At 43.3% G+C, this 57,671-nt stretch carries 48 protein-coding genes and 1 pseudogene (1 of these 49 running past the window's edge); 18 read left to right on the top strand and 31 right to left on the bottom strand.

The features are described 5' to 3' along the window. From BCT34_RS20105 to BCT34_RS20090, 4 genes are all read right to left on the bottom strand, one after another. Positions 1-633 carry the 5' portion of an ABC-ATPase domain-containing protein gene (locus BCT34_RS20105; RefSeq protein ID WP_076657245.1) on the bottom strand. The gene continues 1,023 nt to the left of window position 1, outside the view, so only the first 633 of its 1,656 coding nucleotides appear in the window; its start codon is at positions 631-633; its stop codon lies beyond the left edge, outside the window. A gap of 120 nt (positions 634-753) precedes the next feature. Next, entirely contained in the window at positions 754-2,661 is a 1,908-nt protein-coding gene (locus tag BCT34_RS20100) for an EAL domain-containing protein (RefSeq protein ID WP_076657244.1), read from the bottom strand. Positions 2,662-2,839: 178 nt separating this feature from the next. Next, a complete protein-coding gene (fabV, locus tag BCT34_RS20095) occupies positions 2,840-4,039 on the bottom strand; it encodes an enoyl-ACP reductase FabV (RefSeq protein ID WP_076657242.1) in 1,200 nt (399 codons plus the stop codon). An 81-nt stretch (positions 4,040-4,120) separates the two neighbouring features. Continuing rightward, entirely contained in the window at positions 4,121-4,738 is a 618-nt protein-coding gene (locus BCT34_RS20090; protein WP_076657240.1) for an arylesterase, read from the bottom strand. Here BCT34_RS20090 and BCT34_RS20085 point away from each other — a divergent pair. The 3 genes from BCT34_RS20085 (at position 4,737) to BCT34_RS20075 (ending at position 9,857) form a co-directional block, all read left to right on the top strand. Beyond that, complete coding sequence (locus BCT34_RS20085) at positions 4,737-5,411, top strand: ABC transporter ATP-binding protein (RefSeq protein WP_076657238.1); 675 nt, start codon at positions 4,737-4,739, stop codon at positions 5,409-5,411. The genes BCT34_RS20090 and BCT34_RS20085 overlap by 2 nt on opposite strands. Position 5,412: 1 nt before the next feature. Then, positions 5,413-7,851, top strand: a complete 2,439-nt coding sequence (locus tag BCT34_RS20080) for an ABC transporter permease (protein ID WP_076657236.1) — start codon at positions 5,413-5,415, stop codon at positions 7,849-7,851. A gap of 548 nt (positions 7,852-8,399) precedes the next feature. Continuing rightward, positions 8,400-9,857 (top strand): FAD-dependent oxidoreductase, encoded by a 1,458-nt coding sequence (locus tag BCT34_RS20075; protein ID WP_076657235.1) that lies wholly within the window; start codon positions 8,400-8,402, stop codon positions 9,855-9,857. Positions 9,858-9,991: 134 nt separating this feature from the next. Here the strand turns inward: BCT34_RS20075 and BCT34_RS20070 are convergent, their stop codons facing one another. The 3 genes from BCT34_RS20070 to BCT34_RS20060 form a co-directional block, all read right to left on the bottom strand. After that, positions 9,992-10,942, bottom strand: a complete 951-nt coding sequence (locus BCT34_RS20070; protein WP_076657233.1) for a biotin-dependent carboxyltransferase family protein — start codon at positions 10,940-10,942, stop codon at positions 9,992-9,994. Further along, the gene (locus tag BCT34_RS20065) at positions 10,935-11,702 is read right to left on the bottom strand and encodes an allophanate hydrolase subunit 1 (protein ID WP_076657231.1); all 768 of its coding nucleotides are present in this window, start codon (positions 11,700-11,702) and stop codon (positions 10,935-10,937) included. The genes BCT34_RS20070 and BCT34_RS20065 overlap by 8 nt, the downstream gene beginning before the upstream one ends. 157 nt (positions 11,703-11,859) lie before the next feature. Next, entirely contained in the window at positions 11,860-12,603 is a 744-nt protein-coding gene (locus BCT34_RS20060) for a 5-oxoprolinase subunit PxpA (RefSeq protein ID WP_076657230.1), read from the bottom strand. Positions 12,604-12,773: 170 nt separating this feature from the next. On the opposite strand from BCT34_RS20060, the gene BCT34_RS20055 reads away from it, so the two are divergent. The 4 genes from BCT34_RS20055 (at position 12,774) to galE (ending at position 18,436) form a co-directional block, all read left to right on the top strand. Then, positions 12,774-14,837 (top strand): TonB-dependent receptor, encoded by a 2,064-nt coding sequence (locus tag BCT34_RS20055; protein WP_076657228.1) that lies wholly within the window; start codon positions 12,774-12,776, stop codon positions 14,835-14,837. Beyond that, on the top strand, positions 14,827-15,363 hold the full coding sequence (locus BCT34_RS20050; RefSeq protein ID WP_076657226.1) for a YfiR family protein: 537 nt from the start codon (positions 14,827-14,829) through the stop codon (positions 15,361-15,363). Before BCT34_RS20055 ends, BCT34_RS20050 begins: the two co-directional genes overlap by 11 nt. Then, positions 15,363-17,339, top strand: a complete 1,977-nt coding sequence (locus tag BCT34_RS20045) for a diguanylate cyclase (protein ID WP_076657224.1) — start codon at positions 15,363-15,365, stop codon at positions 17,337-17,339. The genes BCT34_RS20050 and BCT34_RS20045 overlap by 1 nt, the downstream gene beginning before the upstream one ends. An 83-nt stretch (positions 17,340-17,422) precedes the next feature. Next, a complete protein-coding gene (gene galE / locus BCT34_RS20040) occupies positions 17,423-18,436 on the top strand; it encodes a UDP-glucose 4-epimerase GalE (protein WP_076657222.1) in 1,014 nt (337 codons plus the stop codon). 339 nt (positions 18,437-18,775) lie between these two features. Here the strand turns inward: galE and BCT34_RS20035 are convergent, their stop codons facing one another. After that, positions 18,776-20,923, bottom strand: coding sequence for a TonB-dependent hemoglobin/transferrin/lactoferrin family receptor (locus BCT34_RS20035; protein ID WP_076657214.1), 2,148 nt, complete (start codon positions 20,921-20,923; stop codon positions 18,776-18,778). A 221-nt stretch (positions 20,924-21,144) separates the two neighbouring features. Here BCT34_RS20035 and BCT34_RS20030 point away from each other — a divergent pair, with 221 nt between their 5' ends. Continuing rightward, entirely contained in the window at positions 21,145-22,032 is an 888-nt protein-coding gene (locus BCT34_RS20030) for a LysR family transcriptional regulator (RefSeq protein WP_076657212.1), read from the top strand. On the opposite strand, the gene BCT34_RS20025 is transcribed toward BCT34_RS20030, so the two are convergent. After that, on the bottom strand, positions 22,024-24,705 hold the full coding sequence (locus tag BCT34_RS20025; protein ID WP_076657211.1) for a bifunctional acetate--CoA ligase family protein/GNAT family N-acetyltransferase: 2,682 nt from the start codon (positions 24,703-24,705) through the stop codon (positions 22,024-22,026). The genes BCT34_RS20030 and BCT34_RS20025 overlap by 9 nt on opposite strands. Positions 24,706-24,921: 216 nt before the next feature. On the opposite strand from BCT34_RS20025, the gene BCT34_RS20020 reads away from it, so the two are divergent. Then, positions 24,922-25,485: an SPOR domain-containing protein gene (locus BCT34_RS20020; RefSeq protein ID WP_076657209.1), complete on the top strand. Its 564-nt coding sequence runs from the start codon at positions 24,922-24,924 to the stop codon at positions 25,483-25,485. Between the two features lie 180 nt (positions 25,486-25,665). After that, positions 25,666-26,661, top strand: a complete 996-nt coding sequence (locus BCT34_RS20015) for a D-alanine--D-alanine ligase (RefSeq protein ID WP_076657207.1) — start codon at positions 25,666-25,668, stop codon at positions 26,659-26,661. Between the two features lie 145 nt (positions 26,662-26,806). Here BCT34_RS20015 and BCT34_RS20010 read toward each other — a convergent pair whose 3' ends face one another. Further along, positions 26,807-27,775 carry a tyrosine-type recombinase/integrase gene (locus BCT34_RS20010; protein ID WP_076657206.1) on the bottom strand — a complete coding sequence of 323 codons (969 nt, stop codon included), beginning with the start codon at positions 27,773-27,775 and terminating at the stop codon, positions 26,807-26,809. Positions 27,776-27,875: 100 nt separating this feature from the next. On the opposite strand from BCT34_RS20010, the gene BCT34_RS20005 reads away from it, so the two are divergent. Next, on the top strand, positions 27,876-28,244 hold the full coding sequence (locus BCT34_RS20005) for a DUF3319 domain-containing protein (RefSeq protein WP_076657204.1): 369 nt from the start codon (positions 27,876-27,878) through the stop codon (positions 28,242-28,244). A 3-nt stretch (positions 28,245-28,247) separates the two neighbouring features. Continuing rightward, positions 28,248-28,559 (top strand): stress response translation initiation inhibitor YciH, encoded by a 312-nt coding sequence (yciH, locus tag BCT34_RS20000; protein ID WP_008221404.1) that lies wholly within the window; start codon positions 28,248-28,250, stop codon positions 28,557-28,559. 283 nt (positions 28,560-28,842) lie between these two features. Here yciH and BCT34_RS19995 read toward each other — a convergent pair. The 7 genes and pseudogenes from BCT34_RS19995 to BCT34_RS19965 form a co-directional block, all read right to left on the bottom strand. Then, positions 28,843-29,556, bottom strand: a pseudogene (locus BCT34_RS19995) (DUF2861 family protein); the annotation flags it as partial. Then, a complete protein-coding gene (vxrB, locus tag BCT34_RS19990; RefSeq protein ID WP_017632827.1) occupies positions 29,556-30,215 on the bottom strand; it encodes a response regulator transcription factor VxrB in 660 nt (219 codons plus the stop codon). The gene vxrB and the pseudogene BCT34_RS19995, both read right to left, overlap by 1 nt. Continuing rightward, positions 30,190-31,662 carry a sensor histidine kinase VxrA gene (gene vxrA, locus BCT34_RS19985; RefSeq protein ID WP_076653128.1) on the bottom strand — a complete coding sequence of 491 codons (1,473 nt, stop codon included), beginning with the start codon at positions 31,660-31,662 and terminating at the stop codon, positions 30,190-30,192. Before vxrA ends, vxrB begins: the two co-directional genes overlap by 26 nt. Positions 31,663-31,948: 286 nt before the next feature. Next, a complete protein-coding gene (gene pntB / locus BCT34_RS19980; protein WP_076653115.1) occupies positions 31,949-33,346 on the bottom strand; it encodes a Re/Si-specific NAD(P)(+) transhydrogenase subunit beta in 1,398 nt (465 codons plus the stop codon). Positions 33,347-33,356: 10 nt separating this feature from the next. Beyond that, on the bottom strand, positions 33,357-34,904 hold the full coding sequence (gene pntA, locus BCT34_RS19975; RefSeq protein ID WP_076653117.1) for a Re/Si-specific NAD(P)(+) transhydrogenase subunit alpha: 1,548 nt from the start codon (positions 34,902-34,904) through the stop codon (positions 33,357-33,359). 300 nt (positions 34,905-35,204) lie between these two features. Continuing rightward, positions 35,205-35,486: an HlyU family transcriptional regulator gene (locus tag BCT34_RS19970; protein WP_004731023.1), complete on the bottom strand. Its 282-nt coding sequence runs from the start codon at positions 35,484-35,486 to the stop codon at positions 35,205-35,207. Positions 35,487-35,525: 39 nt separating this feature from the next. Beyond that, positions 35,526-35,894 (bottom strand): late competence development ComFB family protein, encoded by a 369-nt coding sequence (locus BCT34_RS19965; RefSeq protein ID WP_017060104.1) that lies wholly within the window; start codon positions 35,892-35,894, stop codon positions 35,526-35,528. Between the two features lie 460 nt (positions 35,895-36,354). Between BCT34_RS19965 and BCT34_RS19960 the strand changes: the two genes are divergently transcribed. After that, positions 36,355-37,596 carry a GGDEF domain-containing protein gene (locus tag BCT34_RS19960; RefSeq protein WP_076653120.1) on the top strand — a complete coding sequence of 414 codons (1,242 nt, stop codon included), beginning with the start codon at positions 36,355-36,357 and terminating at the stop codon, positions 37,594-37,596. 77 nt (positions 37,597-37,673) lie between these two features. Here BCT34_RS19960 and BCT34_RS19955 read toward each other — a convergent pair whose 3' ends face one another. Together BCT34_RS19955 and BCT34_RS19950 are read right to left on the bottom strand one after the other, a co-directional pair. After that, a complete protein-coding gene (locus BCT34_RS19955; protein ID WP_076653123.1) occupies positions 37,674-38,684 on the bottom strand; it encodes a Solitary outer membrane autotransporter beta-barrel domain in 1,011 nt (336 codons plus the stop codon). Between the two features lie 78 nt (positions 38,685-38,762). Then, positions 38,763-39,713, bottom strand: coding sequence for a diguanylate cyclase (locus BCT34_RS19950; protein WP_076653125.1), 951 nt, complete (start codon positions 39,711-39,713; stop codon positions 38,763-38,765). Between the two features lie 152 nt (positions 39,714-39,865). Between BCT34_RS19950 and BCT34_RS19945 the strand changes: the two genes are divergently transcribed. Continuing rightward, on the top strand, positions 39,866-40,303 hold the full coding sequence (locus tag BCT34_RS19945) for a DUF3069 domain-containing protein (RefSeq protein ID WP_017069091.1): 438 nt from the start codon (positions 39,866-39,868) through the stop codon (positions 40,301-40,303). Positions 40,304-40,662: 359 nt separating this feature from the next. Here BCT34_RS19945 and modC read toward each other — a convergent pair whose 3' ends face one another. Genes modC through BCT34_RS19925 form a run of 4 tightly spaced genes read right to left on the bottom strand, consistent with a single transcriptional unit; the run spans position 40,663 to position 44,746 of the window. Then, entirely contained in the window at positions 40,663-41,769 is a 1,107-nt protein-coding gene (gene modC / locus BCT34_RS19940) for a molybdenum ABC transporter ATP-binding protein ModC (protein WP_102300663.1), read from the bottom strand. Further along, a complete protein-coding gene (gene modB, locus BCT34_RS19935; RefSeq protein ID WP_076651371.1) occupies positions 41,766-42,464 on the bottom strand; it encodes a molybdate ABC transporter permease subunit in 699 nt (232 codons plus the stop codon). Before modB ends, modC begins: the two co-directional genes overlap by 4 nt. Next, positions 42,465-43,223 carry a molybdate ABC transporter substrate-binding protein gene (gene modA / locus BCT34_RS19930; RefSeq protein WP_076651372.1) on the bottom strand — a complete coding sequence of 253 codons (759 nt, stop codon included), beginning with the start codon at positions 43,221-43,223 and terminating at the stop codon, positions 42,465-42,467. Positions 43,224-43,279: 56 nt separating this feature from the next. After that, the gene (locus BCT34_RS19925) at positions 43,280-44,746 is read right to left on the bottom strand and encodes a cobyric acid synthase (RefSeq protein ID WP_076651373.1); all 1,467 of its coding nucleotides are present in this window, start codon (positions 44,744-44,746) and stop codon (positions 43,280-43,282) included. A 242-nt stretch (positions 44,747-44,988) separates the two neighbouring features. On the opposite strand from BCT34_RS19925, the gene BCT34_RS19920 reads away from it, so the two are divergent. Both BCT34_RS19920 and BCT34_RS19915 read left to right on the top strand, forming a co-directional pair. Next, on the top strand, positions 44,989-45,366 hold the full coding sequence (locus tag BCT34_RS19920) for a NirD/YgiW/YdeI family stress tolerance protein (RefSeq protein ID WP_076651374.1): 378 nt from the start codon (positions 44,989-44,991) through the stop codon (positions 45,364-45,366). Between the two features lie 99 nt (positions 45,367-45,465). Then, positions 45,466-45,990 carry a hypothetical protein gene (locus tag BCT34_RS19915; protein ID WP_076651375.1) on the top strand — a complete coding sequence of 175 codons (525 nt, stop codon included), beginning with the start codon at positions 45,466-45,468 and terminating at the stop codon, positions 45,988-45,990. A gap of 165 nt (positions 45,991-46,155) precedes the next feature. Here BCT34_RS19915 and BCT34_RS19910 read toward each other — a convergent pair whose 3' ends face one another. The 4 genes from BCT34_RS19910 to BCT34_RS19895 all read right to left on the bottom strand — a co-directional run bounded on the left by BCT34_RS19910 (position 46,156) and on the right by BCT34_RS19895 (position 50,993). Then, positions 46,156-47,763: an ABC-F family ATPase gene (locus BCT34_RS19910; RefSeq protein ID WP_076651376.1), complete on the bottom strand. Its 1,608-nt coding sequence runs from the start codon at positions 47,761-47,763 to the stop codon at positions 46,156-46,158. Between the two features lie 281 nt (positions 47,764-48,044). After that, positions 48,045-48,731 (bottom strand): ATP-dependent zinc protease, encoded by a 687-nt coding sequence (locus tag BCT34_RS19905; protein WP_076651377.1) that lies wholly within the window; start codon positions 48,729-48,731, stop codon positions 48,045-48,047. Positions 48,732-48,742: 11 nt separating this feature from the next. Further along, complete coding sequence (locus BCT34_RS19900) at positions 48,743-49,927, bottom strand: amino acid aminotransferase (RefSeq protein ID WP_076651378.1); 1,185 nt, start codon at positions 49,925-49,927, stop codon at positions 48,743-48,745. A gap of 226 nt (positions 49,928-50,153) precedes the next feature. Next, complete coding sequence (locus tag BCT34_RS19895; RefSeq protein WP_076651379.1) at positions 50,154-50,993, bottom strand: AraC family transcriptional regulator; 840 nt, start codon at positions 50,991-50,993, stop codon at positions 50,154-50,156. Between the two features lie 132 nt (positions 50,994-51,125). Between BCT34_RS19895 and BCT34_RS19890 the strand changes: the two genes are divergently transcribed. Beyond that, positions 51,126-52,511 carry an MATE family efflux transporter gene (locus BCT34_RS19890; RefSeq protein ID WP_076651380.1) on the top strand — a complete coding sequence of 462 codons (1,386 nt, stop codon included), beginning with the start codon at positions 51,126-51,128 and terminating at the stop codon, positions 52,509-52,511. Positions 52,512-52,625: 114 nt separating this feature from the next. Here the strand turns inward: BCT34_RS19890 and nrdG are convergent, their stop codons facing one another. Both nrdG and nrdD read right to left on the bottom strand, forming a co-directional pair. Beyond that, positions 52,626-53,096 (bottom strand): anaerobic ribonucleoside-triphosphate reductase-activating protein, encoded by a 471-nt coding sequence (gene nrdG / locus BCT34_RS19885; protein ID WP_076651381.1) that lies wholly within the window; start codon positions 53,094-53,096, stop codon positions 52,626-52,628. Positions 53,097-53,224: 128 nt separating this feature from the next. Then, positions 53,225-55,345, bottom strand: coding sequence for an anaerobic ribonucleoside-triphosphate reductase (gene nrdD, locus BCT34_RS19880; RefSeq protein ID WP_017109601.1), 2,121 nt, complete (start codon positions 55,343-55,345; stop codon positions 53,225-53,227). A 303-nt stretch (positions 55,346-55,648) separates the two neighbouring features. Here nrdD and BCT34_RS19875 point away from each other — a divergent pair, with 303 nt between their 5' ends. Further along, positions 55,649-56,524, top strand: coding sequence for an endonuclease/exonuclease/phosphatase family protein (locus BCT34_RS19875; protein ID WP_076657162.1), 876 nt, complete (start codon positions 55,649-55,651; stop codon positions 56,522-56,524). A gap of 97 nt (positions 56,525-56,621) precedes the next feature. Here the strand turns inward: BCT34_RS19875 and BCT34_RS19870 are convergent, their stop codons facing one another. Then, positions 56,622-57,053 carry a YeeE/YedE family protein gene (locus BCT34_RS19870; protein WP_076657160.1) on the bottom strand — a complete coding sequence of 144 codons (432 nt, stop codon included), beginning with the start codon at positions 57,051-57,053 and terminating at the stop codon, positions 56,622-56,624. Then, a complete protein-coding gene (locus BCT34_RS19865) occupies positions 57,053-57,511 on the bottom strand; it encodes a YeeE/YedE family protein (RefSeq protein WP_076657159.1) in 459 nt (152 codons plus the stop codon). The genes BCT34_RS19870 and BCT34_RS19865 overlap by 1 nt, the downstream gene beginning before the upstream one ends. Between the last annotated feature and the right edge of the window lie 160 nt (positions 57,512-57,671).

Genomic DNA, 57,671 nt, shown 5'->3' with positions numbered 1-57,671 from the left:
AGCAGCGAAAGGTACAGCGTCTTTCATTGGAAGGTCGCAGTTACCAGCGATACGCGGTAGTACACTACCGTTAGCAACAAACGCCGCTAGATTATTTTCATCCAATTGAGCACGAAGGGCTTCTTGGTCTTCAATCGTTTCACAATGCTTAATCATTGCATCGATGTTCAGTTCACGCTCTAACGTCGCGCGACGAATAAATTTCGGTAAGTAGAAAGTGATGATGTTATTCGCTTTCTTAGCAAGAATGCTTCGGCCATCAGCTGGCAAATTGATACGGAAGCGAATCTCGATGCCATGTTCTGTGAAAACAACGGCGGTGCTGTCTAATACTGTTTGACCAGTCAGAGCAATCGACACGCTCGACTCTTGTTTCGCGAACTCAGAGAAGCTACGTGCGATAAAATCACGAGCCGCTACTTGGTATTCATAAGATTTTTCTTTCAGCCAATCTAACCCAGTTAACGACCACGCGCGCGTTGCACGAAAACGAGAAGCTGACGCGTATGGGTCACCTTGGATGTGGTCGATGTGTAATTCAAAATCAGCAAAGTCGTATTGACCTTTAATTTGTTGATATGCACGGTAGTTTTGTTTTTCGAGCTTTTTAAGCTTTGCAGTCAACTGATCCATAACGAGGAATGCCTATATAAGGGGAAAGATAAAAACAGAAAGGCGGCGATTATAAAAATCACCACCTTTAGAGTAAAGAGAAACTAGGCCTAAATCCAAAACTAACTGCTCTTTTTCGCTTTAAGCGTAACGAGTTGTCCCCAAATAGTTTTGATTGATTAAGCTGTGTTCGAATTCTTGGCTCGGCATGGGTCTTCCATACAGGTAACCTTGGCCGACATCGCAGCCTTCATTAATAATAAACTGCTCCTGAACTTCTGATTCAATGCCTTCAATCGTCACTTTTAGGTCGAGTTTTTTCGCAATTTGGACAATAGAACGGACAATTTCTGAATCTTCTTGAGAGTTGAGCATTTGGTCAATGAAACTCTTATCAATCTTAATTGCGTCGAATGGGAATTTTTTCAGGTAACTGAAAGAGGCGTAGCCCGTACCAAAGTCATCCAGTGACAATGTAACGCCAATATCATGCAAAGATTCTAGAGTATTTTTGGCAACCACTTCATCTGCAATCAGGCCACTCTCCGTAACTTCAAGTTCTAAAAAACGAGGTTCTAGATGATAAGTTTCGAGTAGATGAACTAACTGTTCTGCGAAGTGTACATTCTTAAGTTGAATCGCAGAGACATTTACCGCCATCTTGAAGTCTTCAACGTATTCAGACCACTCCTTGGCTTGTTCAATCGCATTACGCAGAACAAAGCTACCCACTTCGAAAATCAAACCATTTTGCTCAGCCATGTGGATTAAGGTTTCGTTTGAAATATCACCCAAAACCGGATGTCGCCAACGAAGTAAAGCTTCTGCACCAACCCATCGGTGCGTCAACGGACATACTTTAGGTTGAAAGTAGAGCATAAGGTCATCATTACGAACGGCTTGCAGTAGATAGCCTTCAATTTTATTGATGTGGGTTTGCTCTTCGGTATGAGATTGAGAGTAGTAAGCGAATTTTTGTCCTGAATCTTTACAGGCCAACATCGCTTCAGAAGATTTTTGTAGAATACTTTCCGCATCATCTTCGTCGTTCGTAATTGCAATTCCTATAAAGGCGTGCAAATGCACTTTGTCACTTTCGATTTCAAATTCTGAATGGCCGACTTTAACTAGCGTCTGGCAAAGTTCCTCTAGGCGTTGGTGTACATCTTTAACACTGAATGCCAGTACAAGATCAACTGAAGTAGGGCGTGCCGTTAATACATCGATATCAGAAATACTGTCGATGCGTTTTCTGTACTCAACAAGCACTTTGTCTAACGCATTGTAGCCGTATCGAGCTTGTATGCGTCTACCATTAGTAAAACCAATATGAACGACGGCGAATGAACTTCCTGTTAGCCTGCGCTGTGATAGTAACTTGTGGTTTAAGCGAGATTCAAATGCGTTTCGATTTAAGAAACCTGTACTGAGGTCGTGATTCTTTTGAAAGTTGATCTTTTGCTCTGCGGCTTTTCGCTTATCAATCTCTTGGTTTAATGAATAATTAAGGCTCGCAAGATCTTTGGTCCGATTATAAACACGGTTTTTTAAATCTTGATTCATTTGAGTGAGCTTAGCGTGCTGAAATAGGGTTTTAAGCTGAGACTCGATCGAGGTTCGAAAGCTCTGTAAAAGCTTGATGTAGGTAGGTGTGTAGTGATTCTCTTTTGAATCTAAAATACATATGGTGCCAAACACTTCGCCATTCGGCCAAAGCAGGGGAATGCCGCAATAGGAAACCAAACCGAGTTTGATGTCTGGGTTGTTTTTCCAAGCTGGATCCGCGAGAGCATTGGGTACAACAAGTTGTTGCTTAGATTCCATCACCGTTTCGCAGTAAAGCCCATTGCCTAAGGTTTCGGAATCGCCTTTGGTATAGGGATTATTGTTACTCCGACTGGTCGAGAATACTTCAATATAGTTGGCGTGGACACGCATAATGAGTGCGGCAGGCACTTGAGTAATTTGAGCTAACAGGTCGACAATATTTTGCCAACCGGACGCCATATCGTCTGGGATATCTAAGTCTATCGTTTTTATTTTCTTCATATGACTCCGAGTCAATTATGCTAAATGCATCAACACATCCTGTGTTAATTATGATGAACCAAATAAAATATTAGCCTTACGTTGTCTAAGTATAAGAAATGTTGCACGAAAAAACCTCCGCAATTTTGCGGAGGTTTTCAAATGTGAATCCGGGTCTCAGTAATGAGATATATTTCGACTAGGGCTTTAATTTTATAAAATCTTCGCTATTCAGCTTCTTACTGTAGTCTACCGAAGGTTGGGCAAAGCCGTTTAGCTGTAGGAACTCATCTTTGAACCCTTGGTAATCGCCTAAGGTTTGGAAGTTGGTTTCATCCATATTGTTAAGCAATTCTGTCACATGGGCTTGTGTTTCTGGATCTAACTCCCAATCGTCCATACGAATCAGGCGCTCACCATCAAGCGGTACTTTTGGTTGTCCATACAGCTTGCTGCTAAACAGGCGTTGCATTTGCTCAATACATCCTTCATGCGTCTGTTTCTCTTTCATCACTTTATACAAGGCAAGAAGATATGGGCTCAACCCTGGGATGAATACACTAGCTTTCGTTACCAATGCCTTACACACAGTCGCGTAAGCATTGCCATCAAAGTTTGCTAATTCAAGATTCAATGCGTGGCTGGTTTGATGAAGGTCGATCTTGGCACGACCTAAAGTACCGTCCAAATAAATAGGATGGGTCACTTCAGGACCAACGTAAGAAAACGCAATGGTCTTACAACCCGGAGCAATAGATTCTGCGTTGATCAGTTCGTCTATCCAGTTTTCCCAATCTTCTCCCCCCATCACTTTGAGTGTGCTTTCAGCTTCTTCTTCTGTTGCAGCGTCGAGCGTGTTGGTCACCCAGTTGTCGTGCTCAAGAGAAATCGTCGCACCAGTCACGCTTTCGCCAATAGGCTTGATGGCAGAACGCCAGAATTCATCAAAGTCAGGTTTAGGGCGAACACCCGCTGCCAAGCTGTAGATAACCAGATCCACTTCACCTTCGAAATAGGTTTCAATGGCTTCGACAACTTGTGAGCGTGTTTCTTGTGAAAAAGCGTCGCCAACGATGTTGATAGCAGTGCGTTGCTCTCGTTCGGCTTCTTTTTTGAAGTAGATGTTGTTGTACCAACCAGCACTACCGAGGGATTTGTCGTTTGGACCGCGTTCGAATGAGACACCGATAGTGTCAGCTTTTGCGCCGCCAAAGGTAAGGGCAATACGAGCGGCAAGGCCGAAGCCTGATGAAGCGCCGATAATCAGTACTCGTTTAGGGCCATCTTTGATTTGCGGCGCACTCTTAACAAACTTGATTTGTTGCTTTACGGCTTCTTGACAGCCAAGAGGGTGAGCGCTTTTTGCTACCACACCCTTGATAACAGGTTCGATCAGCATAAATAACCTTACAGTTAACGGTGATATGCACTCAGGCTAACGTAAAGCTGTGTAAAATTTATTGAGCTAGACCATTAAAACCTAAAGATACTGATATAATTCTTCGGCGACAAATTCAGCAATCCAAGGTTGAGCTTCTGGTTTTGGATGCAGTCCATCGTTCATCATCCACTCAGGTTTAAGGATGATGTGCTCTAGGAAAAACGGCAAAAGTGGCACGTTTTGTTGATCAGCTAGCGCTGCAAAAACGTATTCAAACTGCTGGTTGTAACGCTTGCCGTAGTTTGGTGGGATTTTAATCTGCATCATTATAGGTTTGGCGCCCGCAGCTTTTATCTGCTCAATGATTTGATCAAGGTTCGCAGACATCAGCTTAGGTGGGAATCCGCGAAGTCCATCATTTGCACCAAGTTCAATAAGAACGGTATCTGGAGCGTGTTCTTCAAGCAATTGTGGTAAGCGGGCTAAACCATTGCCTGTTGTGTCACCAGAAATACTGCCGTTAACCACAGTTACCGTTTTGTCATGCTTTGCTAACGCGTCTGGTAACAAGCTTGGCCAACTTTGTTTGATGTCCATGTTATAACCAGCACTCAAGCTATCACCAAGGACCAGTAGCTTAGAATCTAGCTCGGTATCTTGAGCCAAAGAAGCGGTTGAAAATAAAATAAAGAATAAAAAGGAAATTAGTCGAGTCATGCATACATCCATCATTAAGGCAGAAGCTGTTTCGAAGACAGTGTCTACTAATCAAGAACATTTAACAATCCTAGAGCACGTCGATATCGATATTCGTGAAGGCGAAACTGTCTCGATTGTTGGTACGTCTGGGGCGGGTAAGTCGACCCTAATGACTCTGCTTGCTGGTCTTGATGTACCAACGAAAGGCGAAATCAGTTTACTAGGTCAGCCACTGTCACAGCTTGATGATGAGGCGAGGGCTAAGATCCGCAGTGAATCGGTAGGGTTTGTATTCCAAAGCTTCTTATTAATCCCAAGCCTCTCTGCTCTGCAAAATGTAACGCTGCCTTGTTTGTTGAAGGGAGAAGACGAAGACATTGAACGCGCGACTGCTCTACTTGAATCAGTAGGCTTGAAAGATAGGCTTGATCACTTGCCGTCTCAGCTATCTGGTGGTGAGCAACAACGAGTTGCTTTGGCACGTGCATTTATGATCAAGCCCAAAATCCTTTTTGCAGATGAACCAACAGGCAACCTAGACCAACAAACAGCAGCCAAGATTGTGGAGTTGCTGTTTGAATTGAACTCATCCCACGGCACAACGTTAGTTTTGGTGACACACGATCCTAAGCTTGCACAACGTTGTCAAAGAACGCTTAAGATGCATGTTGGTCAGATAGAGGAAGTCTAAATTGAATTCATCAAACGGACTGAATAAACGCCTGTTTTCATGGAGTATCGAAGAGATTCGACATGGTCAGTTGTGGCCAGTATCCATCGCTTTAACGCTAATTATTGCTTGTGTGTTTGCACTGTCGGCGCTGGCCGAGCGTATGGAGCAGGTAATTGTTAAGCAAGGTAAAGACGCACTGACTGCGGATAGTGTATTTATTTCAGCAAATCCAATTCCACAACCCTTGCTCGACCTTACTCAAGTTGAGCAGCTAGAAAGTTCCGAGTTAACGCGTTTCTCCACCATGGCCTTCAGCGACAACTCAATGCAGTTGGTGACGGTTAAAGCGGTGGAAAGCAACTACCCATTGCGTGGTGAAATGATATTAGAGGGTGCTAACAACGCGTCAAGTCATCATGTTGAACCGGGCGAACTTTGGCTCGATGAGCGTATATTTGCGCAGCTCGAAGTTAAAGTAGGTGACAATGTCACAATAGGCGATGCCGATTTAACAATAACAGGGCGAATCACTCAAGAGCCAGGGTTGAGCTTTAATCCATTCCAACAAATGCCAGTAGTGTTAATACACAAAAGTGATATTGATGCGACCGGTGCCATTCAGCCCGGAAGTCGCGTGAGTTTCCGACTGTTCTTGAACGGGGATGAAGCAAAACTCAAAGCCGCGCAAGACAGTGTTGAGTTAACACCGAGTGATCGCTGGCGCAATCAAGATTCAGCCAGTCGAACCAACGACATGTTCGAAAGTACGACTCAATACCTTTCACTGACTGTTGCTATCGTTGTCATAATGGCGGCAACCACTTTGGTACTTACTTGCCAACATTATGTGGCAAGCCGTCGTAAAACCATCGCTATGCTGAAAAGTTTGGGGGCTAGTAAGCAGTGGATAATTAAGTGGTTGTCGGTTCAGGTATCTTTGTTAGTCGTTATTGGCGCTGTACTAGGAATTACCATCGGTATCGGCTTAGAGTTTTTGCTTCGAATTCCACTGGGTGACTTGTTGCCATCGCCACTTCCAAGCTACGGTATCGAACCCGCTATCTTAGCTATTTCATCAAGCATTCTAATTGGTGTGCCTGCCTTAGGGATCCCATTGATTGGTTTAGTTAATACATCAGCCATCAGCGTGATTCAATCAAGCCATCAATCACAAGACAGCTACAAAAAGTTCGGGCTGCTGTTAGTACCTATCATCCCGATGATGTTGATGTATGGCGATAACCTGTTGGTATGGATTGTTTTAGCCGGAATTGCGTGTCTGTTCTTGGTGTTAGCTGTTGTGAGCACGGTTGTTCTTCGCCTTGTCGGTAAGTTACCAACGTCAACATCTATGCGCTTGGCATTAAGCCGTATAAACCGCACGCCACTGGCGACTGGAATTCAGTTTGGCTCTTTAGCGCTATCACTAATGCTGCTGTCGATTATCTGGTTAGTACGAAGTGATTTGCTGTCAGATTGGCAACAAACCTTACCTGAGAACGCACCCAATGCGTTTGCACTTAATATTGCAAGCTATGAAAAAGACAGCTATCTCGACACAATTGATGCAAACGAAGTAGAGCGTACTCAAGCGTTTCCAATTATCCGCGGAAGACTAACGACCATCAACGGCGTCGAAGCATCGGAATACAGCGATACTTCAGGAGAAACCGACGCACTAAGCCGCGAGATAAATTTCACTTGGGGAGATAGTCTGCCTGAGTACAATGAAGTGTTGAAAGGTGGCTGGACACAAGAGCAGGGTGTATCGGTAGAATCGAATGTCGCTGACCAGCTTAGTTTGAAGATCGGCGATGAGCTTTCATTCACGATCAACAGCCAAAATGTCTCAGCCAAAGTGAATAGCATCCGCAAAGTAGAGTGGCGAGAAATGAAGCCAAACTTCTATTTCATCTTTACACCAGATGTATTGAGCTCAATTCCTTCTACTTGGCTAGTGAGCTTCAGACTAGAAGAACAACATAACCAAATGCTCAACGAACTTTCTCGCAATCACCCAACCGTAAGTTTGATGGACATTCGTAAGATGGGTAGCAAGATCCAAGAATTGCTCAAACAGATTGTTTGGTCGATAACCGTACTTGCAGCGTTAGGTGTGGTCGCGGGGCTGTTGCTTATCTTCACTTTATTGCGATTGAGCTTATCTCAAAGACAACAAGAGATTCGCTTGTACCGAACCTTAGGTGCAAGTAAGAAGCGAATCCTCAACACCATTTGGTGTGAATATGGGTTAATGGCGTTAGTGGCAGGCTCGATTGCGGCACTTGGCTCTGAATTGAGTGTAGCGGGGGTAATGAACTTTGGCTTTGAGTTACAACCTTCACTTCACCCGATGCTTTGGATAGCGCTACCCGTGCTAACATTCATCACATTGGCTGCAGTAGTGAATAGTTTAATCAAACGTCTGTTAGCACCAGTAAACAAGAATTTTGGCTAGTAGCTAGAAAAATCTACCTGGTACTTTCAACGGTCTAAAGCTTAAAACGGTCTAAAAGCGAAATGATTTATACCTAGTCATGCACTATTTATAAGATGTCGTTTTAGACCGCTTTTTATTTAACCAACCTATAGCATAAGTAAAAAATATCGCACCTTAAATTCGACTCTTTTTAGCATTTTTCAAAACTAATTGCGCAATAACGCCGATTTAATGAACAACGGTTAGTCCCTGTAAATAAAGGGTTTGCGCAACTTAGCAAGAACGTTATCAACAGTTATCCACAAAAACGGTGGATAACTTTAGGGATAAGTTAACATCTATGTTTTAAGAGTATTGAGGCAGCCTTTATGTGGCGTCACTTAGGACAAATTTGACTGTTAGAATAACCTTTAAAACTCTATCTGGACTTATTGAGTCAAGAGATTATTTATGTTTTTTACATAGATATTAAATCCCGCCTATCTAAGACCTTGATAAAAATGTGTTTTAATTCATCGCAGAACAAAAGTAGAATAGCGGCAGTTAATCTTATTCTACAGAACACGATGAACCACAACAAAACGGATACAAATCAACCTTCTATTGCCATTGTTGGTGGTGGTATTGCCGGAACAACGAGCGCGATTCACTTTAGTGAGTTGGGTTTTAAGGTCACTATCATGGAAAAAGGGCCGAGTTTGGTTAATGGTCCACCAATTTGCCACCTGCACGCTGGAGGCAATTTGTATCGAGATATTTCTGTAGAGCAGTGTCTGCAGTTGCTTAAACAGTCAATTGATACCGTTCGCTTATTTCCTCACACGATCAATATTCGTCCGACAATCATCGCCGTTCCGCACAGTGATGGTGGCGAGCCGTTGGATTTGCTTCCTCGCCTTAAGATAATTAAAAGCGCTTATGCCGCTCTCGTTACGCAAGATAAAAGCAACCAAGTGCTTGGTGATCCGCAAGAATATTACAAGCTGTACAGCAAAGAAGATTTATTAGCTCTTTCTACGAAAACTCAGCCCCTGAAGCCAACATCTCTCGATGATTGGTGTATTCCTTTTGCGAAACATACAGATTTAGAAACCCTTAAGTATCCTGTTGCTATGGTTCAAGAATATGGTTGGAGCGTATTCAGACTTTCTGCAACCGCTCAACTCTCTTTGGGACAACAGGCTAACTGTACCGTGTTAACCAACAGCCGCTTACAATCTGTTGAATCGACAGGCAAAGGTTGGTCTTTGACTTATACCGATGTTGATAACCAAAGCTGCCAATTAACAACTGACTACTTAATTAATGCGAGTGGATTTGAAACGGGTATCGTGGACGACTTTGTTGGCTCTAAGCAGCAAAGGCTCGTTGAGTTTAAAGCCGCGTACGTTACAGAGTGGCCGTATTCGCAAGAATGTAAGGAAGAGTGGCCAGAGGTTATCTTCCATGGCCCAAGAGGCACGCCACAAGGTATGGCGCAATTAACGCCGTATGCTGATGGCGTATTCCAGCTTCACGGTATGACAGAAGGCATTACTCTGTTTGAGGGGGGACTTGTTTCATCGTCGACAGATTCGTCACAGCCTCAGTTGCCTTCTAAGCTTCTTAAAAAAATCGTATCAGGTTGGACTGAAGAACAGCTTGAATTAAGAACTCGCGCTGCAATAACGCATATTTCTCAGTTTATCCCAAGTTTCAGATCTGCGCTGGTTGGTGGCAAGCCTTTGTTTGGTGCACAACAGATCCCGGGAACGGATCCAAGCTTGCGAGCTTCAGACGTTTCATTCTGTGGTGAACGCTATGCTCGACTTGAAGTCGTGAAGGCTTCGTCTACACTAGAAGCGGGACAAAAGGTTGCTGAACAATGGTTTGACGTTGCAGAAGAGGCGGTATCGATTGAAGATATGCACTCAGTGACAATGTCACTTACTTTGGATGATATTGAGGGCAGAGCGATAGATTTGACACAAGAACGTGGATACCCAGAAGCGCTTGCAAAGGTATCAGGCCAAGACCACGCTTAATACTAAGTCATAATTTACTGCATTGAATCTCTCCAGTTCGGCTTACCTGTCAAAGTAAGCCGAACCTTCGCCAAAATACCTTCTTTATACTGATAATCTACCTCGCTAAAACTTCTGTTCACCAGGCAAAAATATCAATAACCGAAAAACTGAGCCCATTGACACCAAACATCTTGCAAGCCTAAGCGATCGCCTTTGCTGAACGATATCGCATGCCCCGGTTTTGCCTGTGCTAAGCGTGGCAAATCGATTCTGGCGACGCATCCAATCTTCGGATAGCCACCAATGGTCTGTCTGTCATTTAGCAACACGATAGGTTGTCCATCTTGAGGAATTTGAATCGCACCGAGGGCAATACCTTCTGACAACAATGAAATGTCAGGCGACTCCACAGCTTCGCCACTGAGTCGATAACCCATCCGATTGGAGTTTTGGTCAACTTTATATTGTGCGTTATATAAAGTCTCTTTTGCCGATTCCGAGAATAGTTCGCTTTGATACCCCTCAATGACTCGCAGATTCACGGGGAGGTTGTAATCCGGTGTGTATCGGAAAGTGACACTCAGAGGTTTAAATGGACGAGAGAGTTTGTGTTCAGTAAAACTAATTTGCTGCCTTTGTTGGCACGGCTCTCCGTCTTGCGTTAATCCACCAATCTTTTCTCGGGGAACGGTAGAGCAACTGTGAAGAGTTTGTGGTGCATCGAAACCACCCTTAATGGCCAAATAAGCCCTTAGTCCATTTTTAGGTAAACCAAACGAGAGAATCTGACCTTTGAAAGCTTGAAAGGTGCGCCAATTAGACAGTGGTTTGCCATCGAGCTTCGCTTGTAAATCCCCCCCACATAACGCCATCTCACAATCAAAGTCGATTCGCAACGCGCATTGTCCTAGTGTGATTTCCAACGCCGCTTGGTTTACTGGGTTTCCCAATAGATGATTGGCCCAACTATAAGAGTAATCATCAACCGGGCCACCTTGCGTTAACCCTAGATGAGCAACACCAAATCGCCCGAAGTCTTGAATCAAACTCAACGGGCCAGGTTTGATCACTGTCAGTGTTGGCTTAGCTCTTGTCTTAACCATTTGCGACACCTCCACTAATTTCCATAAGCCTAAGCTCTTCAAACTCTTTTTTTGAAATCGCGATGAAACGGACAGTGTCGCCGACATTAAGTAGAGACAATGGCCTTTGTGCGATATCGACGTTCTTCAATTGGTTATGATCGAACAACGGAAGCGGGCAATTGCCAATAATATTCCAACCACCCGGTGAATCTGAAGGGTACACCGCCGTTTTTGTATCAGCGATTGCGATACTGCCTTTGGGTACATTCAAGCGGGGTGTTGAGTGACGGGGTAAAGCTAGCTCACTCACCACATCAGACATAAACGCAAAGCCAGGCGTAAACCCAATTGCACTGACGCTGTATGTCTGTGATGTGTGATGTTGAATGATGTCGTCTAGAGTCATACCTTTGTCTTGATACCTGTCTAAATCGAGCGCTGTTTCTGGTGAATAGTAGGCAGGAAGCTCAATCGTATTGTGAGTTTGACTAACACGTGAAAAGGACGACATAGCTTGAGCCAACAAGTTGTTGAGTTGCTTGATGAGCTGCTGTTCTGATATTCGATAAGGTAGGTAATCGACCAATATTGTGTGGTAAGCCGGCGTCACATTCATCAATACCGATGCTAAGTTTTGGCGAATGGCATCGGAAAAATAAGCCATGCATTGCGCATATTCTGCACTAGATTGATCATTTGGAGGCGATAGAGTCAAGGTAACCAAAACGCTGCATTCAGCGACTGGCGCTATATTGAATTCAATCTTATTCGTCGTCATTTCGTTTCCATACGTTTGTTTGCCTTTGCTCTGCTTGCTTGGTGCGTTTAACTTCCGTGCCAAACTAATACACAGCAATTTAATTTTATGAGCAATTGGTTCGATGTTCGGTTAAGCGAGTGATTAATCATGCGTCTTACCAATCACACGCTTGATGCTAATTAAAAGCGTTGAGATCTTGTCTGATTTTTCTAATTAATGCGATGGATTGAGGGTTATCCCCATGAACACAGATGGTATCAGCTTCAATAGGTAATCTTTCACCCTCTAAAGTCGTAACAGAGCCATAGTTAATGATTTGCATGACTTGGTTATAGATATCGTCTTGATTGACGTAAACCGAGCCTTTTTGAGTCCGTGGCGCTAATTGCCCGTTATTTAAATAAGCTCGGTCGGCAAACGCTTCAAATAAGAGTGGAAGATCATGGTCGTCAGCAATATCTAAATACTGTTGATTGTCTGATGAAGAAAGAATCATTAAGGGGATATTAAATTCAGCAACAACTTGGGCAACGGCATTAAATACATCAATGTTCGCCATCATATCGTTATAGAGGGCGCCATGAGGTTTCACATAGCCAACAGAGGTATGGTGATAACGGCAAAGGGCTTGTAGTGCACCGATTTGATAGCACACCAATTCACAGATTTCATTCATGGTGTGTGGAATAGAACGGCGACCAAAACCAACGAGGTCTTGATAACCAGGATGAGCGCCTATTTGAGTGTGATAGTGTTGAGCCAATTTAATTGTCTTGGACATAACATGTGGATCAGACGCATGAAAGCCACAAGCGATGTTCGCCATATCGACCCATTCCATGACCGACTCATCATCGCCCATCTTCCAGTTGCCGAAACTTTCTCCCATGTCGCAATTAAGCAAAATCTTCGTTGTCACGTGGTGCTAATCCTTTACGTTTAGGTAAGTAATGACGGTCTTATAAATACCATAAATAAACAGTGACCTAACTCAAACTTTCGACACCATGAATTTACCAGTATGGCATTTCATATATAGTTGACCTATTAATTAAAGGATTAATATCTATCTGTATATTAGGTGAGCACATGATATCCCGCCAGGTTTGCTTAGGACTCGCATTAACGACACCTGTTTTTGTCTCTGCTCAAGAAAACTCTCTAGATCAACTTATGTCGATGAGCCTTGAAGAGTTGTCTATGTTAGATGTCGAAATGGAAACGGCTTCGAAAGCGACACAAAAACTCACTAATATTCCCTCATCGGTGTATGTCCTTTCTAATGAGCGAATTCAGCGCAGTGGGGCGAAAACCATTGCTGAAGTATTGTCGTTGGTTCCTGGACTCAAAGTAACCAAATTCAATGAAACCTCATGGTTTGTTTCTACCCGTGGTTTTCACGATGGGCTGTATAATAAAATGCTCGTAATGATGGATGGACGAAGCTTATTTAGCCCAGTATATGGCGGTACGTATTGGAGTGATGTTGACTATGTACTTGCCGATATTGAACGCATCGAAGTACTAAAAGGCCCAGGCGGAACGATTTGGGGAGGTAACGCGGTTAATGGGGTTGTCAATATCATTACTAAGTCTGCCAAGGATACACAGGGGACTTATCTCGCAGGTGTCGCTTCTAATACTGACAACTATGAATTTAGTGTTCGTCAGGGATTAAGCTTAAACGACAGTGTGAATGCTCGAGCATTTTATAAGTACCGCGAAGAACCAACTTATCGCACAAGCGAATCTGAGAAATGGAAATCACAAACGGCAGGGATGGTCTTTCAGCCAAGTAATGCCGAAAAAAATTGGTCATTACGTATCGGTGGTGAGAAAAGCTTTTACGAGTCGGAGTTGTATACATTCCAATATGATAACTCAGGATCGTTTGTTGGATCACAAGCCAACGATTTCGATAACAAGAGCCAATCTGTTTACGTCCAGTTCAACGACGCTCGCCATTTTGATGAAAGCTCGACACTCTCATATTCGTTATGGGGAGAGTATAATGAAGATAACGCGCCGGATGCTCCGGGAAGTTATTCCACCATCGATTTCGACTCAACTTATATCAACCAGCTATCTGCAAACCACCAGTTAACATTTGGTGGTGGTCTACGTTATATGTATCTCGATTTCTCATCCAGCCAACTATCGGACGTTGATTGGTACAATCCTGACTACTATGGCCGCGTCTACAATACCCCATCTGCCAACGATTATATTGCGAATGCGTTTGTGCAGTCCCAAATCCAGATGACAGAATCGCTATCTATTACTGTTGGCGCGAAGGTTGAGCATTTTACCCAGAATGACTCGACTGAACTTTCGCCTCAGCTGCGTGGTTTATATAAATTGACTCAACGTCACTCCCTGTGGGCGGGGCTTAGCCGTGCGGTGGTTGCACCATCTTATATGGATTCGAATTCGACATACTATTTCAATAGTGCCAGTTCAGACTCAAACAACAGCTACCTAGATGTATATAAATCAAACTCGAACCTTGAAACAGAAAGCGTCGTGACGGCTGAAATGGGTTATCGTTACTCTAACAACTCAAATTTCGAGCTCGATGCAACGATATACCTGAGTGAACATGACAACCTGCGCTTCCATAGCTATGACCCGAATGATATCCCCGCGAATCATGTCTATATCGGTACACTGTCTGATGATTATAAAGCAAAAACGTATGGCTTAGAGTTGGGAGCGAGCTATCAACTCACTGCGGATCTAGCCAGTTATCTGAGTTATGCCTATACGACGCTAGAAGGTGAGAATAAAGGTGATGACCCTAAATCTAGTCCTCAAACGAGTGTCTATTACGATGTTGATAATGAACATTTAGCGACGGCACAGTTGATGTGGAATATCACCGACAGTTGGCAATTCGATGTCATAGGCCAGTACATTAATGTGAATTACCCAGACTATTGGGTAGCAGGCGATGGCACTCAATATGAATGGCAATCTTACCCACATGAAATAACCTTTGATGCGCGCCTAGCATGGAAAAAATCGTCTGCAGCGCCTTTAATTGAAGTAGTCGTTGAAAATATTGGGAAGAGCGACGGCTATCAAGCTGAATTCACATCTCAGAAAAGCGTCAATCAAGAATCGGTGTATGTGAGGATCTCTCATGAATTCTAAATGGTTTAAGCACCGAGTTAAGTTAGGTTTCTCTAAACTAGGCCTTACCACTTTAGCGATGTTCATTGTGCCTTTGAATACCACCGCGGCAAGCTTCAAACCTTATGAAGTGAAAGCGGTATACCTTTTTAGAATTGCGAATTTTATTCGTTGGAATGATGAGAGTTCAATGAATGCTGTGAACTTTTGTGTGATTGGCGATGACAAGGTAAGCCAAGTACTAACGTCAATTACAGAGGGGAAATCTATTCGTTCGCTCGCTATCCAAGTTCAACAGTCAATTACTCCTAAGTGCGATATCACGTACTTGTCTGATCGTAAAAATGACCAGTTCCGCAGTCAAGAGCACTCCCCACACACTGTAACAATCAGTGATATACCTAACTTTACAGACTTAGGTGGAGTCATTGAACTCACGCACGTCGATAACAAGCTCAAACCTAAAGTTAATTTAGAGAATGCAAGGCGTGGTGAGTACGTCATTGGCTCAAACCTATTACGAATCGCTATAGTGGAGGGCAAATAATGTTGTCTTTCCTAAATAATATATCGATTAAAAACAAGCTGATACTGCCCATTATCATCTTTATCGCGGTCACTTTTGTGACTATTCAATCTGTAAATTACACTGTCACTTTTGAGCGAGAAAAAGAGAGCCTTATCCAACGGGTTAAAGTATTAGCACAAGGTGTTGCCTATAACCTTCAGGCCGCAATTCTATTTGAAGACAAATCATCAGCTCAGGAAATATTGTCAGCTTTTGCCGCGGATAAAGACATTGTTAGAGTGAAGCTCTATGACACTAACGATCAGCTATTTGCAAGCTATCAGGTGAGTAACACTTTGGTTCCAAGACCAAACGAATATGAATTAAACGATATCGAGGATCATGAATTTGCTATCTCTGAGCATTTCATATTTTTGCTCGTTCCAGTAACGCTAGATGATGCAGTAATCGCAAACTTGAGGGTGACAATATCGAAAGAGACCTTCACTACGATCTTGACGCATGTTTTAAAAGTTGCGGCCATCTATCTTCTATTTCTGGTTGTGTTGGGGGCTGTATTAGTCAAATTGGTTCAACGTTTCATTATCGAGCCAATGTTTAATCTTAACGAAGCAATGCAAGCCTTTGTTGAGCGCCGTTCCGAGCAACCTAAATTGGTCGCAACGAACCGCGATGAAATAGGTGACTTGGTTCGAGCTTTCAACACCATGCTACAAAGGCTTCAACATCGAGATAACCAAATCAATTTTACGTTAGACAAGTTACAAGAAGAAAAATCGTTCGCTAATGAGGTCATCGAAACCGTTCAACACTCATTGTTAGTGGTTGACGAAAAAGGGCTCATTGTTCATGCTAACGCAGCCACTCGCGATATTTTTAAGTGTACAGAAGCGTTTCTGGAAAACCTGTTGATCCAAGAGTTGATCCCGACCAAGCAGACAGGCTTCTTACAAGGTGTTATTGACGCCCACATTGAACTCAATGACCAATTATTGGAAACTACTGACCTCCTTCAATCAAAGCTTTGGCTTCGTATGAGTAGCCGTTCTCTGACAAAACATGGTCGTATTCTATATGCAATTCAAGATGTCACAGATATAGAAACAGCCATGAGCCGCCAGCGTATCGCTGCAGGTGTTTTCGAAAATAGTAAAGACGGTTTGATTGTTCTTAACTCGTCCAACGTCATTACCATGGTTAATCCGGCGATTACACAACTTCTCGGTTATCACGCTGATCTGCTGGTGGGCAAAACACCGTTTGAAGTATTCTCGTGGCAGCAGTTTTCATCACTTATGCCGACTATTCGCAGTTCGTTAGACAACTATGGGCAATGGCAAGGAGAAGTGTGGGAGAAGAGCGCGTCCGGCACGTTAGTTCCAATGTTTGTCAAAGTGAACCGAGTGACCTCGGACAACGAGAAAGATGAGTTTGATATGGTATTAACGCTGTCTGACTTATCCAGCGTTAAAGAGATGGAAAGGCTCGAACACCTAGCTCATCACGATGCATTGACAGGGTTAGCGAACAGAGCGCAATTGTACAAGGTGATGGATGATGTGGTCATATCGAGCCACTATTCAAATCAGCATTTTGCGGTTATCTACTTGGATTTGGATGGCTTCAAAGAGGTTAATGATAACTATGGACACGATGCCGGCGATGAAATTCTAAAAGAAGTATCAAACCGGTTGTTATCTCAGGTAAGAGCGGGAGATTTAGTTGCGCGTTTGTCGGGTGACGAATTTGTTCTTATTATTAAACAAGCGAACAAAGCCTTGTTAGCTAAGCTAGCTGAGCGCTTGTTGGAATTGATTGGACAAGAGGTGAACTACAAACAGCGTTCGCTTCGTGTAGGAGCAAGCTTGGGTATCCATCTAGCTGATGGTTCAGATCGTGATATTGATGTAATTTTGAAGGTCGCCGATGAGGCAATGTACCAAGCAAAACGTAAAGGAAAAGGTCAGTTTGTGTTCTCTTGTGAGGGTGAATAGGCTGCGGTGTTTGTTAGCCCACACTAAGTTATTGTATCATAAGTGATAGGTTGAATAAATTTTCATTAAAAGGTCTGCAAGACATGAATGTTTTAGTTACAGGTGGCATGGGCTACATTGGTAGCCATACAAGTATCCAGATGATCAACGCAGGTATGACACCAGTGCTGTTTGACAACTTGTATAACAGTAAACCAAGCGTGTTAGAGCGTATAGAAAAAGTGTCTGGCGTTCGCCCAGTCTTTATTGAAGGTGACATTCGTGACAAAGCATTGTTAACGGAAACAATGAAGCAGCACAACGTCGAAGCCGTAATCCACTTTGCTGGATTGAAAGCAGTAGGTGAATCGGTTGAGAAGCCTCTTGAATATTACGACAATAATGTAAATGGCACTTTGGTTCTTGTAGATGCGATGCGCGAAGCGAATGTTAAGACATTAGTGTTCAGTTCGTCGGCAACGGTATATGGCGATCCTGCAAGTGTGCCTATTACCGAAGATTTCCCAACTAGCGCGACTAACCCTTATGGCCGCAGTAAGTTAATGGTTGAAGAGTGCTTAACTGATTTCCAAAAAGCGAATCCCGATTGGAGCATCACGCTACTTCGTTACTTTAACCCTGTTGGTTCTCACCCAAGCGGTGAGCTAGGTGAAGATCCACAAGGTATCCCAAATAATCTAATGCCATTCGTGTCTCAAGTGGCGGTTGGCCGACGTGATTTCTTATCAGTATTTGGCAGCGATTACCCAACAAAAGATGGCACTGGCGTTCGCGACTACATCCACGTCATGGATCTGTCTGATGGACACATTGCAGCGCTAGAGAAAGTAGGGCGCAAAGACGGTCTTCATATCTACAACCTTGGTACTGGCAACGGTTCTAGTGTTTTAGACATGGTTAAAGCGTTTGAACAAGCAAGCGGCAAAGAAATTCCTTATAAGCTAGTTGAACGTCGCCCTGGTGATATTGCAGAGTGTTGGGCAGATCCAGCTAAAGCTCAGAAAGAGCTTGGTTGGAATGCGACGCGCACACTGACAGAAATGACTGAAGATACATGGCGTTGGCAGTCAACCAACCCTGATGGATTCCCTGGTTGATCTAGTCGTTTCATGAATGATTAACTTACAAAAAGATGCTTTAGGGCATCTTTTTTGATCTTAATCGAATAAAAAGTAAATTGGTGGTTAAAAAGTATCATTCTGTATCGGTTGTGTTATTATGCTCGCGAATTATATGTTTAATGTTAATTTTCTTTGGAGTTAATCATGGAACTAGGCCTAATCATCACTTTCATCGTTGCTGCAGCAGTAATGGTTAAGAAAGAAATGGCAGAGAAGTAATTTCACTTTACCCTTTTTATAAACAATTTTTAGTGAAATGATAAAAGCCAGCATCTAGCTGGCTTTTTAGTATCTGCAATTCAGGTTTTTGACGAATTAGAATTCGTATTTAGCTGAAATACCGTAGTTTCTTTCCGCTTGAGAATTCTCTTTGTAAAGCTCATCATCGCCGCGAATGTCGTTCCAACGGTAGTATTCTTCGTTAGTTAAGTTGAATACACCGCCACGAATAGTAAGATCCTTCATTGGCTTGTAGTAAGCTGTCAGGTCAACAACCGTAGCACTCGGAAGCTCAGCTTGACCTGCGTTACCGCCGCTTTCGTCATCAAAGTTGATGTCTGAGCCAGACTTGTTAGCCGTGTAGTTTAACTTCAGACTAGTACCCCAGTTTTGGTTTGGAGCATCGTAGTTAAGACCTAATACAGCATTCCAAGGGTTAACACTATTTAGCGCATTACCGTTTCCATCTTCACCTTCTGTATATGAGGCAACGAAGTGGGTTGAAATACCCTTAGGTGCACCAACCAAAACATCCCATAGTAATGTGTTAGAGAATTCAACACCCTTAATTGTTGCCGAATCTAAGTTAACGTTAGAATAGTGTGTAGTGCCGCCAACTTTTTTCGTTACAACTGTTTCGATGAAGTCATCGTAATCACTGTAATAAGCCGCAATTTCAGACGATGAAGCCTGTGTATTGTGACGGTAACCTAGCTCGTAAGAGATACTGGTTTCTGACTTAAGATCCGGGTTTGGATCGTTTACGTAACCATGCCCTGGGTTGTCATACGTATAGTACAGTTCATCGAAAGAAGGGGCTCTAAAGCCTTGGCTAATCTGGCCAAATATGGTGCCTGTATCTGTAAGTTTATACGTTGATCCTAAACGTCCAGTTACCGCAGAATCAGAGAAGTCCGTAAGTGACTCACCTGTATTTTTACCCGGGTCTGTAGAGAAGTAATCGAAACGAACACCTGGAGTAACAACAAGTTTGTCGTTCATTAGGCTAATTTCGTCTTGTACAAACAGACCAAACTTCTGCTCTTTAGCATCAGGAGTGTATACATAAAGCTGATCATCAGTAGCAGGATCAGAGTTGTACTCCATATTTGTATTGCTTATGTCGCTATGTGTATAAGTAGCGCCATAAACTAGGTAATGGTTGTTAATCTCTTTATCTAGCTGTGTTTCGATTTCTAGCTTATCTTCTGTGTATTCGTAGTCTTTGGTTTGAAGATTGTCATTATTAGCAGGGACATAAGGTGGAAAACCAGGGCCCGCAGGTTTAAAGCGTTTCGTTACGCCATTTTCCTCTTTAGATATGTATGACACTTTGCTCGTCACAGTGTCAGCAATCGCACCGTCTGCAAACCATATATGCTTTATTGTGAATCGGTTTTGTTTAGTGTCATCTTCGCCAGTGTAGCTATCGTAGCTTGAGTGATAAATGTCAGAATCTGAAGTATCTTTGATTAGCTCCGCTAGAAATTCGATACGGTGACTTTCATTCAATTGGTATTGCAGTTTTACCAATAGGTTGTCTGCTGATGTATCTTGATTTTCTACCGCGTAGTTCTCTAGATCACTTGAATTACGGAAGTTTTGAAGTTCTTCACCGTCACGACGAGTATAAGCAACCAATGTTTCCAAGTCGCCAAAACGATTAGCTAATGCCACATGCTCACTGAAAGAGTTATCTTCTGAAGAGTAAGACAGTTTTGCTTGACCACCGAAATCTTCGCCATCCTTTAAGAAATCTGAAGGGTCTTTAGTTTCAAAGGCAACAACACCACCAATCGCGTCACTTCCGTGTAAACTTGAAGCCGCGCCTTTGATAATTTCAACACTTTTCAGCATATCTGGGTCGATTGAAATGCCGCTAGAGTTAATAAATGCATAAGGGCCACCATCAAATGAACCTGGTTGCGACGAGCCATCTACTAAGATCTTGACGCGCTTACCTTCCATGCCACGAATATTGATGGTTTGTGCACCTTGGCGGGAGCTAGAATTCATCGTTACACCCGGAGTGTATTCGAAGATTTCATTCACGTCTTTCGCCATATTCTCTTCGATTTGCTTATCCGATATGACAGTAACAGAAGCGGCTGTATTGATAAGTGTTTGATTAGTACGAGTCGAAGATACAACAACCTCGTCAAATAGGGCATAATCATCAGCAAAGACTGACGTTGATGAAAGCGCCAAAACGATTGAAGCCGAGAGTAGGGATTGCTTATACATCTGATAGTTACCTTAGTTCCATAGTATTATCTTGATTTGCGAAGGATAATATTAGATCTAAATGATAATTACTATTATTTGCATTTAATTAATTTTCAGTTTTATCAGCTAATCTATAATTAATATGCTTAAGTAGCTGTATTTAAAAGATTTTTCAGTTCCATTCACTTAATGAATGCTTGTGTTTTTGTGACTTGGATCTCACTAAAAGTAGGAAAGCTATGCAGAGCCCAATAACGCTTGAAGCGCTACACATATTAGATGCCATTGATCGCCGTGGAAGTTTCGCCGCCGCAGCGAACGAGATGGATCGTGCTCCTTCATCATTGAGCTACCAAATACAGAAGCTTGAACAAGATCTGGACATCATGATTTTTGACCGTTCTGGACATCGCGCAAATTTCACAGAAGCGGGTCAGTTGATACTTGAGCAAGGTAGGGTAATTCTTGGCGCAACAGAACGACTCGTTAACGAAGCGAGTATTCTTGCTAACGGGTGGGAGCTCGATTTGACCATCGCCTTTGATGGTATCATCCCGATTGCTAACTTTTTCCCACTGGTAGACGAACTAGGAAAAATAAGTAAAACACGCGTTCGTTTACAAGAAGAGATCTTGGCCGGGTGCTGGGAATCACTTTCAGATGGCCGTGCTGACTTACTGGTGTGCCCAAAAGTAGATACGATCCCGAATGATATGAAAAGTGACGTTATCGGAAAGATGGAAATGGTTTGGGTTGCTGCATCAAATCACTATGTTCACAAACGTTCTGGTGAATTCGACCAAAAGGCAAGGGAAAGTTACAGGGTTATCGCCATTGCAGATACGGCGCGAGATCAACCTGCTTTAAGTCGTAATATTCTAGAGAAACAACCACGCTTAACGGTAACGAGCTTCCCAGCAAAAGTAGAAGCTCTGACGACGGGGTTAGGGATTGGAACCTTACCGAATGTTGTTGCTAAACCACTGATCGAATCTGGCGTTCTACAGCTGATCTCGGGAACAGAGCCGCAGCCTATCGATATCGTGATGGCTTGGCGACGCAACAAAATGGGCGACGCCAAATCTTGGTGTATTCAACACCTTAAAAAGACATGGACGTTAAAGTAACGGTAACACCATATCTGCAGTACCATCTTCAAAACTGATATCTAGCTTAAAACCAAGCTTTTGAGCTAGTGTTAACATCCCTCTATTGGTTGGCATCGTCATTCCAGACATTTGCTTAGTCTGTTTAGCACGACAGTAATCAATAACCTTGGTCATCAAAATGCGTCCTAACCCGACGCCTTTAAGATCAGACCGTATCAATATCGCAAACTCTGCATCCGTATTCTCTGGATTAATCAGCGCACGGGAAACACCGATGATCGCAGGAATACCTTGTTCCTCGCGAACGACCACAAAGGCGATTTCTCTATCGAAATCAATCTGAGTGAAATTCGCCAACGCCTCGTGATTAAATTCACCGACATCACTAAAGAAACGCTTATAGAGATCTTCTTTTGACACTCGGTTAATAAAGTCAGCATGAAGCGGTTCATCTTCGGGCAAAATAGGGCGCAACAATACCTCAGTACCATCTTTTAGCTGGATACGTTCTTCAAGCTCTACGGGATATGGGCGAATCGCCAATCTTTCTTGAGGATCCCCCTCGTAGGCTTTTAATATGATATCTGCATCCAATATCGTGAACTTGTCTCCGTTGGCCAGTACTGGATGGATATCCAAATCATGTATCTCAGGGCAATCAACGACCATCTGCGATATACGCACCAATAATTCAGACAAGCCTTCAATATCAATAGGATTGGGGAGCTTTTGTAGACGAATCTTGCCACTTTTTATCGCTCGAATAATCAAGTAACGCGCCAGTGTCATGTTGAGCGGTGGAAAAGCAGCGGCAGCATCAATCGATTCATCCCATTCAGAACCACCTTGCCCAAGTAAAATGATTGGGCCAAAGGTTTCGTCTGTTGTGACCTTAATACGTAGCTCTTGGCCGCCCGCGAGCTTGGCCATCCCTTGAATTAGCAAGCCATGGATGTGCGCTGTAGGGAAGGATAACTGAGAGCGATCAAGAATGGCTTGAGCCGCATTGGCAACTTCATTGCTGTTTCGTAGATTTAGCATCACGCCTTGTACGTCTGACTTGTGTGCAATATCCGGAGAGCGTAATTTTACTGCGACGGGATAACCAATCGTTTCAGCTATATGTACCGCTTCACTTGGGTCAGAAGCGATCCAAGTAGGTAGCACATCGAGGTTGAAGCTCTTAAAGAACTGGCTATTTTGGTGGGTATCAAGGCTTACTGTGTCTTTATCCAGTAATTGTCGTTCTATCCAATTTTTTGCATCAGCTAGATCTTCAATGTGTACTTTTTCTGCTGTAGTTGGTGTTTCCATTAACTGACGTTGGTTACGTCGGTACTCGACTAGGTGCATGAACGCGACCACTGAACTTTCAGGTGTTCGATAAGTAGGGAAACCCGCTTCGGTAAACAGTTTTCGCGCTGGTCTTGCGGTTAATTCACCAGACCAATTCGTCAGAATATTAAATCGCTTGTGACGAGGGTGCTTTTTAATCGCTTCAATAATTCGTTCAGCCGTTCTAGCGGAGTGTGCTATCGCAGAAGGGCTGTGCATGATAAGAATGGCATCTGCTTCATCGCCATCGAGCAAAACGTTAATCGTGTCGATGTAGCGTTGATCACCAGCATCGCCAACAATATCGATAGGATTACTATGAGACCAGCTCGAAGGCAGCACCTTGTTCAATTTATCTAGCGTCTCATCCGAAAACTCTGCAAGCTTACCACCGCGATCAAACAGGGTATCTACCGCCATAATCGCGGGGCCGCCACCATTGGTAACAATAGCTAAGCGCTCTCCGCGCAATGGAACGGAATGAGTCAGTGTTTCTACTGCGGCAAACAGCTCATGTAAGTTCTTTACTCGTAGCATTCCGCTGCGTCGAATCGCTGAGTCATAAATTATATCTAATGTATCGGCACCACCAGTGTGCGCCATTGCGGCGGCTCTCCCTTTGGCTGTTCGACCACCTTTGAGTACCAGTATTCGCCTGTTACGTGAGGCTGCTCGGGCCGCAGAAATAAAGCGCCTCGCATCAGTAATGCTGTCGACGTAAAGTAGTATCGCTTCCGTGTGAGAATCGGTACTCAAATAATCCAATAGCTCTGAAAACTCGATGTCACTCCCATTACCAATCGAGATGAATGCAGAAAAGCCAATCTCTTTGTCATTAGCCCAATCGAGAATAGTTGTGCAGACAGCGGCCGACTGAGAAACAAAAGCGATCTTACCGGGTAATGCTGTCACTGGAGAGAATGAGGCGTTCAAGTTTAACCAAGGAACAATCACTCCCAAACTATTGGAACCAAGCACTCGAATGTTGTGCTCTTTTGCAATCGCTAAGCATCGTTCATCATACGTCTCGCCATTCTCGCTTTGTTGTTGCATATCGGAAGAAAGCACAATAACAGAGGCTATGCCTTTCTCGGCTAGCTCTTCAAAAATGGCGACATTACGGTTGGCATTGGTACACAAAATAGCCAGATCAGGAACGATCGGTAACGACAAAATATTTTTGTAAGAGAGTACGCCTGCAACTGAGTCATATTTCGGCGTAACCGGCATCACCGCACCTTTAAAATCCCCGTGTAATAAATTGTTCATGACGATATATCCCGCTCGGTTTTCACGTTGGGAAGCACCAACAACAGCGATCGAACGGGGTTTCAGTAGGGGATCAAGATGATTCATAGACATATCCTAGCAATGCACGTAAGTTCATCGTAACTTACTTTTCGATGACAGGTTGATGGCAAATTCACCGAATTCAGATGAATAAGCAGACACTGCATAAAGTTTGTGAAATAGGTCACCCACTAATGGTGTATAATCTCAAAGTTAACTTGATTCTAAACCGACGTATCGGCATGATTTATAGTAATTATTATTAAGGATATAGAGCTTTCCATGAAAAAATTTGCAATTGTGACTTTGCCACTGCTCTTGGCTGCATGTGTATCTGACGACTACGTTACCAATGTCACATCAGATAGTTATCAAGAAGAGTACAAAACGGCCAAAGTTGAAGCTCCAGTTGTATCTCAATCTGAGCAAACAAGCGTTGTTGAAGAAAATGTTGTCAACGTGATCAGAACCGAACCTGTTGAACAGAAAGTCGCTCAAACAACTAAAGCGAAGCCAGTTGCAGTAGTGACAGGCCCAACCAAGAAACAACAAGACATGAACCAGCGTTTTGGTTACACAGTTCAAGTTGTTGCTGTTGGCAGCCAAAGTAAAGTCGATTCTTTCGTGAAAATGCTACCTACGACTTCTCAACCCGTTTGGGAAAACTACAAAATGGTTAACGGCACCAAGTGGTTCACCGTACTTTATGGTGACTACGCAACGCGCTTAGAAGCTAAAAAAGCAATCTCAACGCTGCCGACCACTTTCCAAAACTTAAAGCCGTTCGTTAAGAGCATTGATGACATCAAGAACTCTGAATACCCAACGCTTAACAAGTTGAACTAAGTTTTAATTCATAAAGAAGGGGCAAATGCTCCTTCTTTTATTTTAAGACTCGCTGTTTTTGTTTAATAGTTAATCGCTCGCTCTTTCGAACGCGATTTTAACAATCAAAACACTGTACCTATCTCGACTTTTGTTTATCATTGAAGTCAGTACTCCTAGTTTCAAGGACCGAATTTACCCATGAGCACCACAAACATCCTTCTACTTTGCGGCGGTGGATCTTCAGAGCATGAAGTGTCTTTAGTTTCAGCCAATTACCTTTTTGAACAACTCAATAGTGTTGCAGATTTCAACGTTGTAAGAGTTGAAATTAAAAATGAAGGCTGGTGTCTTGATTCCGGTGAATTGGTTTATCTTGATATTAACGATCAAACCTTACGCGGTGACGATTTAGCATCTAAAGTCGATTTCATTGTTCCTTGTATTCATGGTTTCCCAGGTGAAACCGGTGATATTCAATCACTGTTTGAAATGGCTAAAATTCCGTACCTAGGTTGTGGTTCTGAAGCAAGCAACAACAGCTTTAACAAAATCACTTCAAAGCTTTGGTATGACGCACTTGATATTCCAAATACGCCGTACCTGTTCTTATCAGACAACAGCGACCAAGCGCATCTACAAGCAGCACAAGCTTTTAAAAACTGGGGAAAAGTGTTCGTTAAAGCGGCTCGCCAAGGTTCTTCTGTAGGCTGTTACCAAGTTAACCAAGTAGAAGATTTAAGCGAAGCTATCAACAAGGCGTTCACTTTTTCGGACCAAGTATTGGTTGAGAAATCAGTGGTACCTAGAGAGTTAGAAGTTGCCGCTTATGAAATCGATGGCGAATTGCATATCAGCAAGCCGGGCGAGGTGATTGCACCTAATGGCGCATTTTATTCTTACGAAGAAAAGTACAGTGCAGACAGCCACTCAATTACTGAAGTTGAAGCAAGTAACTTAACAGACGAACAGCGTGAATTGATAGCAGATAGCGCACGCAAAGTCTTCACTCAAATGAAGCTTCGTCACTTGTCTCGTATCGACTTCTTCCTAACGCAAGACAACGAGATCTACCTGAACGAAGTCAACACATTCCCAGGAATGACGCCAATCTCGATGTTCCCTAAAATGGTTGAGCATGATGGCCACAAATTCAGTGAGTTCTTGGAGAACTGTGTGAGAACGAGCCTTTCTTAGATCTCTTTACCCGTTTTCATTGACTTCAATCTAAAATCAACAAGTGCCTTGAGCTTTCTGCCAAGGCACTTGCTGCTTCCAAATCCATTCGATTTTGAAATCTATCGTTTTGCCCACAACTAACATTTCAATAATGTGCGAGCGTTTATTGCCAAGGTATTAGCGCCTTAAACTTCATCTTTTCATTCTCAGCCGTTCCCGAATAACCGACATATTGGGCAGGCATTGCAGGGCTGAGCCAGCGACCAAAATCCTGGATCTCCCTTACCTTAAGGCCTTGTTTCGACAACTCTTGTGCAGCGCCAACACGAATCGAGTTTCCTGAAAAATGGTAGTTTTCAGGCAATTGAAGTAAGTCGCTTGCTCTTCTCAATATTCTGTAGATAGACGAATCATCTAAAGGCTGCAAACCAATATTCTCATGCTTGTCTATCGCACGAAATACTGGCAACTCATCTTGTGTACCAGTAAACGAAAGCCAACGTTGAAGTGCAACACTGGCTGTTTGTGATAACTGATAAGCTGAATCTTTGACTGTTACTTGGTAATGATCTTCAACGTACTCAACATCGGTCATCGACAACGCCTTAAGTTCTGAGCGCTTTAAAGCACACTCGAACATAACGTTATAAATAGCGATGTCTCTGATCTCTTTCAAGTTTGCTTTATCATGGGAGAGTAACGTATTTAAATCAGTGAGATGCACAGATGTCATAGCATTAGTTTGTTTGGCGTCACCGGCCATTTGAGATTGTAAGTGGAGCAGGGCAAAGCGAACTTGCCTATGCTTGATCGGGTTAGCAAAGCTCAACACAGTATGTAACATACTAAGCGTTGCAGTGTAACGTTTCAAAGATGCGTATTTTCTATCGTTGGACTCCGTCTCAAGAAATCGACGCACAGCGGTTATAGAAGCGGGAAGTGTGTTAATACGATGTTTGGTACAGAACGCATGATAGCGATTCCAATCACTATAGATACCCAGCAGTGAATTGTGTGAGTATTGAAATCCTGTCAACTCATCTATAATTTCAATTGTCGCGTGCCTGTTTAATTTTTCAACAAATGAATTGATTATTACAGAGTCGGTTAAAATAGGGACTTTTTTTCTCAAATTACCGTACCTAGACAAGTGTTTTTGCCATATTATGCTTGATATCATTATAAGTATACTTATGATTAATGCAGCGAAAACAAAAAGATGATTAATAGATATGGCTAATTCAATTTACCGAAGCGTCCATCTGCAATCGACGGATGCTACAAACACAGTTTGGCGTGCGAAGTTAAAAAACAATGTTATTCAAGGTAGTTTAGCTGCCGTTAAGAAAAGTATTGATTGGTGGATAGATACCGCATCTATTATTGACCCTAAAGAATTCACAGCATTAAATAAGTCGAGAGGAACTGGTGGCTCAACTGAAAACTTCAACGGCTACCAAATTAAGAATGACACCGGTGAGCCTAATGCGTGGTATTGCATGTTTAACGGTCGCTTAATCAAAGGCGGTAAGATTGCAATCCAACGTCATATAGAAGCTTACTTACTCGCAAAACAAAAAGCAGAGCAACAAAAGAAGTAAATTATGAGCCTAGTATATTCAACAGAAACAGGTCGTATTAAGCCTGAAGAAGAGAAAGTCCAACGTCCAAAAGGCGATGGTATCGTTCGAATCCAAAAAGAAACCAAAGGCCGTAAAGGCAAAGGCGTTTCTGTCGTAACTGGCTTGGACCTAGATGACGCACCATTAAAATTAATGGCCGCAGAACTTAAGAAAGTTTGCGGCTGCGGTGGCTCAGTAAAAGATGGCAACATCGAAATTCAAGGCGATGCTCGTGACAAGATCAAAGCGCACCTTGAAAAGAAAGGCTACAAAGTTAAATTTGCTGGCGGTTAATCTCTAACTAATACCAGGGTTAAAATCGAAGATTATTATCACTGGTTATTAGGTATTTTATGGTAAATAACCATTATGGTTAAATACACAGTATAAATTAGAGAATATCGACACAATACAAAGGCAGGGCATCACACAAAGAGTCCTGCCTTATAAACATAAAGGTAATTTAACATAACGTACATAATGCGCAGTTGCGTGGTTAATTAAAAATGTAGTGTTCTCATCGATTATCCTCAAAACCCTTATTAGATCAGACTTTCAAGCTTCTCGCTTACATCAAGCCCCACACCTGTTCATAATGTTCATCGACATAATCGTACAAACCGATTTCGAGTTTAGGAAGTGGACAATAAGGGTTTAACAGTTCTTTTTTATCAATTCGCCAGGTGTCTTTTGATGCCCAACGTACTTGTTGACGCATGGCAACTTCACCCAGAACAACCCATGTGCTCCATGAATTGCCGCCATCGCCTTTTACGCTTAAACGATATAAACCGGATTCAAGTTGAGAAGCCAGATTATAACGCTTGCGGTATAGGTTCACTGACGCGTTGTTTACGACTTCACCTTCTTTGGTTAGCTCACTGTCCGACGAAACGATCTTATCGACCCACTTCTCGAAAGTAATGTCTTGAATGTTGTTTTCGGATTCGACATTAATCGACACACGAAAAGTATCTCGGCCAGGGCTTTGAATGACGTGTCTTTTAACAACGACTGAACTGATCCAATCTGGGAGTGTTTTTCTGGTGAGGGTTTTACCACAATCTTTATTCAATGCTTGATCGAACAGTTCATTGAGGTGATCTTCTCGTGATTGAGAAGAGTTGATTTGCCAAACTTCCACTAGTGAATCAAACATCTGAGGTAAGTCATTATCTAACAGATGTTTATGCACTTGTGTCAGAGCATCACTGCTCTTAAACCAATCCGTTGCTTGCGCAGTGTTAGCTACGCAAGAAAACAATAATAGTGGAAGTAAGGCTATTTTCATTAAGCTTTCATCTTGTAACCAACGCCACGCAGCGTTTCAATTTCTAGACCCGGTAGTTTCTGTCTTAGTTGCAGAACATGCGTGTCTACCGTACGTGTTGTTGGGAAATGGTTGTAACCCCATACATGATCAAGCAGTTCATCACGTGTAAATACACGGCCAAGGTTACTTGCCAAAAATAACAACAAGTCAAACTCGGTACGCGTTAAGGTAACTTCTTGTTCATTGAAAAACACTTCACGTGTCGCTTTATCGATCACAAGATTCTGAGCGATAACTTTTGATGCATCTTGCTCTTCAGCATCTGGTAGACGAAGTTGAGCACGGATTCGAGCAAACAACTCAGCCTCTGCGAATGGCTTAGTTAAGTAGTCGTTTGCACCTGAATCTAGGCCCGCTACTTTGTCTTTTACTGTCACGAGAGCTGTTAGCAAAATGACTGGGATATCTTTCTTTTTCTTCCAACCTGGAAGTGAATCTACTGAGTCACCATCAGGAAGTTGACGGTCTAGAATCACTAGGTCCGCTTGTTCCCAATAGCCTTCAACTTCAGAGATCAGTTCAGCATGCAAACATTCATACCCAGCTTGCTCAAGGCTAACTAAAAGGCCGTCAGCTAAATTTTTATCATCTTCAACGAGAAGCAATGTCTGTTTCACAAGGTATCTCCAAAATAAATGTTGTTGGGGGGCCGATAAGCGTCATGTGACCGCCCATTTTTCCGACCATAGATTCCACTATCGTCAGACCTAAACCGAGTCCACTCTTACTTACGAATGGCTTTCTTAGTTGCCCCCAATCTTTGCGAGACAAGTCTCCATTATCTATAACTTTGAATGTCAGCTTCTTGTCAGAAGTATTCAGTTCTAGAATTACTGGAGCCACACCGTATTTCACGGCATTCCTGATTAGGTTATCGATACACGTTCCTAACCAATATACGTTCACTTTTGCAGCTATATCTTTGTTTACGCGCAGTTCAATACCCGGCGCAAAGTCTTCTTCAACTTTATATTGAAGCCACTCTTCGACACTTGGCACCCACTCAGTCGCGAGCGGTTGATTGTCTGATTGCAAATAGTCTTTACTTGCTTCTGCCAACTGTCTTAAACGGCGTGTATCTTCACAAAGCCTACGGAACTCATCATATACCGATTCTGGTAAGTGTTCGAACTCACGTCTGAACCCTTCCACCGTCAATGATAAACTCGCAATTGGTGTTCTTAATTCGTGCGTTAGGATTTGAAGAACCAGCATGCGACTCTTCATCTCTTGTTTCTTACTGTTCCAGCGATAAATCGCCCAACCTAAGACAAGCATGATGTTGGCGATCACCAAGATAAACATGGCAACTTGGAGAAGTTCAGAATGATCTTCTATTTCCCAGCACACGTTACCACGCTGAACAAAACAGCTGTTACCTTCTGAAGACAAGCTAAACGATAACCCAGCAAGCGTAGCGTTTTCGTTCCAGACTGACTCTTTATACAGGTAATATCTATCGCCGCGCTTTACCCACATCTCATCGAGTTCAACAAACATGCTTGCACCTGCTAGCAGTGCGGTAATGGCTTCGCTATCCATTTGTTGTAAGCGAGACAGCAGTTCGTCGTGTTCGGTGTTTGGTCGCTCTTGAATATGCATAAAGCGCTTCAAAGAGTCGAACTTTTCTGGGTACTTCTCAACGTATCGTGCAGCATAAGAACCGCCGCCAGGATGAATCAAACCACTGCGGCTAAACCAACGGTCAGAAAGCTTGGTGCCTTTACACATTGCACGAGTGAAAACTAACGGTTCCGTAATCAAAGGGCTTAGCGGCAATTTACCACTACAGGTTTTTGATAACTGGTACAAGCGCTGGATATCTTTTAACGGGTACTCTGCTGTTTGTGGCAGCATAGAAGACGGCATGATCAAACGTGTTGGATAATCAGCCTGGAGCACTCGAATATCGTAAGACTCGATTGCCGTTTCATGATCAAAAAGTTTGGTGAAATTATCGATACGTTCAGGCAAAGAGTCAGCAAGTACGTTTGCAGACACAGACAACGTAGCGATAAGAAGAGTAAATGTTCTTTTGATGATCACAAACCAACGCAAATTCATATAGATCAACCAAATATATACCATTCGCTATCAAAGATAAATTTTTAACCGCATGAAAAACAGTGAGAATGACGAGCTACACCAATAAACAACGGTATACGACTGCAGTTTCAACAACCATACTCGTTGGTTGATTGACCACCCCTACCTCAATTCAAGTATGTATTCACTTAAAATTGGTCAATTTGGTCGTAAATGTGTCAAACATAAGGGCTTTCTTAAGATCAAAAAAAGGAGCTCAAATGAGCTCCTTATCGAGTTATTACAGTTCGCTTAGCAACGAGCTCTATAGATGCTCTAGAATCCCTAGACAACTCTGTTTAGCATCGCCAAACAGCATCTGTGTGTTCTCTTTAAAGAATAGTGGGTTTTGAACACCAGCGTAACCTGTGTTCATAGAACGTTTAAACACAATAACATTCTGAGCATTCCAAACTTCCAAAACTGGCATGCCAGCAATTGGGCTGTTTGGATCTTCCAATGCTGCAGGGTTCACAGTGTCATTTGCACCGATAACCAATACAGTATCTGTCTCGTCGAAGTCATCGTTGATTTCGTCCATTTCAAGAACGATATCGTAAGGTACTTTTGCTTCTGCAAGCAGTACGTTCATGTGACCCGGTAACCTACCCGCAACTGGGTGGATACCAAATCGAACATTAATACCCTGCGCTCGTAGCTTCTCAGTGATTTCATGCACTGGGTATTGAGCTTGAGCCACTGCCATGCCGTATCCTGGAGTGATGATGACTGACTTCGAATTTTTCAGCATGTCAGCCACCTCTTCAGCTGATGTTTCGCGGTGTTCACCTTGATCTTCATCGCCATCTGACACAACGACTTCTTGGCCGAATCCACCAGCAATAACGCTGATAAAAGAACGGTTCATCGCCTTACACATGATGTAAGACAGAATCGCACCTGAAGAACCAACCAACGCCCCCGTTACAATGAGCAGATCATTTGCAAGCATGAAACCTGCCGCTGCTGCTGCCCAACCAGAGTACGAGTTAAGCATAGAGACAACCACTGGCATATCTGCGCCGCCAATCGATGCCACTAGGTGGTAACCGAATGCGAATGCGATAAGTGTCATCACCATGAGTGCGAACATGCTGCCGTCCGCTTTAACGAACATAATCATTAACAATGTAGAAACAACGATAGCCGCTAGGTTCCACTTGTGCTTATGAGGGATGTTCAATGCAGACGAAGAAATAACGCCGCGAAGCTTACCAAATGCAACAATAGACCCCGTGAACGTCACCGCACCGATAAACACGCCAAGGAACACTTCCACTAGGTGGATAACGTGCTCTGCATGAATATCTGCAGGGTTGATAGAAACAGCAGCCGGTGGATCGATGTAGCTGTTGTAACCTACAAGTACCGCCGCCATACCAACAAAGCTGTGCAGAATTGCCACCAGCTCAGGCATCTCAGTCATTTCTACTTTTCTTGCGTAGTGGATACCAATACCACCACCGATCACCATAGCTATGATGATCCACACAATACCTGCAGAGTGAGGACCAAAGATCGTCGCGATCAACGCAATTGCCATACCCGTGATACCGTAATAGTTACCTGCACGCGCAGATTCCTGTTTCGATAACCCAGCCAAGCTCATAATAAAGAATACAGCAGCAACAATATAAGCTGCTTGTACTAATCCTTCAGACATCTGTTACTCCTTAGTCTTTACGGAACATTTCAAGCATACGTTTGGTCACGGTAAAGCCACCTAAAATATTGATACTTGCAATTAATACGGCAATAAATGATAAGAACGTGACGACGCCACTTCCTTGTCCTATTTGTAACAGTGCGCCTACTACAATGATCCCAGAGATCGCGTTAGTAACGGACATCAAAGGCGTATGCAGAGAATGACTTACATTCCAAACCACGTAATAACCCACCACACAAGCGAGAACAAAAACGGTAAAGTGAGATAAGAACGCTGCAGGAGCAACCGACGCAATCCAAGCAAAAGCACCAACTGCAATAGCCATACCTGCCGCTTTTTTAATTGGAGACGTAGGTTCTTCAACTTTTGGCTCAGGTTTCGCCGCTTTTGGCTTAGCCTGTTGAGGTTGCGCAGAAACTTGAATTGGTGGAGCTGGCCAAGTGACCTCGCCCTCTTTAACGACCGTTACACCACGGAGTACAACATCTTCAAAGTCGATATTGATGTTACCGTCTTTCTCTTTACAAAGAAGTTTCAGTAAATTAACTAAGTTAGTCGCGTACAGTTGAGATGACTGAGTTGGAAGACGACCAACCATATCGGTGTAACCAACAACCTTCACACCATTAGAGGTTGTGATTACTTGATCTGCAACTGTGTATTCGCAGTTACCACCGTTGGCTGCTGCAAGATCCACAATCACACTACCCGCGCTCATGCTATCAACCATTTCTTTTGTTATCAGCTTAGGCGCAGGACGCCCAGGGATCAGTGCCGTCGTAATGATGATATCAACGTCTTTAGCTTGAGCAGCGTAAAGTTCTTCTGCTTTCTTGTTGAACGCGTCAGACATCTCTTTTGCGTAGCCATCACCAGCGCTTGTATCTTCCTTGAAATCAACTTCCAAGAATTCAGCGCCCATAGACTCGACTTGCTCTTTTACTTCAGGACGAACATCGAATGAACGAACAATCGCACCTAAGCTACCCGCAGCACCGATAGCCGCAAGGCCAGCAACACCCGCACCAGCAACCAATACTTTTGCTGGTGGAACTTTACCTGCAGCCGTAATTTGACCCGTGAAGAATCGACCAAACTCATGAGCCGCTTCAACAACAGCACGATAACCCGCGATGTTTGCCATAGAACTCAATGCATCTAACGCCTGAGCTCTTGAAATTCGTGGTACAGAATCCATCGCCATCACGTTGATGTTGCGACTGGACAATTGTTCCATTAATTCTGGATTTTGAGCGGGCCAAATAAAGCTGACCAATGTTGCGCCATCTTTAAGTAGATCGATTTCATTTTTAGACTCGTCAACGATCGGAGCGTTAACTTTAAAGATAATATCGGATTTCCAAGCTTCATCTGCGGTCACAACCTTTGCTCCAGCTTGTTCATAAGCTGCATCTTCAAAACTTGCTAACGCACCTGCTTGTGATTCAACACAAACTTCAAATCCTAATTTTAGAAGCTGTTCTACCGATTTCGGCGAAGCAGCGACTCGCGTTTCACCTGCGAGCGTTTCTCTTGGTACACCAATTTGCATAGCTATTCCTTGACTATTGGCACGAATGACTTATTCGTTTGTATCTAACGACAACTAATACTTCAAGCGTTTTGTTCAAAGAACAGGAAAAGTTATTACTTATAACGATTTGGATGGAATTTGAGCGCTTCATTTAGAGAAATGACGACCACCTCGAACCAAGAGGTCAAACCACTCGAAAATAATCCTTTTAATAACAACCCACTAGCTGTTCTTTGTCCCTAAAACTAAAAAGAGCTTTCAGCATATACACTGAAAGCTCTCCAAATTATGACCAACATCAATTCTAACCCTAATTGGTTAGCTAAATATATTGTCGCCCATTTGGTCGATGAACATCTGCGATTTTTTAAGCATTAATTCATCGGCATCTTGTTTGTTTGAAACAACATCTGAACGAATAAAACGGTGAGTTTTGATTTCACCATCGAATTCTTTCTCGATTCGCCCAGCAACACGGTATTGACCAGATTCTGCAATGGCATCTTGATAGATATTGAACCCCTTGTATTCGACTGGTTCAATCTCTACTTTTTGTTCGGTTTTTTCTTTGCCACCAAATAATCTAGAAAAGAATCCCACGTTTTTTACTCCTTAAATGACCGTATTCACACTAAACTATCATGACTGTTTACGGTTCAACAACGGCTTTTCATACCATTGCAATTCTACGTCATCATCAAAATTGTGTTGACTAAATATAACGGGCACATTGTCGTCACGTTCGCGTCTTCGATCATCAATAATCATACTTTCAGCATTTTTGACGGCGATCTCACTATTGCGTTTATAGAGCACCAATTTATCTTCTGGTAATGCTGAAAGAAAATCGATATCAAAACGAATGTAGATAGGTTTTAGCTGACCTAAAGCTAAGCACGCGAGATCGGCCAACTGTTCGTTGGTATAACTAGACACATATTCCTCTGTAGCCAAAACATGGCCTACCAGAGTTTCCATATAGTTATGTACATCAACACTAATTTGCATACCACACCTCCATTTGTAGCGGTTATTCTAGTCGCTGTCGTTTCTAAAGTTACTTGAAACTATGCAGTTCTTAACAGCTTTCTATAACTTATTTGTCGCTTTTAATACCGAAAGTTGAATCTAGGGCATTATTTGATCTTACTCTGACTTTATTACAGCTCTTACGATGCTCGATGATAAGTAACCATCAAGCCCTTTTAGTTGCTGTTCCGACACATGGTCAACAGAGCATATTTTGTTAAGTATCTATAACGACTAATTAATTTCTCATATATACTGTGTAGTTCGTTCTATGGTTATTAGCAACTCAAATACATATAAAAATGATTGCATCAATAGCGACTTATGACTATGTTTTTGCTCTAATTTAGTCAAAAAGCTTGGCAATTGCTTGTTTAACCGTATCCTACGAATAGTATTAAATAATAAGATCATCAATATAGTTAGGCTCACCACATAAATGGCATCATCTTTTGTAACGTCGAGCATGTTTCGATTTTGCTTCCCTTTAGTCCTGTTAACAATTTTGCTCGTTGGTATGGACAACGTCATCCTTGTGACGGACTCAAATTTAGGGTTTGCTAGCAACCTCCCTTACATTTTAATGAGCGTTGCGGTCTTGCTATGCCACACATTCAGACAAGGCCGAATGGCGATGGTATCGGTGACTATGCTTGTCGCTTACTTTATCATCCAAGTTCGCTTACAAACGCCTCTCAATACCGGTACAACACTATTAGAGCTCTCGTTACTTGCGGCATTAGTACCTGTCACTTGCTTACTTGTATATGCATTTCCTGATAACGGCGTAAATTCTAGGTCAATGTTCCTCTACGCCCTCGTTCTTGTTCTATTCACGGTGTGGGCACAATTAATCGTTGCTCATTTCCATGCTGGCGGTTTTGAATCGTGGAGTGAAGGCCTTCTGTTTATTGTCAGAGATTTCTCCAAGCTGCCTTTTGTTTTGGTGTTGTATAGCCTTTGCTTACTTGGTCTTACTGCCATTTTAGTGTTGGTGTATAACCGCTCTATCGATGTTGTGGTTTATAGCGCTATTTTGCTTTCTTCTTCTACGTTCATCTTCTTTGACGTTCAGTACATATCCAGTACCATGTTCTCGTTGTCAGGCACGTTAATCATCGTCTATGTGATGTCTGCCAGTCATGATATGGCCTTTAATGACCAACTGACTAACATCCCAGGTCGACACGCTTTAGAAGTCGATATGAAGCACTTGGGGCGTAAGTATTCGATGGCGATGGTCGATATCGATCACTTTAAGCAATTCAATGATACCTACGGACATGATATTGGCGACGATGTGTTGAAACTGGTCGCTCGCATATTACGAGAAACGACAGGCGGCGCGAAGGCTTATCGCTATGGTGGTGAAGAGTTCACAATTATCTTTAAAGGTAAACATTCGGAACAAGTTAAAGAGCACCTACAAGCTCTGATTTCTGAGGTTCAAAACTACGACATGACGATTCGAAATAGCCATGAACGCCCCGATGATAATGAAGTGGGTATAAAAAAGCGTGGTAAGAACGGCAAACCATCGGAAGTGGTGAATGTGACGGTGAGTATTGGATTGTCCGATAGTACAACCACCAGACATCCTGAAGAAGTGTTGAAGCTTGCCGACCAAGCACTGTACAAAGCGAAAGAAACGGGTCGAAACAAATTGTGCCTTAACAGCTAGACGCTTAATCGCTATAGTGAAAAACAAGTCATTCGAAGAGAGCTTATATCTAGGTAGAAGCTAAGCCTTGGTGAAGCTTAATCTTGGTTGAAGAAGATAACCAAGCTGCCGCCTTTTAAACTACTTCCATAGTTGATCGTAAAACCTATCCCCACGTTATCGACCCACTCGTTAAACAGGTTTGGGTTGAGTAGCCAACCTACGCTGCCTTCATAGTAGGAGGTTGTACCCATCGACTTTACGGTGTCACCACCAATATCAATTCGTCTTATACTCGAATACATCGATGTGATGTTCTTATCCCAGCGTACTAGGTCATAGAATACCTTGGCTTCATTGGCGATATACCACCCTTCTGGATGACCGACATTGCCATTGTTCGCCTCGCCCCAACCGATGCCATTAAAGTAATGCCAACTGGTGCTCAATTTATACTTTCCCCAGTCATTCTTGTCTTCGTACATCAGCTTGATTTTAGGCTCGATGATGTACGCCCAAGCATCAGTATTGAGATACACACCATCCAGTTGGTCTTGAATAGGCTTTAGCAATGAAGCACGATATTCATAGTCATTTCGGTAGTAAGAGATATGGTTACCAATAGCAGAACTGAAACTCCAATATTCATCTAACTGGGAGACATTCGCGAATTCCACGTAACCAGAAACCACCGACTCTTTTTGAAAATCGCTTCTATTTGCTGCTGCGTACTCAACATCGTTCTCGATCCGCAATGCAGACAAGCGTAGCGTCACCTCTTGATGGTTATCTTCAATATAGCTTGGCAATTCAAATGTGTAAGGCAAGCTGAGAGAGGTGATATTTTGTCGGCGGCTCACCGAGTCATTCGAACCGATGTCGTCATTGTCCAAACGAAAGACTTTATTCGGATCAAAATTATTGATACCAAAAGTGAAAACATCTGTGTCGTTGAGTAATACACTAGCAGCAAAGCTCTGTTCTAGATCCTTTCGAAAAAGATCAGATAGCGCATTAGCATTAACAGTGGTCGGCAAAACGGTAAAAAATAGAGGAACCGCAAGCATCCAAGATGTGTTAGCCATAGAAAATGACTTCGAATGTGGCATTTCTTTTATCACTTAAAGCACTTCCTAGCTCAAACGCTAATAGAAGTATAAATTCAAATATCTAAAAGAGCTCGCCAACTAACGAGCAAGCTCCAAAATGTTGCGTTGTACAAAGGTATTTCTACCACTTTGTTTCGCTTGATAAAGCGCTTGATCGACCTTTTCATAGATAGAAGCGATCGATTCACCACCTTCTGGCACAAATGACAATACGCCTTGTGACGCTGTCACTCTATCCGATACCGTTGAGTGGTCATGAGCATAATTCATCTCATGCAATGCCTCTTTAACTCGAGTCGCGTGTACCTTCGCGGCTTCACTGTCTGTATCGCTAAGAATTAAAATAAACTCTTCCCCACCATAACGGCCGACAAATTCACCCGCTCGAACAAACAGTTGTTTCAAGGTATTGGCAAGTCCTTGCAAGCACTTATCCCCTTGAATATGACCATAATTATCGTTGTAAGGCTTAAAGAAGTCTACATCTAGAAGTATGACGGTCATGGATATATTACGCCTTCCGTGCCACGCTATGCTCTCTTCAAGCTTAGTATCCATATATCGACGGTTATACAATTTGGTTAGGCCATCTTCGTTGGCTTGTTGTTGCAGAAGGATATTCAGTTCTTCGAGTTTGGCTGTACTCTGTTTTAACTCTCGTCTCATGTGCGCGATACGTTGCATCGCAATCAGCTTAGAATTTAAAACAACTTTGTTTACCGGTTTGATCAGGTAATCATCACCACCAGCATCAATCGCTTTCGCGATCATCTCAGGTTCTTCATGGCCGCTCAGGAAGATGATGGGAACCCATTCAGGGAATCGACCTCGAACCTCATTAGCCACTTCAAATCCATCCATATCTGGCATGCTGATATCAAGTAACACGAGCTCAGGGTCAAAATCAGAATAAACACTCAGGGCTTCTTTTCCGCTACCTACAGCTTCTACAATATGACCGAGTTGCTTGAGTCGAATAGCAAGTTGCATCCTGTCCAGTTGAACGTCATCAACCAGCAATATGCGCATCGAAGATCCCTTTTCTATCATCACATCACCTTTATCTAGTGTTGAATATTCAAAGTAGCTCAAATTTGGGCTTAAATCATGCCCTAATCTCTATATTATATTGACTTTTTTACAGATCTTTTTAGCATTGTTTCTTTTTAAAGAGAAATACTATGTCAGACGCTACAAACAACGAACAACAAGAAATCGATTTAACCACTATCTCACCAGAACTTCGTCAAGTTATCGAATTTGATGGCGTGCCAAAAGAGATGCACTTTATGGTTACTTCTATTCACGAAGTGTCTGAAGAAGCAGTACGTGAAGCTTGGGATAGCCTGCCAGCAAGCGCGCAAAATGTTTTAGACAACTTCGAGCAGTTCCACGCTCTAATCTCAGTTAGCCAAGCTTTCGCTGGTGTTAACGTGATGGAAGAGTTCCCTACTCTTAAACTTCCAGAAGACATGACTGACGAAGAAAAAGAAGAGTACCGTGCTCAACTGCTAGACCAAGTTCTACACAACTGTGTAAAAGACATGGTTAAACAAATCAAGAAAGCTCGTCGTGATGCTATCTTGAAGCGTGATTTCAAAGAAGTTTTTACTAAGTAAACCGCTCGTCGCCTAAACCTAGGCTGAGCGCTAACAGTAACACTTTAAATTAAGCCGCATGTTGCTTTAAACACGCGGCTTTTTTATATCCGCTACTTATAGTCGGTCGTCACATCTGTTTATTCTTTTTACTACCGTTCACATGATTCGACAAATAATATGCCTTAGCACTCATACAGTGTGGCGTAAAACTGGCAGTGATACCGTATAAAAATGACGCGTGTATCCATTCATGGAATCAAGATCGTATTTTACCTGTTCTACGCTGAAACCAAAATCGAACTAAACTATTGACCTCAAAGCTTAGCTGCTAAATCTTAATACCTTACCGCTTAAATTTACGGCCTTGATTAATGAACTTAGTGCGTTACTGCGATATCTCTTTGAGCGACACTCACGCCTTTAATCTGAGCGTAAACACGTTGCCCGATTTCTAGGTTCAATTCATCCAACGCCCACAATGTAATGGTTGCCCACAAGTGACATCCAGGCTCTAACTCTAGTTCGAGAGCGACACTCTGCTTATTTGTGCCTTGTTGGTGCGTCTCTACACTTTTAATGGTGACAGGCAGAATATTACGTATTGAAGTCCCTTTCGGCTGTTGTAGCGTGATAGAGACATCATTTGCCCTAACTTGCAGCCTCACTGTAGTACCAAGCTCACTCGACACCTTCTGAACCCATAACGACGTCGACTTGCCTAACATTAGGCGAGACAGCGCATAATCATCATTATGTTCCGCTAAAGTCGCTTCAAACAACGAACTTTGCTCAGAGAAAGATTGCCAAGGTTGCATGGCTCTTGATGCCCACACCTCTTCCGTCACGCCCGACGAAATAACTTTACCTTGGTCAATGATCACAAGGTGATTTGCCAAACGCAAAATTTCGTTGAGGCTATGAGTGACATAAATGATCGGTATTTGGACGGTTTCAGATAAATTTTCTAGAAACGGCATCACTTCACGCTTACGAGGCAAGTCGAGTGACGCCAGTGGCTCATCCATCAACAAAATGCTTGGCTTGGACAACAATGCGCGGCCAATCGCCACACGTTGCTTCTCACCGCCCGACAGACGAGCCGGGTAGCGATCAAGCAATGATCCCAAAGACAACAACGAAATTATTTGCTCGAAGTGGGCTTTATCAACACTTTTCATTCCATATTTAAGGTTCGCTGCCACCTTCATGTGTGGGAACAATCGCGACTCTTGGAAGACATAGCCGACGTTACGTTTGTGAGTCGGCAAGTTAATGCCATTTTCACTATCAAACAGAGTCGTGCCAGAGACGCTGATCAAACCTTTATCTGGCTGTTTAAGACCACTGATCGCATTGATAAGTGAGGTTTTACCCGCACCAGAACGACCGAAAATTGCCGTAATGCCGCTACTTGGCAATTCCAAGTCGATATCAAAAAACGTATCACCGAGCTGTTGCTGATATTGGAGGATTAAAGGACTCATGCATTCCCTCCCAAGCGTTGTGCGGACTTTCTGTTCAACCACTCAGATAACATCAATGAACCCAGCGCGATCACGATAGAAATAGCACACAAACGCGCGGCTTCCATTTCCGCACCAGGGGTTTCAATAAAGGTATACATGGCCAAAGGAATGGTTTGAGTTTCACCGGGGATATTTGAAACGAAGCTAATGGTCGCGCCGAACTCACCAAGGCTTCTTGCAAAAGAAAGCATTGTGCCGGTAATGATCCCGGGGATCATCAAGGGTAAAGTGATCGTAAAAAACACGCGAAGAGGTGACGCACCCAATGTGGCCGCGGCCTCTTCAAGCTTACTGTCTACAGTTTCTAGGCTCAATCGGATAGAGCGAACCATCAATGGCAGTGCCACAACCACGCAAGCGAGTGCTGCGCCCTTCCAGCTAAAGCTGAATACAATACCAAACACGTCATTGAGCCACGAGCCTATAATGCCTTGTCTGCCCATCATCACTAACAGTAAATAACCAATAACCACAGGTGGAAGTACCAAAGGTAAATGGACAATGCTCTCTACAATGCTTTTGCCAACAAATTGTTTCTTAGCAAGCAGCCAAGCTAAGCAAATGCCGATAGGTATAAGCCACAAGATGGCAAAACCCGCGACTTTCAAGCTCAGCATTAATGCCTGGTATTCGTATTCCGATAAATACATCATTTAACGCACTTCAAATCCAAAACTGTTCAAGGTGTCTTTCGCTTTTTCGCTCTTTAGGAAAGTATAGAACTCTTCTGCGGCGACTTTATCACTCAACTTCGCTACAGGGTAACGTATTGGTGTGTGCAAATCTGATGGGAACGTCGATACTAGGTTCACCTCTTTAGAAAGCAATGCGTCCGTTTTGTAAACAATACCTAGCTTAGCCTCACTACGCTCAACTAAGGCTAATGCCATACGAACATTGTTACTTGGTGCTAATCGAGTTTTCACATCGTCCCATACACCTAAGGTTTCTAACGCCTCCTTCGCATAGATACCAGCAGGAACCGACATGGTATTACCCACCGCAAGCCTCTCATTAGTAAGCAGTTTAGCCCACTGTTCACCTTTTGATAGGTCTAATGTAATCGATGTCTCTTTAGGGGAAATCAACACCAGTTCGTTTTCACATAAGTTTGTGACATTGTCACTAGAAACCAATTTACGATCGACTAAATGCGTCATCCACTTTTCATTTGCCGAAATAAAAATATCTGCCGGTGCTCCTCTTTCGATTTGTCGCACCAAAGAAGAGGTACTCGCATACACAGGAATCACATCGACCGAATGATCTTTCTCAAACTCTTCAACTAACAAGTTAACAGCATTGGTCATTGACGATGCAGCGTAAACTCGTAGCTTTTCGGCAGCCAAAAGATGAGTAGAAGTCAGTGCCGAAGTTAAGGCCATAGTTAAAAGGAAGACTCGCTTTTTCATTATTATCACTTATCTATTGTTCGTTTCAGTTCTTGGCCGATTTTTTCATTTCAGGCCTAAACCTTTAGTTCAGGCCAAAGCAGGTCAAGATTTAAGTACTCTTCGATGGCATCAGCGATTCGGTTAATACCCAACTCTTTAAGCTGTTCATGGTCAATCGCTGTCACATCGTTGGCTCCTGCCCACTCGCAAATAAGCGACAAAGCATCACTGTTGTCGAATACGCCATGCAGGTAAGTACCAAAAATTGAGTTCTCTTGATTCACAGCACCATCAAGGCCGCCAGATTCTAACTGAACCGGTAAGGCTGTTTCTTTGACATCAGTCCTACCTACGTGGATTTCATAGCCTTTTACTTGTGCTGTTTTACCATCAAGCGTCATGGTGCCACGTACGTTAGTTAAGGTTTTCTGCTGCGTTAAGGTCGTTTCAGTGTCTAGGTACCCTAACCCAACACTGCTTCCGGGCGCACCTTCAACACCATCAGGATCGTGGATAATGTTTCCTAACATTTGGTAACCGCCGCAGATCCCCATCACCTTGCCGCCTAAGCGCAGGTGACGTTGAATATCTTTATCCCAGCCTTGTTGTTTTAGGTAATCCAAATCTGCCCTTACCGATTTTGTTCCCGGCAAGATAATCAAATCGGCATTGTTTACACGTTCACCTTTACCGACATAACGTAAATCAATTGAAGGGTTCAGTCTTAACGCGTCAAAGTCTGTATGGTTGCTGATTCGGGTAAGTACTGGCACCACAACCTTAAGCTTGGCGTCTCCGTCAGACTCTTGGACAGAGGTGATCGCATCTTCCGCTTCTAAGTTAAAACCATGCAAATATGGCAACACACCAATTACTGGCTTGCCGGTTTTCTCTTCTAACCAATCTAAACCAGATTGAAGCAGCGCGATATCGCCTCGAAAACGGTTTATCACAAAGCCTTTTACGCGAGCTTGTTCAGATTCAGACAATAAAGCCAATGTGCCGTAGAGGTGCGCAAATACACCACCACGGTCAATATCAGCAACGATGATCACTGGGATGTCCGCTTTCTCAGCAAACCCCATGTTGGCAATATCATTTTCGCGAAGGTTGATTTCTGCTGGGCTGCCGGCACCTTCAATCATCACGCTTTCGTACTCTTCAGAAAGTCGGTCAAACGAATCGATAACCGTATCCATCGCAACTTTCTTGTAATCGTGATAACCCGTCGCTTCCATATTACTCAGCGCTCGGCCTTGCAGAATCACTTGCGCGCCAGTATCCGAGTTAGGCTTTAGTAATACAGGGTTCATGTGAACGGTTGGCTCAATATTACAAGCTTGTGCCTGAACCGCTTGAGCACGTCCAATTTCACCACCATCTTTCGTCACAGCACTGTTTAACGCCATGTTTTGTGGCTTAAAGGGTGCCACTTTGATTCCTTTCCTTGCCAAAACACGGCATAAACCTGCCACCAAAACACTTTTTCCGGCATCTGACGTTGTCCCTTGAACCATAAGGGCACTTAATGGTGTTCGCATTTGTACTTAAATCCTTGGTTTATAGCTATAGCAATCTTTAACTTCCACCATCTTAACGTCATTGCCGAGTAGATGCTCAATAAAATGAATGGAAAATGAATGCCTTACTCACTCTGGATTCAACCCCAGTGTTGTTTAATAGCTACATCGAAACAAAACGTATCAACAAATAACGTACTAACTAAAAGAAGCGCTTCAAATTCAGAAAGCGTTTCTACTAAAACAACATTAAGGGATTCACCATGAAAAAAACTGTATTAGCTATCGCATCTACTATTATCCTTGCTCCTACTTTTGCAATGGCTAGTGACCACAACAGCAACAAGCACGAAAGCGCTATTGCTTATACTGGCCCAATTGAAACCGTTTCTGTTGCTACACTGCTTGCCGACACAAGCATGTTCGCAGAGCAAGAAGCCATTGTAGATGGCAAGATTGTTCGTCAACTTAAGAACGACACGTTTGTTTTTTCTGATGGCCAGAGTGAAATTCAAATCGAGCTAGATGATGACATCCACCTAGCACAGCCACTAACCGCTGATACAAAAGTACGTATCTTCGGCGAATATGAAGGCGGTAAGACACCGGAAATCGAAGTGGATCATATCCAAGTTCTATAAGCGATAAGTAGAAAACAAACTGACTTCAAATAATTGGCCTGCATATTGCAGGCTTTTTTGTATTATACTGCCGCAAAATTCAATTTATATGGAGTCACCATGCTAGGTTGCACGAATAAGACTGTCCTTCTAGGACTCGCTGCACTGTGTTCATTCTCTGCGTCTGCAAACAACTTTAACTACAACACATTCGAGCTGCGCATGGGTACCAGCCCTAGTACCTTTGGTGGTGAAGTCACAACCATGTTTACTCAAAACTCACACTTTGTTGCTCGTATCGATTCAGAATTTGAAAGCGACTGGGATGCAGCGGTAGGTATGGGATTCAACGGCCCAATTAGTCAATTTGCTGACGTTACTGGTCAAATGTTGCTGCACAACATTGAACGCAATGACGACAACCACATTAAAACTGAGGTCAACATCGGTTTAAGAGCTTGGTTAATGGCGAACGTTGAAGTTAACGCACGCCTTGGTCAACTGATCGACAACGACGATACTCGTTCAATTGTTGGTGTTGGTGCTCGTTTCCACTCTACAGATCAACTTTCTGTTGGCCTAGATATGCGCAATAACGGCACATACGGACACCAAATTCTAATGTCAGCTCGATTCGGTTTCTAAGCCAGATTTCCTACCTAGTTTATTGATAGGCTAAGGTTTCGTCATTAAATAATAAGTAGCTGAGCAAATTATACAGAAAAGCCCCGAACACATTAATGTTCGGGGCTTTTTATTTGTTAGTTTCGCTGGCTGTTAGTCGTTCACGTCCTAAACCAACGACTTGCTTTATAAGCTAACCATCAGCATCTTTTTCTGGTGATCTAGATACTCTTCGTAAGTACCTTGGAAGCTAACTAGCTGTTTAGCTTTTACATCGATGATATGAGTTGCCAATGAAGAGACAAACTCACGGTCATGGCTCACGAAGATAAGCGTGCCAGTGTAAACCTTAAGTGCATCGTTTAGGGCTTGGATTGCTTCCATGTCCATGTGGTTGGTTGGTTCGTCCATCACGAGTACGTTGATGTCTTGCATCATTAGCTTGCCGAATAACAGACGGTTCTTCTCACCACCAGAACAGTTACGCGCTTTCTTGTTTGCATCATCAGCCGTAAACAATAGACGACCAAGAATGCCACGTACCATTAGGTCATCATGCTTAGCTGTACGCCATTGTGAAATCCAATCGAAGATGCTCAGATCGTTGTCAAAGTCCTTGGTGCTGTCTTGTGGGCAGTAACCCACAGAAGCATTTTCAGACCATTTAACGATACCTTCGTTTTGCTCTAATTCTTTAACCAGGCAACGTAACAGCGTGGTTTTACCCACACCGTTCTCACCGATAACCGCAAGGCGTGTACCCGCTTCAAGCAGTAAGTTACCACCAGCGAACAATGTTTCACCATCGAAGCCATGACCAAGATCTTGAAGCTCAAGCGCTTGACGGTGCAGTTTCTTGCCTTCACCAAAATCAATAGATGGACTCATACGGCTCGATGATTTCACTTCATCCAGCGTGATTTTGTCCATTTTCTTAGCACGCGAACTTGCTTGTTTTGCTTTAGATGCGTTAGCACCAAAACGGTTTACGAAGTCTTGAAGTTCGCTGATTTCAGCCGCTTTCTTAGCGTTACTTGCTAGAAGCTGTTCACGAATCAAACCAGACGCTTCCAGGAAGTACTCGTAGTTACCAGGATAAACACGTAGCTCACCGTAGTCGATATCTGCCATGTGCGTGCACACAGAGTTCAGGAAGTGTCTATCGTGCGAAATGATGATCATTGTACATTTACGCTGGTTTAACTCTTCAGCAAGCCAGTTGATCGTGTGGATGTCCAAGTTGTTGGTTGGTTCATCAAGAAGCAGGATGTCTGGGTTTGCAAACAGAGCCTGTGCCAGTAGCACACGCAGTTTCCAACCTGGAGCAACTTGCTGCATCAGACCGAAATGGAACTCTTCTTCAATACCCGCTTGAATTAGGATATCACCGGCACGGCTTTCTGCTGTGTAGCCGTCCATTTCCGCGAATTCGCTTTCAAGTTCTGCGACTTTCATGCCGTCGTCTTCGCTCATTTCTGGCAAAGAGTAAATGCGGTCACGCTCTTGTTTAACTTCCCACAGTTTTCTGTCGCCCATGATCACAACGTCGATAACGCTGTATTGTTCGAATGCGAACTGATCTTGGCTTAGCACACCCAGTTTTTCTCCTGGAGTGATAGAAACGTTGCCCGAGCTTGGCGTTAATGCGCCACTTAGGATTTTCATGAACGTTGATTTGCCGCAACCATTGGCGCCGATCAAACCATAACGGTTGCCGTTACCAAATTTAGCAGAGATGTTTTCAAACAGCGGCTCTGCGCCAAATTGCATTGTGATGTTCGCGGTAGATATCAAAGAACTAATTCCTAAGCGTGTACTGACAGATAATTATTAGGCTATTTGAAGAGCCTAAATAAGAAGTACGAAAGTATGGATTAAACAAAAATCGAAGCGCGGATTATATAGAGATCAGGATCACATTGTCGAGGTCAAACAGTGAACGAATAGCGAACAATGCACAATTAAATGCATTTAGTCGGTTATTACGCCGTAAATAGAAAAAATCCCCACTAGTTAACTAGCAGGGATTCCATTTATGATCACTATTTATATGTCGACGCTAAACGTGTTCGATACTATTTAGTGATTTTCTTTTGAACGTACTTTTGGCCTACATCCACTACCGCTACATCTCTAAAGAAGCTTCTACCCAACAGAATTGGGAACGAAAGATGCGTTCTGTCTGCTAAAGTAAACTCAGTTTTGTCTTTTAGATCACCGATTTGAATTGAAGCAACAATAACAGCACGACGTTGCGTACCTTCAGCGCTCGATTGCTTGATCTTAACCCAACGCTCTACCGGTAAGCTGATCTCTTGAGTTGTGATGCCGTCATGTTCGATTTTGAACTTAACCCAATCTTTTCCGTCACGCTCGAAATCAACAATATCAACCGCACTGATTGAAGATGTTGTTGCACCTGTATCGATACGTGCTTTGAACGCTTCTTTCAAGCCAGGAACAAACACCCACTCTTCTTCACCAAGGATCAGTTTGCCATCGCTTGTTTTAATCGGCTTTGGAGCTGGCTTTTTTTCAGGCTTTGGTTTTGCTTCTGGCTCAGTCGGTTTTACTTCTTCAGGCTTTTCCGTAGGTTCCGTTACTTTCTCGCCTTCAGTTGCCTCAGTCTTTAATGCGTCATCCACAACAGGTTGTTCTACTTGAGGCTTTTGCTCTGGCTCGACAGGAGCTTGAGTCGTCGTCGAACAAGCAAACAGGCCACCACTTAGCATTAAAACTACAATCGCTTTCCAATTATACATTCAGTCACCTTCTATTTTGAAACGTTGGCTATTGCTTTAGCTACATAAGGAATATGAGATTCGGAAAGGCCTGCGATATTGATGCGTCCATCACCAACACCATAGACTCCATATTCTTCACGTAATTGATTCATTTGAGTTTCTTTAAAGCCTAGTACACTAAACATGCCTTTATGGCTTTCAATGAAGTCAAATTGTGATGTGTTATAAATATTTCGTAATTCATCACATAAACTTTGGCGCAGATTTAACAAACGTTGCTGCATTTCACTCAACTCTTGTTTCCAAATTGAGGTTAGCTCTTGATTCTGAAGAATTGTTTTAACCAAAGCAGCACCATGATCTGGCGGCATTGTGTAAGTAGAACGAGCAAGAGTAAGAAGCTTACCTTTAGCATTGCCAACGTGCTCGCTATTCTTGCCAATCACAATCGCAGCACCCGTTCTTTCACGGTATAAACCGAAGTTCTTCGAGCAAGATGTGGTAATCAACATCTCTTCGACGTTGTTAGCCATGTGTTGAAGACCTTTAGCGTCCTCTTCCAGGCCGTCACCAAAACCTTGGTAGGCAATATCAACGAATGGTAAGAAACCATTCTTCTGAGATAATTTAGTGATTTCCTGCCACGCTTCAAAATTGATATCCGCACCCGTTGGGTTATGACAGCAACCGTGCAGTAGTACCACGTCTGATGGACCCGCTTTTGAAAGGTCATCCAACATTCTTGCAGTATCAACTTGCTTCGTTTCAGGACTGAAGTAATTGTAGTAGCGAACTTTTAAGCCTGCCGCTTCCATCACCGGTTTGTGGTTCACGTAGCTTGAGTTTGAAATCCAAACTGTGGTGTCTGGTTGAGAAACTTTCATTAAGTCACCCAACATACGAAGTGCACCACTTGCACCCGGTGTTTGAATCGCTGCAACGCGATCCATTGCAGAAGTCCCTTTAAGCAGCAGATCAACCATGCTCTGGTTAAACTCTTCACAGCCTGCTAGGCCAACGTAAGCTTTGGTTTTCTGAGTCTCGACAACGATATCTTGAGCCATAGAAACGGCTTTCATGATCGGTGTTTCACCTTGGTCATTTTTGTAAACGCCAATGCCTAAGTCGACTTTATCGGTACGAGTATCGCCGCGGTAAGCAACAGAAAGAGATAGAATTGGATCTAAAGTTGGTTTTGGTAGATGTGAAAACATGAAAGTCACAACCCTTTGAAATTCAAGTAATGGATTTCACGTTAACATTTTCGTACTAAAATCAGAAACATTTTTTAATAGAAGCGCTTAGTTACCATAAGTAATCAGAGATTGGTCGTTTCAAACGGATAAATAGTGCAAATTTCAAACACCTAATGACCCATTGCACAATGCAAAACGCTTTATTTCTATGTGTCTTATGTTTCTATATGTCTTATTGAAATTGTTATTGGGCACTCTGTTTGAATTGTCTTGGTGTCATTCCTGACCACGCCTTGAACCGAGTGCTGAAGTTAGCGGCATTTGGATATCCGACTATCTCGCCAATGTGTTGAATCGACCAATCACTCGACCTGAGCAGCCTTGCAGCATATTCCATTCTCATACGCATAATATGAGTCATTGGGCTATGAGAGTAATAGCGTTGGCACAAGCGATGAAAGTGTGGCTCTGAACACGGGAATAGGTTTGCTAACTCATGCACGTTCCACTCTTTATGAAGTTGCTTTTGCACGCTGTCGAACACTCGTCTCAAGCGAATCAAATTTCGAGACTGTTGCTGCGGGACTGGCGCATTAATCATAAACTCTATTTGCGCTACGCTGTGAATGGCAATCGCTCCGCCTAAATCAATGGGCAAGGCAATACTTCTCAACAAAGTATGGATGCAAGATGAAACGACTTCTGCTGCTGGAGAGAGCGTATAACTCACTTCATCACTGACGACATTTTCCCATTGCTTATCAGGCGATAGAAAGATCCACGCTATCTGCCATGTTTCTTCTTCAATACCAAAACCGTTCTCAACGCCTGCAGGCACAGTAATACATGACCCCGGCTCTAGAATGTATCGACATCCTTCGCTTTCGAGCCACCCTTTGCCTCTTAGGGTATATAGCAACATGTGTTTTTGTTGGTTCTTTCTGTAGACAGAGAAGAAATCACGGCACGACGCTGTCCCACACTGAACGATACCCAGCTCTTCAAATGCCAACACATGGCTTTGATCGACAAACTCTTGGTGGGTCTTTTCAGAGATCTCATACCGTTCTTGCTTCTCGCTCATTCCATTGCTCACTCGTTCATGTTGTCAAACCACCAAAGTGGATAGTTTGGCAAAAGTTTGTGATGAACCTGAACAATACTGCTAAAACAAATGCCGATACACTTCTCGCATATTCACTAGAGGGGAAATGCGATGCTCTCGACATATCGTCATTTAGACAAAGAATTTTGGCAAAAGCTATTACACATCGGTTTACCTGTTTCACTGCAAACCATGTTGTTTTCATTGCTCGGCGTGGTCGATATTTTCATGGTCAATCAGCTTGGAGATGCGGCAACCGCAGCAGTCGGCGTTGGCAACCGTATATTCTTCTTCAACTTGATCATGGTGTCGGGAATTAGCGGCGCAGTCAGTGTGCTAGCTTCGCAATATTTTGGAGCGAACGATTTCAATGGCATTCGACGTGTCTTATCGCAATCTTGGGCATTGTCTATCTTTGCCATCATCCCTTTTGTTTTGATTTATACACTGGTTCCTGAATCAGTCGTGTCTGTGGTGGCCTCAGACCCTGATTACGTCCGCTTGGCAACGGATTACCTTTGGATAACAGGAGCCAGCCTTATTGGTACCGCGATCGTAGTTCCGCTAGAGAGTGCATTGCGATCAGTCGGTGAAGCCAAATTGCCCACCAAGATCAGTATCTGGGCAATCATCGTTAATGCGATTCTCAATGCTCTGCTGATCTTCGGACTATTTGGCTTTCCAGAACTCGGCGTGGTTGGCGCAGCGATTGGCACCACGGTTTCTCGATTCTTTCAGACGATTGCATTGCTTGTGATGGCGAGAAAACATTACGCGCATCTATTTCCTACAATTGAGAGTTGGCGTGATGCAATCTTACCTAAGCACAGAAAGAAGTACTTTAAGATTGCTATTCCTATGTTGGTTCATGATACGGCTTGGGCTGGAGGAATACTGATTTACAACGTCATTGTTGGGCAGATTGGCGTTGGTGAACTGGCGATCATCTCATTGTTATCGCCAGTTGAAAGCATCTTAATTTCTGCCTTCTTGGGCTTTGCGGTTGCCGCTTCTATCATTTTGGGTAATGAGATTGGGGCGAAGAACTACCAACGCGTCGAGAATACCGCTTGGGGTTATGTACTTGTGAGTTGTGTACTTACGACATTATTGGCAGTGCTGTGTTTTGTCGCTAAACCAGCCATTGTTCAATTAATCGATTTAACGCATCTAGAACTCAAAGATACTTCGGTTAACGTTGCGTTAGTCATGGCGGCTGGGATGACATTGAGAGTATTCAACATGGTTGGCATCGGAGGTGTTTTAAAGAGTGGTGGGGACATCAACTACAGCATCTTCATCGACCTATTCGGCCAGTGGGCGATTGGTATCCCCCTCGCCTACTTCACCGCTTTGGTACTGGGATGGTCTTTAGAATGGGTGTTGATGATTGTACTGCTGGAGGAGTTAGCGAAGATCGCTTTAACTAGCCAGCGGATTCACTCTAAGAAATGGATCAATAACTTAATAGAAGAGCCAGATCAGGTCGCTGCTTGAATAGCAGTTTGAGCGAATAAACGAAAAGAACTCACACCCAAGGGCCGATTGGTTGCATTGCGCTAACCATGACGCCCTTTTTCGTTTAACGAGTGTGCTAAGTCACGACAACCGTTATATGTCAGTGAATTGATGGATGATTTGATTTGAACTGCCACGCCAATCTAGCATCGGGTCGGCTTTGTCTTGCTCAAAGCGACCGTCAATTAAGGTGTCTACGTATTCAAGCACTTGCTTTTGCTTTTCATCCAGTTCGTCTAGCTCGTAACCCGTCCACATCCAGATATCTTTGCCTTCACATTCCGCTTTTACGCGCTGAACCAGCTTAAGTACTTCAGACACGTTTGCTGGATGCAGAGGATCACCACCAGAAAGTGATAAACCGCGACGCTTGATTCGCTGATCGTTCAGATCAGCAATGATGTGGTCTTGCAGTTCTTGAGTGAACAAATGCCCAGAGTCCAATCGTTGAGTCGATTGGTTATAACACCCACGACATTGATGCACACAACCCGACACAAACAAAGTGCAGCGTGTTCCTGGCCCATTTACAACGTCGATTGGATGATATTGGTGATAATTCATAAGGCAGTATTGAAAACTCTTTATTACTTAATAGGTTAAAGCGAAGTGCTGTAACAGCTGAAACGCAAGAATTGGTATCGACATAGCACCGATACCAATCTTATTTCTAACTAATGCTCGGAGAGCTTCTAAAGGTGCTTCACGCGGCGTTTAACTTCTTCTTGCTTACCGAAGTTAAATGGTCGTGCATCTGGGCTACCAAGGTAACCACAAACACGGCGTGTTACCGATACTTTGGTTGAGTCGTGGTTGCCACACTTAGGACACGTAAAGCCCTTACTCGTACAGTCGAACTCGCCGTTGTAACCACATTCGTAGCACTCATCAATCGGCGTATTAGTGCCGTAGTAAGGAACGCGCGTGTAGCTGTAGTCCCATACGTTTTCTAGTGCTTCGATGTTCTTCTGCATGTTCGGGAATTCACCGTAACAGATGAAACCGCCGCTAGAGATTTCAGGATAAGGCATCTCGAAATCGATCTTGTCGTATGGGTTCACTTTCTTCTGAACGTCTAAGTGGAAGCTGTTTGTGTAGTAACCACGATCCGTTACACCATCAATCACACCAAACTCTTTGGTATCGATGCTACAGAAACGGCTACATAGGTTTTCACTTGGTGTGCCGTACAGGCTGAACGCGTAACCCGTCTCTTTGGTCCAAGATTCCACTTCACGCTTCATGTACTCCACCAGCTCAAGCGCTTTAGCACGCATTTCACCATCGTCGTACAAGTGAACGTCTGTGCCGTAAAGCGCAGTCATCGCTTCGTGGATACCAATGTAACCAAGAGAAACAGAAGCACGGCCATTCTTGAAGATGTCAGCGATTGAGTCGTCTGCTTTCAAACGCACGCCACATGCACCTTCCATGTATAGGATTGGAGCAACACGCGCTTTCACGTTTTCTAGGCGAGAAATACGAGTCTCTAGTGCGCGACGAGCTAGCTTAAGTTTTTCATCAAGCAGTTCGTAGAACTTAGCCATATCTTGCTTCGCGTTAATCGCGATTCGTGGCAAGTTCAGGCTCACAACACCTAAGTTGTTACGGCCTTCATGAATCAACTCACCGTTTTCTTCGTATGTATTCAAGAAGCTACGGCAACCCATAGGGGTTTTAAATGACCCTGTCACTTCTACTACTTTATCGTAGTTAAGAATGTCTGGGTACATACGCTTAGAAGCACACTCAAGCGCTAATTGCTTGATATCGTAGTTCGGATCTTGCTTCTGGTGGTTCAAACCATCTTTGATTGCAAACACCAGTTTAGGGAACACGGCTGTTTTGCGGTTCTTACCCAAACCTGCGATGCGGTTTTTCAAGATAGATTGCTGGATAAGTTTCGAACCCCAGCTTTCACCTAGACCAAAACCAAACGTCACGAATGGAGTTTGACCGTTAGCTGTGTGCAGCGTGTTTACTTCGTATTCCAAAGATTGGAACGCGTCGTAACACTCTTTCTCTGTACGAGAGATAGCAAAAGCTTCTGGGCTATGGATGTCCCACTCTTTCGCTAAAGATAAATGCTTCTCGTAGCTCGCCATTACGTAAGGTTCTAGCACCTCATCGATACGGTTAATCGTAGTACCGCCGTAAATGTGGCTTGCCACTTGTGCGATGATCTGAGCAGTTACTGCTGTTGCTGTAGAAATAGACTTAGGTGTGTCAATTTCCGCGTTACCCATCTTGAAGCCATGCGTTAACATGCCTTTCAGATCGATAAGCATACAGTTAAACATTGGGAAGAACGGTGCGTAGTCTAGATCGTGGTAGTGAATGTCACCACACTCATGAGCTTGTACGATGTCACGCGGCAAGATGTGAGTCTTTGCATAGTGTTTAGCCACGATACCCGCCAGCAAGTCACGCTGAGTTGGGATAACTTTACCGTCTTTGTTGGCATTCTCATTGATCAGATCAACATTGCTTTCTTCGATCAAACCTTCGATCTCGCGAGTTAAAGCGCTTTGCTTCTCACGTGCGATGTCACGGTCATGACGATATTCAATGTAGGCACGAGCCAGAGACTTGTATGGTCCCTGCATTAGCTCGTTCTCGACCATGGTTTGAATTTCAGAGATATGAACTTCATCGTAGTCTTCGAGCTTCAACTCAACTGCTAATGCCACATTCAGTGCATAAATAGCAATTTCCTTATCGGCTTTGTCTGATGCTGCTTCCACTGCAGCTTGGATGCGATCTCTACTGAATGGAGCTCTTGAGCCATCACGCTTGATTACGATTGATTTCACCACTTCTCCTTACTCTTAAGGTATTCACAGACTTATCCACAAACACACTATATAGAGCGATTTATCGTTTAACTAACACTAGATATTGTGGCGTATTTAACGAGAACCACCAACTTTGAGTATTGATTTGGATCAATAAAAAGAGAACGCTGACTAAGATCAATTCAATATTATTACGCTAGTTCTCAAGTCGAAAAGAAACAATGTAACAATAAAAAAACTGCTAAAAAGAGTTGAATTTTTGGTAAGTGTTGTAGGATAACGGCTCATCAATATTGGAAGACAAAATCAGGGATATTTGGCATGAAACGACGTCGAAACTGGATAATGTTGGGTTGCTTACTCAGTAGCCACGCATTTGCTGAACCTTTGACCATATCCAGTTGGAATATCGAATGGTTATCAACCAACGAGGCTGTGAATAAGTTTTCCGCCCAACGTGATCAAGCTGATTTCGACAAACTTGAAGAATACTTTCAATCCTTAGATGCGGATGTGGTCGCCTTTCAAGAAGTCGATGACATAAATGCCATTCAACGCGTGGCTGGCGATCAATACAAGATATTGATGTCTGACCGAGCATTACCAGAAAACAGTACCCGCCAGTTCAAAGAAGTGAACCAATACACAGGCTTCGCAGTTCGTAAAGGAATCACACTCACCGACTACGCTGACTTTCCTCTGGAATCGAGTTCTAACAGCAAGCTTAGGTTTGCCAGCTATGTGGTCGTTGAAACAGGCTCAAAACCAATTCACATGTTGTCTGTGCATTTAAAGGCAGGCTGCAGCGGGGCGTATAAGTCTAACCGCGATTGTTCACGCCTAAAAGACCAAGCTCAGCAACTGAACAAGTGGATAAAGCAAAGAGAGCGCAATAACGAAGACTACGCCATTCTTGGCGACTTCAACCATAACCTATCCTACTCAAGAGATTGGATGTGGAAGGATTTAACTGAAAACACGGATGCTCGTTTGGCGACAAGAAAGACCCGTGCGGATTGTAAGGTTCGCTCAAATCGTAATAACCACCGTACACACCAATTCCGCTCTGTGATTGACCACATTGTGGTTAGCAACTCATTAAGTGCGTCACCTGCGAAGCAGAAGGTATTTGAAACGCAAGATGTGCTGGATTACAAACTTAGCGACCACTGCCCAGTTTCAACGACCATCAAATAATAGATAGAGATGTAAAAAGGCTGACGAGCTTTCTTATTAAAGCCTGTCAGCCTCTCAAATGCTCATATCAACCTATTCGATAGCGATAAGTTTAGCACTAGCAAGTTTTATTCATTCGACCTGCCAACCACATTCCTGCCAGCATGCTTATCATAAACACCCACACGGTTGGGTTACCGCCACTGAGACTCGTCACCGCAGGCCCTGGACAAAAGCCTGCCAGCCCCCAACCTAACCCAAACGCTGTTGAACCTAGAATCAACTTTCTGTCGATTAGCGGGTTGTTACGACTATCTAACGGCTCACCATTAAACGCTTTAGCACGCTTTTTAATAACTAGGTGATAAAACGGAGCGAACACTAGTAGCGCACCGCCCATTACGAATGCCAAGCTGATGTCCCAATTACCAATAATGTCTAAGAACCCAAGCACCTTGTTAGGGTCAACCATACCCGAAATGATCATGCCCGAACCAAACAAGACTCCAGCAAGTAAACCAACAAAGATAGTAAACAAAGCGTTTTTCATTATGCCCCCAAGCCAATCAAGTTTTTGATAAGTACTGTTGCCATTGCTACACCCATAAACACGCAAGTAGCGATAATTGAGCGTTTGGATAAACGAGCCATTCCCACAATGCCATGACCGCTAGTACAACCGTTCGCTGTTTTCGTACCAAAGCCGACCAAAAGGCCTGCAATAATAACGACTGCAACGTTGATCTCTTCTAACTGAGGGAGTTGGTAGCCCGTTGGAATCAATAACCAACCACTCGCTACCATTCCTACAACAAAGGCAACTCGCCAATGCTTTTCAGTTTTTTCTCTCGCTGTATCTTTGCTTTCAATATTGCCAGTGGCAGTTGGCAACAGTCGACTGACAATGCCGCTAATACCAGCAACTCGTCCTATTCCCAACATTAGAACAATTGCCGACGCGCCTAGCAGCATGCCACCAAACAGTGCATCCCAAGGTATTAAACTCATCACCGAACTCTCCCACAAAGTCTACTAATTCATCATTCACAATTTAAATTAGATTTTACTAATAAATATAAATTAGCCAATGCTAATATAGAAATGCCATGTTTCGTTTTGTCACTCTGAAATCAAAACGCTTACGCATGAAAAAAGGTTCATCGCGGCT

Source organism: Vibrio sp. 10N.261.45.E2, from assembly GCF_002875705.1.
Lineage (GTDB): Bacteria > Pseudomonadota > Gammaproteobacteria > Enterobacterales > Vibrionaceae > Vibrio.
This window is presented reverse-complemented; position numbering and strand designations above follow the sequence as displayed.

Excerpts from the sequence above, each read along its gene's own strand:
- BCT34_RS20100 (WP_076657244.1), bottom strand. The coding sequence starts at position 2,661 with ATGAAGAAAATAAAAACGATAGACTTAGATATCCCAGACGATATGGCG.
- fabV (WP_076657242.1), bottom strand. The coding sequence starts at position 4,039 with ATGCTGATCGAACCTGTTATCAAGGGTGTGGTAGCAAAAAGCGCTCAC.
- BCT34_RS20085 (WP_076657238.1), top strand. The coding sequence starts at position 4,737 with ATGCATACATCCATCATTAAGGCAGAAGCTGTTTCGAAGACAGTGTCT.
- BCT34_RS20090 (WP_076657240.1), bottom strand. The coding sequence starts at position 4,738 with ATGACTCGACTAATTTCCTTTTTATTCTTTATTTTATTTTCAACCGCT.
- BCT34_RS20075 (WP_076657235.1), top strand. The coding sequence starts at position 8,400 with ATGAACCACAACAAAACGGATACAAATCAACCTTCTATTGCCATTGTT.
- BCT34_RS20070 (WP_076657233.1), bottom strand. The coding sequence starts at position 10,942 with ATGGTTAAGACAAGAGCTAAGCCAACACTGACAGTGATCAAACCTGGC.
- BCT34_RS20065 (WP_076657231.1), bottom strand. The coding sequence starts at position 11,702 with ATGACGACGAATAAGATTGAATTCAATATAGCGCCAGTCGCTGAATGC.
- BCT34_RS20055 (WP_076657228.1), top strand. The coding sequence starts at position 12,774 with ATGATATCCCGCCAGGTTTGCTTAGGACTCGCATTAACGACACCTGTT.
- BCT34_RS20050 (WP_076657226.1), top strand. The coding sequence starts at position 14,827 with ATGAATTCTAAATGGTTTAAGCACCGAGTTAAGTTAGGTTTCTCTAAA.
- BCT34_RS20045 (WP_076657224.1), top strand. The coding sequence starts at position 15,363 with ATGTTGTCTTTCCTAAATAATATATCGATTAAAAACAAGCTGATACTG.
- galE (WP_076657222.1), top strand. The coding sequence starts at position 17,423 with ATGAATGTTTTAGTTACAGGTGGCATGGGCTACATTGGTAGCCATACA.
- BCT34_RS20035 (WP_076657214.1), bottom strand. The coding sequence starts at position 20,923 with ATGTATAAGCAATCCCTACTCTCGGCTTCAATCGTTTTGGCGCTTTCA.
- BCT34_RS20030 (WP_076657212.1), top strand. The coding sequence starts at position 21,145 with ATGCAGAGCCCAATAACGCTTGAAGCGCTACACATATTAGATGCCATT.
- BCT34_RS20025 (WP_076657211.1), bottom strand. The coding sequence starts at position 24,705 with ATGAATCATCTTGATCCCCTACTGAAACCCCGTTCGATCGCTGTTGTT.
- BCT34_RS20020 (WP_076657209.1), top strand. The coding sequence starts at position 24,922 with ATGAAAAAATTTGCAATTGTGACTTTGCCACTGCTCTTGGCTGCATGT.
- BCT34_RS20015 (WP_076657207.1), top strand. The coding sequence starts at position 25,666 with ATGAGCACCACAAACATCCTTCTACTTTGCGGCGGTGGATCTTCAGAG.
- BCT34_RS20005 (WP_076657204.1), top strand. The coding sequence starts at position 27,876 with ATGGCTAATTCAATTTACCGAAGCGTCCATCTGCAATCGACGGATGCT.
- yciH (WP_008221404.1), top strand. The coding sequence starts at position 28,248 with ATGAGCCTAGTATATTCAACAGAAACAGGTCGTATTAAGCCTGAAGAA.
- vxrA (WP_076653128.1), bottom strand. The coding sequence starts at position 31,662 with ATGAATTTGCGTTGGTTTGTGATCATCAAAAGAACATTTACTCTTCTT.
- pntB (WP_076653115.1), bottom strand. The coding sequence starts at position 33,346 with ATGTCTGAAGGATTAGTACAAGCAGCTTATATTGTTGCTGCTGTATTC.
- pntA (WP_076653117.1), bottom strand. The coding sequence starts at position 34,904 with ATGCAAATTGGTGTACCAAGAGAAACGCTCGCAGGTGAAACGCGAGTC.
- BCT34_RS19965 (WP_017060104.1), bottom strand. The coding sequence starts at position 35,894 with ATGCAAATTAGTGTTGATGTACATAACTATATGGAAACTCTGGTAGGC.
- BCT34_RS19960 (WP_076653120.1), top strand. The coding sequence starts at position 36,355 with ATGGCATCATCTTTTGTAACGTCGAGCATGTTTCGATTTTGCTTCCCT.
- BCT34_RS19955 (WP_076653123.1), bottom strand. The coding sequence starts at position 38,684 with ATGCCACATTCGAAGTCATTTTCTATGGCTAACACATCTTGGATGCTT.
- BCT34_RS19950 (WP_076653125.1), bottom strand. The coding sequence starts at position 39,713 with ATGCGCATATTGCTGGTTGATGACGTTCAACTGGACAGGATGCAACTT.
- BCT34_RS19945 (WP_017069091.1), top strand. The coding sequence starts at position 39,866 with ATGTCAGACGCTACAAACAACGAACAACAAGAAATCGATTTAACCACT.
- modC (WP_102300663.1), bottom strand. The coding sequence starts at position 41,769 with ATGAGTCCTTTAATCCTCCAATATCAGCAACAGCTCGGTGATACGTTT.
- modB (WP_076651371.1), bottom strand. The coding sequence starts at position 42,464 with ATGATGTATTTATCGGAATACGAATACCAGGCATTAATGCTGAGCTTG.
- modA (WP_076651372.1), bottom strand. The coding sequence starts at position 43,223 with ATGAAAAAGCGAGTCTTCCTTTTAACTATGGCCTTAACTTCGGCACTG.
- BCT34_RS19925 (WP_076651373.1), bottom strand. The coding sequence starts at position 44,746 with ATGCGAACACCATTAAGTGCCCTTATGGTTCAAGGGACAACGTCAGAT.
- BCT34_RS19920 (WP_076651374.1), top strand. The coding sequence starts at position 44,989 with ATGAAAAAAACTGTATTAGCTATCGCATCTACTATTATCCTTGCTCCT.
- BCT34_RS19915 (WP_076651375.1), top strand. The coding sequence starts at position 45,466 with ATGCTAGGTTGCACGAATAAGACTGTCCTTCTAGGACTCGCTGCACTG.
- BCT34_RS19905 (WP_076651377.1), bottom strand. The coding sequence starts at position 48,731 with ATGTATAATTGGAAAGCGATTGTAGTTTTAATGCTAAGTGGTGGCCTG.
- BCT34_RS19900 (WP_076651378.1), bottom strand. The coding sequence starts at position 49,927 with ATGTTTTCACATCTACCAAAACCAACTTTAGATCCAATTCTATCTCTT.
- BCT34_RS19895 (WP_076651379.1), bottom strand. The coding sequence starts at position 50,993 with ATGAGCGAGAAGCAAGAACGGTATGAGATCTCTGAAAAGACCCACCAA.
- BCT34_RS19890 (WP_076651380.1), top strand. The coding sequence starts at position 51,126 with ATGCTCTCGACATATCGTCATTTAGACAAAGAATTTTGGCAAAAGCTA.
- nrdG (WP_076651381.1), bottom strand. The coding sequence starts at position 53,096 with ATGAATTATCACCAATATCATCCAATCGACGTTGTAAATGGGCCAGGA.
- BCT34_RS19875 (WP_076657162.1), top strand. The coding sequence starts at position 55,649 with ATGAAACGACGTCGAAACTGGATAATGTTGGGTTGCTTACTCAGTAGC.
- BCT34_RS19870 (WP_076657160.1), bottom strand. The coding sequence starts at position 57,053 with ATGAAAAACGCTTTGTTTACTATCTTTGTTGGTTTACTTGCTGGAGTC.
- BCT34_RS19865 (WP_076657159.1), bottom strand. The coding sequence starts at position 57,511 with ATGAGTTTAATACCTTGGGATGCACTGTTTGGTGGCATGCTGCTAGGC.